Raw genomic sequence first — 57,671 nt, forward strand, 5'->3', positions numbered from 1 at the left:
CCCTGCTTCTGGTGCCGTGTTTCTACCTGGTTACGGATGACCTGCGGCATCTATTCGGTGGCACTCCCGTGCGGCATGAACCTTCCGGCAGAAAGACGCCACTACAATGTCCATGAACGGCAAGGAGCACGATACCGGCTGTCGGCGCTGCGGCACCTGCTGCGAAAAGGGCGGCCCCGGTCTGCATCATGAAGACCGCCCCCTTGTGGAAAGCGGCAGCATCCCCGCAACGAGCCTGTACACGATCCGGCGCGGGGAACTGGTTCGGGACGACATCCGGGGTAGCATTGCACCGCTGGCCGAAGAGATCGTCAAGATCAAAGGGCAGGCCGGCAAGTGGACCTGCCTGTTCTATGACCGTCAGGATCACGGGTGTCGGATTTACGATGATCGGCCGCTGGAGTGCCGGGTGCTGAATTGCCGGGACACGGGCCCCATCGAAAAGATTTACGACAAGGCGCGGTTGACGCGTCGGGATCTGCTGGCGACGGTTGCGGGGCTGTGGGAACTGATTGAAGATCATGAACAGCGCTGCAGCTATGCGAAACTGGGCGCATGGGTGTATGGAGGCACGTTGCAAAACGACGCTTATAAGCAGGAAGAAGCGATATTGGAGACGCTACGCTATGATACCCATATCCGGCAACTGGCTGTGGAAAAAGGCGGCCTGGATGCAGAATTACTGGCGTTTGTCTTCGGCCGCCCGCTGGCCGAAACCATCCGGATGTTCGGCATCGATCTGGTCAGGAAAAACGGGACCTATGGCCTGGTCCGGGCCAAGGATCGGTGCGGCAATTAAAATAGAAGCCGGACGATGGGCTTCAGATTTTAGCCTTATTTCTTACGGAATCATTTTTTAATCAACCGTTCAACCCAATCGCATAGGAGGGAAAGATGAACACCCGTCGAGCATTCGTTCTGATGGTTGCCCTGGCAGGATTGCTGGCTGTTGCCAGCGTGACGATGGCCCAGGATGTCGATGTGGCTGAAGCCGTGATCTGCAAGGAGGTCGTGGATCGGATGCCTTTGGGATCCGGTGACGTGATTCCTGCCGGAACCGAGCGGGTTTTTTGCTTCACCCGTGTTACCGGAGCCCAGGCAGAGACCGAAGTGACCCATAACTGGTACTACCAGGGGGCACTCAAGGCGTCGGTCGTACTGCCGGTGCGCAACGCTGACTGGCGGACCTGGAGTTCAAAAACCCTGCTGCCGGAATGGAAAGGGGAATGGATGGTCGAGATTCTTTCCAAGGAGGGTACGCCGCTGGAGAGTATAATATTTTACGTCCAATAATGATTCAATCCACCTGCCCTGCATACGGACCGAATCATCAAATCATCCGCCCGGTGATTAATCCAGTTCGTTGATACGGGGCTGCTGCTGATATAAGCCGGGGCGCCGGTTGGGAAAGAAATAGCGCATCCGGTGGTTGCGGACGTGGTGGAGTTGATCCGCTTTTAGGTCCGCCAGGAGCAGACCCGATGATCCTGAAAGACGCTTTGCGATGATTTCACCGGAGGGAGAAAAGACCACCGCATTGCCCGGGAAAGTCAAACCGTTTCCGTTTTCGCCCGTTTGATTGCAGGCCACGACGAAAAGTCCGTTGTCGAACGCCCTTGCCGGAAGATGACGCATCCACGACTGGTGTTTGTCTTGTGCCACGCCGCGTGGGGAGGCGTGGGGAATGAAAATGACGTCGGCTTCGGCTTCCGCCATTCGGGTGGCGATCTCAGGGAAATGGGCATCGTAGCACAACTGGATGCCGAACCGCAGGCCCGACCAGTTGAACACAGGCAGGCTTTCGCCGGGGATGAAGTGCTCCATTTCCGGCGGCGCCAGTTGAAGTTTGCGGTAGATGCCGGTCTGACCGCTGGGCGCGATAACCATGTGACAGGCGTACACCCTTTTGTCGCGGGCCTTTTCCGCAAACCCGACCAACAGGCAAATCTCTTCATCGACCGCAAGTCGGCGCAGTGCCTCCACTTCCGGCCCCTCGACGCTGATGGCATGCTCAGCGATCTGCTCGCGGTTGCTGTATCCGGTAAGATTCATTTCCGGGAAGCAGACTATCGCAGCGCCCGATTGCCTGGCCCGAAACGCCCAGTGTCGGGTGCGTTCCAGATTCCTGGCCACCTGCCCCACAGGGCAGCGGCAGACCACGGCAGCGATACGGAAATCGATTTTCATGCCCGAATCAGCCGGATGTCTATTTTTCGGGTTCGCGGGCCGTCGAATTCACAAAAGAAGATTCCCTGCCAGGTGCCCAGCACCAGGCGGCCCTTTTCAACGACAATGGTTTCCGACGATCCGATAATGGACGTTTTCAGGTGAGCGGGAGAATTGCCTTCCATATGGCGGTAGGCCTCCTTCCACGGAACGATCTTGTTGAGCACCATGAGTATATCGTGTTTCACCGCCGGGTCGGCGCTTTCGTTGATGGTGACGGCTGCCGTGGTATGGGGAACGAAGACTACGCAGAGGCCGTCGGTGATGCCGCTTTCGGTCACCTGTTTCTGGACCAGGGCGGTGATGTCGATCATTTCGGTTTGGGAATTCGTCTTGATGGGCAGGCGTACCATAAAGAACCTCCAAATAAAAAAAGGTACCCGTTCATGGGGTTGAAATGCCCAATGTGCCGCAACTGCCTGAACAGTTAGCTTTTACAGGGTGCCGCAGATGTGAGGCGCCGGGCACGCAGACGGTTTGGTCAACCTTCAAGACATAATGGTTGACAGTTTAGACCGAGCAACACGGTGAATCTATGAGAGCAACCCGCGAAAATCCATCATGACCTCCGACGAGCATTTTTAGGGGCCCATTCTCGGCCATGATGATTTTCGCTGGACTCCGCAGCAATCCCGGATAAAAAAACCTGCCATCCTTGCAAACGTGGGTTATGTTGGATGTCGTCTGATAAACCCCAACACAGAGCCAAAATCAAGGAGGCAGGTCATGACAAAGCATAACACATTTATCGGTATGGACGTCCATAAAAATTCCATTGATATCGCAATTGCTGACGAAGGCCGTAAAGGACAAGTGCGTCATTATGGCAAAATCGATGGCACTCTTTCCACCTTGGACAAGGTCGTTCGCAAACTGGTCAGCACGGGCAACCGACTACACTTTGTGTACGAAGCCGGTCCTTGTGGCTATCAGATCTATCGCCATCTTTCCGATCAGGGATTCGATTGTGATGTGGTCGCACCATCCAGGATTCCCAAGCCCAGTGGAAACCAAATCAAAAATGATCGTCGCGATGCTCTGATGCTGGCCCGTCTGCATCGTTCCGGCAACCTTACCGCTGTCTACGTTCCCCGTGCCGAAGACGAAGCCATCAGGGATTTGACCCGAGCCAGGGAAGATGTAAAAAATGACGAGAAAAGAAGTAAACATCGTCTGCTATCTTTCCTCCTTCGCAGTGGGATCCGCTATACGGGTGGATCGCCGTGGAGCATAGCCCATATGCGCTGGCTGTCTGACATCAAGATGCCTCATCAGTCCCAACAGGTCGTCCTGCAAGAGTATATCGGCACCGTGAATCAATGCAAAGAACGCGCACAACGATTGACCGAACAAATCCAACAGCTACTGCCCGAATGGCAGCTGTACCCAATTGTTCAGGCACTTCAGAGCATGCGCGGTGTCTCAACAATTGTGGCGGCCACGACCGTTGCCGAGATCGGCGACCTGAAACGGTTCCAAACACCAAGCGAACTGATGAGCTATCTGGGTCTGGTGCCGTCGGAGCACTCCAGTGGTCCAAAAACAAAGCGCGGTCCGATTACCAAAGCTGGAAATGGACATGTCCGCCGTGTCCTGACCGAGGCAGCCTGGGCATATCGGCTGCCGGCCCGGGTCAGCCGGGCATTGCTCAAACGACAAGAAGGCCTGCCAGAATCCGTCTATGATATTTCGTGGAAGGCGCAACTCCGGCTTTGCTCTCGCTACCGTCGACTATGGAACAAAGGAAAAGCGAAACAAGTTGTCGTAACGGCCATTGCACGGGAACTATGCGGATTCATGTGGGCAATCGCAAATGAAATTGAAGTACCGGCAAACAACTAACCCAAACAGATAATCAAAGAACAACTGGCAACAATCTAACGGAGATCATTTAACAAACAAATCCAACAACGTTCCAGGGCAGTTACAGGGGCGCAACCACGGTCAGGAGAACCCTCGAGGGCACTATTGGATAGGTCGTTTGGCCGAACTCCCGAATCAAGACCGAGGCAGCTCCACGACGAAGCTATGTCATGCGGTATCCAATCCGCGAATATCAGAGTGATCAACCGTCGCAACTCTGGTTCCGCTCCTTTGAGTGCCCTGGAACATAGCACTGACAAGGACCGCTGAAAAACAGTTGGCAGGGAGTTATTTTTTCTCTTGACAACTGTCAACCATATCAGTGCCCGGGAACAAAGCAGATGCGTTCACCCTGTGAAAGCTTACAAAAAAAAAGACCCCGCCTGAATGTTTCAAGCGGGGTCTTTTTACAAAACGGATTGTTGTTGCGATTAGACGCAACCGGTGGGTTTCGGAAGACCCGCCATCTTACAAGCTCCCTTTCCGGGGCCTGAGGGGAACAGCTCGTAAATGTGTTTCAGTTTGAAGCCGGTGACTTTGGAAAGCACGCGAACCATGGGAGCGATACCATTCTTTTCGTAGTATTCGCGAAGCACCTGGACAACTTTCTTGTGCTCATCGTTCAGTTCGTCGATACCTTCTTCTTTCTTTACGTACTGCACCCACTCTTCAGACCAGTTGGTGTAGTCGTCAATGAAACCGTCTTCGTCTACCGTAAAAGTTTTTCCACCAAATTCGACTGTCGGCATGTTACACAATCCTCCTTTACAAATTTGTTAGTAATTCCGGCAAGCTGCCGTTTAAGTTCTCCTGTAGAATTTACGTGTATTAGCGAATTCAATCATCCATGTCAATATGAAATCCAAAAACCCCGCGGGAAAAACAATTTGATGTCATTGATATTTTCCCGAATCAATCAATATTCCCGGGGGGTCTTGTTGATCTGATCCAGGGTGAAGACCGGTCCGTCCTTGCAGACCAGTTCCTTGCCGATGCCGCAGCGGCCGCACATCCCGAACCCGCATTTCATCCGGTTTTCCAGGCTCATGATGATGTGGTCGTGGGCGTAGCCAAGCTTTTCCAGTACCGGCTGGGTGAATTTGATCATGATCGGCGGGCCGCAGACGATGGCATAGGTGTCGTCTCCGCCCGAGGGCGCTTTCTGCTCGGTGATCGGCGGCACGAACCCCACGTTGTATTTCCAGTCCGGATCGTCGGTGGCATCCACGGTGATGTGCATGTTGATGTCATCGCGCTTTTCCCACTCCACCAGTTCGTCCTTGTACAAAAGCATGCCCGGAGATCTGGCCCCGTAGACCACGTCGATGTTGCCGAACCTGGGCCGGTTGGCCGGGTCCAGCATGTAGACGATGGACGAACGCAAGGTGGTGAAGGCGAACCCGCCGCCCACGATGAGGATGTTCTTGCCCTCCAGAAGTTCCCAGGGATACCAGTTGCCCAGAGGCCCCCGCAGGCCCATGATGTCTCCGACCTTCATGTTGTGCAGGTGGGTGGTGACCACCCCGGCGCGGTTGACGGTGAACTTGACGAACCCCTTTTCCACCGGGGACGAGGCGATGCCGATGGGGATCTCGCCCTTGCCGGGAATGGAGAGTTCGCCGAACTGGCCGGCCTTGTATGCGTATTTTTCCTCGTCACCGTCGTTGAGAAAGACGAACTTGAAGGTCTTCAGGCTCTTGTCTTCGGCCTCGACCGTGATGTCGTCGATGCGGACCGGATAGGGTAAATATGGATTTTGCATTGTTTATCTCCCTAGCTCTGCGCAACGCAGGCGTCTGCCGGCGCAAAACTGTTCATCTTTTCGCACACCCGGCGGATGTCGATGTTGACCGGGCACTGGCGCACACACCGGCCGCAGCCCACGCACATGATACCGGCCTGGTACTTGTCCACGAAGTACTTGAGCTTGTGCATGAACCGCTGGCGCACGCGCTGGGTTTTGGTGTCCCTCGGATTGTGGCCGGTGGTATGCACGGTGAATATGGGGAACATGCAGCTGTCCCAGTTCTTCGTGCGCACCCCGGACGTACCGTGCACCTCGTCCTGGATGTCGAAGCACCAGCAGGTGGGGCAGGTGAAGGTACAGGTCCCGCAGTTCAGGCAGGCAAAGGCCAGATCGTCCCAGAACGGCGCTCCGTGCAGGGCCAGCAGATCCGTATCGGCCAGCTTGTCGGTCGGCACCGAGGAGACGATTTTGGCCTCGGCGGCCTGCTTGGCCGCCATGAAGGCATCCGCCGCCTCGGGCGTGGCCTGGTTCCAGCCGGCCGCCTCGGCAAAGGCCTGGCCTTTTTCGGTGAATATTTTGGCCAGGTAGCCGTCGTCGTGGGCTGCCACGAGAATGTCCAGACCCTCCGCGTTATAAGGTCCGCAGCCGGTGCTGGTGCAAAAGCAGGTGGACAGCGGCGCGTCGCAGGCCATGCCGATGAAGGTGGTCGCCTCGAAGGCCCGCAGCCAGTAAGGGTCCTTGACGTCCGGGGTGTCGAAGTTCAGTTTCACCAGTTGAACGGCCTTGGCGTCGCAGGGCCGGATGCCCACCACGGCCCTGGGCGAATAATCCTTGGCCGCCTCCTTCATGATGTGGTGGTCGTCCCGGCTTTCGTCCAGGGAGTATTCGAGCATCACCTCGGACTGGGGAAACAACAGTTCTTTGGGCGACAGGCGGGTGTTGACCATGTCCAGATCCGGGGCCTGCCCTTTTTCCAAAGCCTTGAACTGGTGGCAGTCTTTTTCCTTGACCGGCCCGAACAGCCGGTAGCTGTCGGCCGCCGCCGTCAATCCCTCGGCCCAGTTCTTTTTGTCGATTGCAACGAGCGTCATAGCGTTCATCCTTTATTTGATAAAAGCCCCGGGGTCATTGGGCTGATAAACATCCAGGGCCGGACGCTGTTCCAGAGAGAGACCGGCTTCCCAGCCGAACTGCTCCTGGCAGTCTTTTTCCAGTTTGCGGGTCAAAATCCGCATGTCGATGCCTACCGGACAGGCCCGCTGGCAGGCCCCGCAGTCGGTGCAGCGGCCGGCGCAGTGATAGGCCCGCAGAAAATGGAAGGTGCGCACGTCGATGGGGTCCTGGCCCTTGCCCACCCACTGGGGCTTGGACTCGTCCACGAAACAGGTGGGACAGTAGCACAACGGACAGGCATTGCGGCAGGCGTAGCAGCGAATGCACGGGGACAACAGGTCCTCGAAAAACTGCCACTTGTCCGCGGCGTCCATCTCCTCGATCTTGCGGATGTCCGCGTAGCGGTCGATGTCCTTTTGCTCTTCGACCGGATCGGCCACCATTTCGTCATGGATCACCGGATTGCGGTGGATGCACAACGCACAGTTTTGCTGCAGCACCTCGGCCTTGTCGAACAGGCTCTCTGCGGCCGCGGTTTTGACCTTGACCGTGGTGTCGGTCTCGGAGACCTCCAGGATCTCACCCTCCACCAGGGAAGCGATCCTGCGCCTGTCGATCATGCCCGTGCAGGGCACGCCGACGATGTGCAGCTGATCGCGCCCGATCTTGTTCTCGACGATGTGGTTGACGATGTTGCGCGAATCGCAGCCCTTGGCGAAGACCGCGATCTTCTCCTTGCGGTTGGTCAGGTAGTTCGCCAGGTTGATGCCGCAGTTGCTGTCCCAGATCAGGGAGGAAACGTCTTCCTCCCGGGTCACGAAGCACGGCTCGTTCATCATCGGCATCGTCCCTTTGCGAAATCCGATGACCATCTCCACACTGCACTCGCTGAGAAGGCGACCGGCAATCTCCCTCATTTTTTCGCTGTATCCTAACATGTTACGCTACCTTCGCCTGTGGTTTGACAAATCGGGTGTTCGGGCCCAGGGCGCGGACCGCGTCCGTCACCTGAGTCACAACGTCGATGAATTTGGTGGCTTCGGCTGAAGACACCCACGACATGTGCACGCGGTCGCGTTCGATTCCCATCAGTTCCATAAGATTGGTGAACAAAGCAAATTTTCTCCGAGCGTAGTAATTACCTTCCAGGTAATGGCAGTCGCCCGGATGTCACCCGGACACCCACACTCCGTCGGCACCGTTGCGCAGGGCTGCCAGGGCGAACTTGGGGCTCATGCGGCCGGTGCAGGGGATGCGGATCACCCGGATATTGGGTGGATATTGCATCCGGCTTACGCCGGCCAGATCCGCCGCGCCGTAACTGCACCAGTTGCACAGAAAGGCTACAATTTTCGGTTCCCACTCAGACATGTTCTTCTCCTTTTATTAAATGGCGTCAAGCATGGCAAAGATCTGATTGTTGTCGAATCCGTTCAGATGAATGGCGCCGGATCGGCACGAAGCCACGCACAGGCCGCAGCCTTTGCACAGGGCCGCGTTGATCGTCGCCCGGCCGGCAAACATGCGTGCGTCTTCCGGGATGAAACTGGGTGCCGAATACGGGCAAATGGATACGCACACCCCGCAACTGGAGCACATCTGGGGATCCACCGAGGCCACTTCTCCGCTGGTAAAAATGTTTTCCTGGGCCAGGAGGGTGACGGCCCTGGCGGCAGCGGCCTTGCCCTGGGAAATGGCTTCGTCGATGGATTTGGGATAGTGGGCCAGTCCGCAGAGGAACACGCCGTCGGTGGCGAATTCCGAGGGACCCAGCTTGGCGTGCTTCTCGACGAAAAAACCGTCGTCGTTCAGCGGAATCTTGAAGAACTGGGACAACTGCTCGTCGGCGTAAGGCACGATGGCAGCGGCCAGGGTGACCAGGTCCGTGGTGATTTCCATGGGCAGGCCCAGAACGTGGTCGGTGACGCGCACCGCCAGCCGCTCTCCATCCTGCACCACCTGGGGTTTGTTTTCCAGATCGTAGCGGATAAAAATGACCCCGGCTTCGCGGGCTTTCTTATACAGAATCTCCCGCTCGCCGTAGGTGCGGATATCCCGGTAGAGAATATAGACGCTGCTATCCGGGTTGCGTTCCTTGATGGCCAGGGCGCTTTCGATGGAATGGGTGCAGCAGACCCGGCTGCAGTAGGGACGTTCCGGTTCGCGCGATCCCACGCACTGGATGAACACGGCCGTGTCCACACTGTCCAGCATGGGATCTTCGGCCAACATTTTACGGTCCAGTTCCAGGCTGGTCACAACCCGGGGGTCTTGCCCGTAAAGGTATTCGTTGGGGGTAAGCTCGCTGGCGCCGGTTGCGACCACGGCGACGCCGTGTTCGATGGGGGCTTCAGTACCGTCGGTTTTCAGTACGGTCTTGAAATTGCCAACGAAACCCTCCACTTCGGCCAACTCGGTATTCAGGTGCACCGTCAGGCTCTTTTCGGCGTTCACCTGGCCCACCAGTTCGGCCAGGTGCTTCTGGATGTCTTCCCCCTTCCAGGTGCGGTAGAGGTTATTGGCCTGGCCGCCCAGCCGATCGCTGCGTTCCACCAGATGGGTTTCGTATCCCTGGCGGGCCAGACTCAGGGCGGCTGTCATACCGGCGATGCCACCGCCGATGACCAGCGTGGCCTGACCGACGGTGAGTTCGTTTTCGGCCAGCGGCTGTTTCAGGACCACCTTCTGGACGGACATGCGCACCAGATCCTTGGCCTTCTGGGTGGCGATGTCGGGATTGTTCTTGTGAACCCAGGAGTCCTGGTTGCGGATGTTGACCATTTCGAACAGGTATTTGTTCAGACCGGCGTTGATCAGGGTTTCCTGAAAAAGGGGTTCGTGAGTTTTGGGGGTGCAGGCGGCCACCACGACACGGTTGAGATTTTTCTCCTTGATGATCTCGGTCATGATGTCCTGGGTGTCCTGGGAACAGGTGTACATGTTGTCGGTTACGTATTCCACGTAGGGCAGCGTGCCCGCATAATCGCGCACGGCCGGTACGTCCACCACCCCGGCGATGTTGATACCGCAGTTGCACACGAAGACCCCCACCCGGGGACGATCGCCGGCCACATTGATTTCCGGCACCACTTCGGCGGTGCGGGTCTGGGTGTTTCTTGCCGAACAGAGCAGCTCGCCGGCGGCGGCTGCCGAGGCGCTGGCATCGACCACCGCCTGGGGGATGTCCTTGGGGCCCTGGAAGGCACCGCAGACGTAAACGCCGGAGCGGCTGGTGGTAACGGGGGCAAAAGTCGTGGTCTCGCAGAAATTGCTCGGCGTGAGGCCCACGCCTAAAGACTGCGCCATGGTGACCACTTCGGGGGACGTTTCCAGCCCCACGGAAAGGACGATCATGTCGAACGTCTCCGTCTCCATCTCGCCGCTTTCGGTAACATAACGGATGGACAGGTCATCGCTGTCCGGCAGGGGAGCGACGGTGTGGACTTTGGACCGCAAAAAGCGGATGCCCTGGGCCTTGGCACCTTCGTAGTAGCGTTCGAAGTCCTTGCCGTAGGTTCGCATGTCCATGAAAAAGACCGCGCAGTCCAGCGCATCGCCGGCGTGCTCCTTGGCGATGACGGCCTCTTTTATGGCGTACATGCAGCAGACCGACGAGCAGTAGGCATTGTCGCAGCGGTTCTGGTCCCGCGATCCCACGCATTGGAACCAGGCGATTTTTTGAGGCTCCTTGTGGTCCGATGGACGGGCCACATGGCCTTCGGTGGGTCCGGAGGCGGACAGCAGGCGCTCGAACTGCATGGAGGTGATCACGTTGGGATGTTTGCCGTAGCCGTAAAAGTCCAGCTTGGATGGATCGTAGGGGGTGAAACCGGGTGCCAGAATGACCGAACCCACGTTGAGATCCAGCAGTTCGCGCTGCTCCTGGTGGGTTTCCAGGGTGACGGCCCCGGCCCCGCAGGCCTCCACGCACTGGTAGCATTCGCAGCAGTAGCCGCAGTTCAGGCAGCGCTGGGCTTCGGCCTTGCCGGCTTCCTCGTCCAGGCCCAGCTCCACTTCGTCGAAGTTGCCCCGGCGGGCTTCGGGTTCAAGCTCGCGGACCCTGGCGCGGGCCTTGGCTGGCTCGCCTTCGGGCACCGGACGGTAGACCGGGTCTTCCCGCTCGATGGGCTCCCGGCCCGCGGCCATGTCGGCCCCGTCCAGGTAGCGCACGATGGATTCGGCCGCCTCCTTGCCCGCGGCAATGGCCCCGATGGCCACCCAGGGACCGGTCTGCAGATCGCCGCCGGCAAAGACGCCTTCGCGGCCGGTGGCGTAAGTGATGGGATCCACTTCGGTGGTGCTCCAGCGGGTGAACTCCAGCCCATCGACCTCGTCGATGCAAGACAGGTCCGGACGCTGACCGATGGCCGGAATCAGCTGGTCGATCTCAAGATCGTATTCGCTGCCCGGCACCGGCACGGGACGCCGGCGGCCGGAAGAGTCCGGTTCGCCCAGCTCCATGCGGATGCAGCGCATGCCGGAAACCTTGCCGTCCGTGACCAGGATCTCCTGGGGCGCGGCCAGGTAGGTCAAAGAGACGCCTTCGGTCTCGGCGGCCTGGATCTCCTCTTCCCAGGCCGGCATTTCGGCACGGGTCCGGCGGTAGACGATCTGGACCGTCTCGGCACCCAGGCGCACCGCCGAGCGGGCCACGTCGATGGCCACGTTGCCGCCGCCGACGATGGCCACGTGCTTGCCCACCGGAGCCTTGCCGGTGAGGTTGACCTCCCGCAGAAAGTCCACGCCCTGGCGCACGCCATCGGCCTGTTCGCCGGGCACGCCCAGGGTGATGCCCTTGTGGGCGCCCAGGGCCAGATAGACCGCCTTGAACCCCTGGTCGAACAGGCTGTCCACGGTCAGGTCCCCGCCCAGCGGGGTATCGGTTTTGATCTCCACGCCCAGGTTGGTGATGATCTCGATGTCCCGGTCCAGCACCTCGGACGGCAGGCGGTGATCCGGGATGCCCACCCGCAGCATGCCGCCGGCCTTGGGCAGGGCTTCGTAGATCGTACTCATGATGCCCCGGCGGGCCAGCTGATAGGCCGCGGAAAGTCCGGCCGGGCCGCTGCCGATGATGGCCACGCGCTCGTCGCGCTTTTCCGCCATGGGGATCTCGATATTGCGGGCATCGAACTGGTCGGCGGCCAGGCGCTTCAGGTCGCGGATGGCCACGGGCTGGTCCACCTCGCAGCGGCGGCAGGCGTCCTCGCAGCCATGGGGACAGATGCGGCCCAGCACGCCGGGCAGGGGCAGGTCTTCCATGATGATGGAAAGGGCCTCTTCGTATTTGCCCTGACCCACCATCTGCACGTAGCCCTGGACGTTGATCCCCGCCGGACAGGCCAGACGGCAGGGCGCCTTGTCGACTTTCTGGATGGCGAAGGCGCCGGGAATGGCCTGGGCATAGCGTTTGTAAGTGGCTTTGCGTATACTCATGCCCTGATTGTATTCGTCGGGGAGGCTGACGGGGCAGGCTTCGGCGCAATCGCCGCAGGAGGTGCACTTGGCCGCATCGATATAGCGGGGACCCTTATCGATGGTGACGCTGAAATTGCCTTCGGTTCCCTTGATCTCTTTAACTTGTGCACATGTGATCAGGTTGATGTTCAGATGCCGGCCGAACTCGACCAGTTTCGGAGAGATAATTCACATGGCGCAGTCGTTGGTGGGAAACGTCTTGTCCAGCTCACTCATCACCCCGCCGATGGCCGGGGATTTTTCGACTACATGAACCAGGTATCCGGAATCGGCCAAATCCAACGCAGCCTGCATTCCGGATATTCCGCCGCCGACAACCAGAACCGAACCAATTGCGTTCTTCGTCATAATATCTTCTCCTGATCGCTCGTAAAACCCATGGTGATGATTCACCGTGCTTCGTACGATTTAAGTAATAATAAGAGGTTAGGGATGTTGGGATACAAACTTACCTATATGGCCAAACCTGCCTTGTCAATAGAATTCACAGCGCCTTTCCCCTGCGTTTCCTTCAGGTTATGCGAATATGCCCAAAATATTGTCGGGAATCAAGGGAAAAACAATTTTTTCTCGCCATCGGTCGAAAAGAAGCTGCCGGCCCGGCTTTCTGTCGAAAGGAAACCGAATCCGGGCAGCGGGGGGCCCCGCTTTCCCGTCAAGGGGTAAATTCACCTTGATTCATCTTCGAAGACCATGCTAAATTCCGTGATTATTTGAACATTTCAACACCTCGACATTGGCCCGATTCTTTTTCGTCCATGCCACGCTCAGGAGGCGCATCCCATGGCCAATGACCATCTCTCGCTCGTCAACATCGCCCTGATCGGCGGTGGCTTATACTGCAAAGAGGTCCTGGAGATGACCACGGTGAATTTTCTCCAGGATCAGGTCAACTCGAGAATCGTTGCCGTGGCCGATCCGGACGGCAAAGCGCCGGGAATGGTGCTGGCCGGACGCAGGGGGTTGAGCACCGTTGCGGACTACCGGGAATTATACCAACCGGACTACCAGGTGCACCTGTTTATCCTGCTCAACCCCGATCCGGACCTGCTGCGCCAGATCCTGGATACCAAGCCTGACCATCTGCGGGTTCTTGCCCACCAGCCTTTCGAACTGTTCTGGAAGGCGTTTAAGTCCAGGGAACGGCTGCTACAGCAGCGGACCAGGGAGATCAAAACCATCCTTAACGGCATCCAGGACCTGATTCTGGTCATCACGCCGGATCAGGAGATCGTGGATGCCAATGAGGCCTTTTTGCGACAGATGGGCTACGAAAAAAACGAAGTGGTGGGCAAAAAATGCTTCGAAGTGTACCACCAGACCAACCAGTCCTGCTATGGCGCCCAGAGCGGATGTCCGCTGCGCACGGTGATCCGCAATCGCAAGGCGGCCCAGACGATACGTACCCGCACCGGCCCTGACGGAAAGACCCATTATATGGAGGTCAGCATCCACCCGCTGTGGGAAAAGAGCGGCAAGATTTCCCGGTTTCTGGAAATCAGCCATGATTTTACCGAGCGCAAGCTGCAGGAGGAGGAAAACCGGAGGCGGCTCGAGCAAATGGTGGACGAGCGCACCCATGAATTGCAGGAAACCCACGCCAAGCTTCTTCATAAGGACAAGATGGCCTCTCTGGGCAAGCTCTCCGCTTCGGTGGTCCACGAGATTAACAACCCCATCGCCGGCATTTTAAACCTCATCCTGCTCATGAAGCGGATTTTAAGCGAGGAGTCGGGCGACAGCGGTGGTCCGGGGCGCGAATCCTTCAACCGTTATCTGACCCTGATGGAAGCCGAAACCCGCCGGATCAGCCGCATCGTCGCCAACCTGCTGACCTTTTCCCGGCAGTCCAAAATGGAAGCGGCCGTGCTGGACATCAACGGACTGATCGAAAAAACCCTGACAATCAACGAAAACATGCTGAAAATCCACCATGTCCAGGTGAGAGCGGATTTGCACCCCGCCCTGCCGCCGGTGGTCGGTTCCGCAGACCAGTTGCAGCAGGTATTCATGAACATGGTGTCCAATGCTGCCGAGGCCATGGAAGGACAGGGCGGCGGCGTATTGACCGTAAAAACCTGGTTTGGCGGCGGCGACTCGGTTCACATTGACTTTGCCGATACCGGGGTGGGCATCTCGCCGGAGCATTCGGACAAGCTCTTCGAGCCCTTTTATACGACCAAAAAGAAAGGCAAGGGCGTCGGGCTGGGGCTCAGCGTGGTTTACGGCATCATCAAGGCCCACAACGGCAATGTCACGGTGGATTCCGAACCGGGCAACGGCGCTACATTTATGATCCAACTGCCCTTGTCCCCGGAATCGAAACGCGACGAAGCGCCTGATATCGGCTGGAGCGCAAGCTAACTCGTGTTCATCCGGAAATGGCCAATTTGCCCGATATCTTTGTTGCGCGAAAAATTTTATCCTCGAAATATCAACCATATGTCTTTGGTAAAAATTTTCGTGCGCCTCGATCTCGACCAAGTTTTCCTATTTCCGAATAAACACCGGATCGTTTTTATCCAGGGAGGCAACGCGGAGGAACAATGAGCAAAACCCGGATCATGGTGGTGGATGACGAACTGATCATTCGGGAATCGTTGGCCGGGTGGCTGGAGCGCGACGGCCATCATGTGGAAACCGCCGAAAGCGGGGAAGCGGCCCTGAAAAAACTCACCAACGAACAGTTCGACATCCTTCTGGTTGACATCAAGATGGAGGGCATGAGCGGGCTGGACTTGCTCCGGGTCGTCAACGAGCAGGACCTAGATACGGCCGTGGTGATGATCACGGCCTACGGTTCCATCTCCACGGCCATCGAAGCCATGAAAAGCGGTGCGGTGGAGTACCTGCTCAAACCCTTCGATCCGGAAGAGATCGGCGTTCTGATCGAAAAGATCATCTCCCAACAGGCCCAGGCCAAGGAGAACCTTTACCTGCGCGAAGAGGTCAAGGCCCGTACCCGGTTCGAAAGCATGATCGGCCAGTCCGCGGCCATGCAGCAGGTGTTCGATCTGATCCGGGACGTGGCGCCGACGGATTCGACGGTCCTGATTACCGGCGAGACCGGAACCGGCAAGGGGTTGGCCGCCAAGGCGATCCACACCAGCAGCCGACGCAGCCAGGGGCCCTTTGTCGCTGTCAATTGCGGCGCCATTCCCGAACACCTCATGGAAAGCGAACTTTTCGGCCACCAGAAAGGCGCTTTCACCGATGCCCGCGAAACCAAAAAGGGGCGTCTGGAACTGGCCAACGGGGGGACCCTATTTCTCGACGAGATCGGCGAGATCAGCATGCGGATGCAAATCGATCTGCTGCGGGTGCTGGAGGACCGCGTTTTCTACCGGGTGGGTGGGACTCAACCCCTGGAAGCGGATTTCCGGGTCATCGCCGCCACCAACCGCGACCTCAAGGAAGCCATCGCCGAAGGCAGCTTTCGTGAGGATCTTTTCTACCGACTGAACGTCATCGCTTTTGCCATGCCGCCCCTGAGCCACCGCAAGGAGGATATCCCGCTGCTCTGCGACCACTTTCTGCGCCGTTTTGCCCAGGAGACCAACAAGCCGATCCGGCAGGTCAGCCGTGAAGCCATGGACGAGATGATGCTTTACGACTGGCCTGGAAATATTCGTGAACTGGAAAACGCCATCGAAAGGGCCGTGGTGGTGGGCAAGGGGCCCCGGGTGATGGCCGAGGATTTGCCCATTGTCTGCGGCCTGAAAGGTGCCGAGCCTGCGGACCATAGCCTCAAGGCCATCGAAAAGAACCATATCCGGCAGGTGCTTGAAGAGAACGACTGGAATATCTCGATTTGCGCCAAAATCCTGGGAATCGACCGATCCACCTTGTACAGCAAAATCAAACGTTACCAGCTGCAGAGCCCGTCTTGAGCACCGATTTCCGAAAAACCGTTCTGATCGCACCCATCGGCGAATTCGAGGCCGATATCCTCCAAGCCGTCGACGCCATGATCAAAAAGGCCTTCGATCTTTCCTGCCGCATCGAACCGCTGCTTGACACGATCGATTTTGCCTGGAACGCCGAACGCGAACAGTTTCATTCCACGGCCATCCTGGCCAGACTGGCCGAAAATACGCCCGCCGAAGTGCTCAAGATTCTGGCCCTGACCAAAGAAGACCTGTTTATTCCCATTCTCACCCATGTGTATGGAGAAGCGCAGCTGGGGGGTACCAGTTGCATCGTCTCCACCTTCCGGCTGTCCGGCGGCATCTCGCCAACCGTCCAGCGGGGGCACTATCTGGAGCGCATCGCCAAGGAGAGCGCCCATGAGCTGGGGCACACTTTCGATCTGCGCCACTGCAAGGACAGCCAGTGTCTGATGCATTACTGCCGCGGCATCGGCGACGTGGACGGCAAGAGCGACCAGTTCTGCCGCTACTGCCAGGTGATGCTGGAAGATCACTTGAAGGCAATCAGGTCCTGACGGTGCCGTCTGATTTGCATTATGTTAAATCTCCGGCTGTGCCCGTGCGACTCGAAGCGGTTCGGACCGGTTCGGCGGGACATTCAATCGGCAAATGGCCCATAGAACGTCGAACATCCAACGTCCAATGTTGAATGAAGGAAATCGCTCCGCTCCGGCGTCCAACAAAAAGGTTTCACGAGCTTTTGTTGCCTTCTGTTAAGCAGGATTTTAAGATATTAAAAAAGAAAGCATACCTTATTCGAAGTTGGACGTTCGATGTTCGACGTTCATGGGACTGGACTTCAGCCCCTTCAAAGAGCTTCATCAAACCACCGGCTCAGCAGGTGGCCGTTGATTCCAATTGAATGATTTCCTATGTTCTGAGGAACTGCCGGGCCATTTTCTCCCAGCAGGATTGTGGCAGTTGGCCTAAAATGTCGTCCGCCAGATGGCCGCCATCCGTTGCCATGGGTCCCAGTTCGGTTTCCAGGGCCTGATACAACCGGTCCATTTCCGCCTCGATAAAAGTCGTGGCCTCCATGCCCATCTGCAGGCTGCGCAGGTCTTCGCGGAGGTCGGTCGGCTGTACCATGAGCAGCCATCCTTTTCCGTATGGGTCCGCCGGCACCGCCCCGGGGTGGGTTCTCACCTCGGGGTTGAAGGCGGTGACCACCCCGCTGACCGGCGAAAGCAGGTCGGCATTGAGCGAACCGCGACGCATGCATACGCCCACGTGATCCCGCTGCACCGGTTTGCCCATCAGCGGCATGTCGATGGACTCCATGGTGCCCAGCAGACGGGCGGCAAAGGCGTCAAGCCCGATGCGCACCTGGCCGCCGGAGGCCAGTCCCACCCAGGTGTGTCCCTGATGGAAGTAAACACCCTGAGGGATCTTGACCCCATGGACATCCTTCATCCCCACCGGCTGGATGACGGCGTGGACCGCATATTGATCCTGGAAATACTGGTCGAATTCGCAGTTGCTGCACAGGTAATCGTTGGTGCAGGGCCGAAAACCGATGCGCCGTTTAAGATGGTGCAGGCAGGGGCGCCGGTGAACGGGCCGCTCCCTGAGCTTGTCGGCCCAGTAGACGATTTGTCCGCGCCGGCCGGAAACGGCCTGGCCGGCTGCCAGCCGTCTCTGGTTTTTTTCGGCCAATTGCCGCAGTATCCTGTCGAAACGGCAGCCATTGCAGTCATAGGCCCTTCGGCACATTTTGGCTTTCACCACGCCGGCCTGCATCCAGATGCACGGATCGGCCGGCGTCTGTTGCTGTCGCTGGTTCATAGCTTTATTCCGTTTTCAGAAACGCCCGGGCCAGTTTCTTCCATTCCAGACCAGGCAGGTTGCCGTAAAGATCCGATCCGAAAGTTCCGCCGTCGGCCGCCAGGGGGCCGGCTACTTCGGTGACCATCTCTTCCAGAACACCCACTTCCTCGCTGATCCAGTTCGTGCTGTCCGCGTCGCTCATCAATTGCTTGGCCGCCGACTTGATGTCCGGCGTGCGAACCAGAAACAGCCACCCATCGCCATAGGGCTCGCGGTTGGTCAGTCCCGGATTTTCCAGCACGCGGGTATTGACTTCCACAATCACGCCGTCGACCGGCGAACGCACATCCGCCAGGTTGTCGCGCCGCTTCAATCCCCAGGCGATTTCGTTATGGTTCATCTCCTTGCCCATGAGAGGAAGTTCGAAGCCGTCGGCCTGACCGAACACCTTCTGGGAGAAGTCGTCCAGGCCAATGCGCATATAGCCGCCGCTTTCGATGCGGGCCCAGGTGTGGCCGTTGTGGAAATGGTAATGGCGGGGAACGTCAAAGCCTTTGACCGTTTCGACCCAGGTGGGATCGCTTTTGGTTTTTGCGCTGAGGACATCCTCGAAATATTGATCGAAATCGCATTTTTCGCACCGGAAATCATAGGCGCAGGCGCGATGGGCGATGCGTTGGGTCAGGCTATGCCGGCAGACCCGCTCCAGAGCCGGACGTCTGCGCATGGCATCCTGCCAGCTGACCTGTTTGCCCTTATCCACCTTGGCCTGCATGGCGTGATCGTATTTGCAGGTAGTGCAGTCATAGAAATTGTTGCAGCTTTTGAATTTGACCGCGCCGGACTGCATCCAGAGGCAGGGGTTCTCGGCCTGGGCCTTTTTATCCGGTTTGATGACCCACACCTGCCCGCCCAGCACCGAGCCGATTCCGGCCGGCTGCTTTACTTCGTGGTGCCGTCCTCGGCGATAAGACGATCCGTACCCGATGTGGCTTCTGGAATGGTTGTCTTTCTTCTCGATCATTGCCCTTCTCCTTTGCTGGTGTTGTAAATACTTGATTTCCAATAATGGCGTTATCTTGATTCCGGTCTGTCGGGTGTGGTACACCCCAAATGGGAGCGACTTGTTAACGGGTACAGCAAGCTGCGTGCCATCCAATTAATATCTTGATTTTATAGTAAATACAGATTTTCATAGGCTGTAGGACGCAACGGCTGCCCGGAAATTGTGGTGTTTTCCAACAGTTCTGAATGCGAGATCGAGCCTCGAAGACCGAAATAGATGTGATTAGCTAATATTATCTGTTGGTTATTAATCTGTAGGATTTTCCTACAGCGATAGTTGGATTTTCCTACACGATAAGGAAAGGAGACCCCCATGGATTTCAAGAATCTGGAAGCGCTGATCCGGTTTGCCATCGAAAAGGAAAAGGAGGCGGCGGAATTTTACGAATCGAACAGCGAGTCGGAAATGATGTCCGGTAAAAAGCAGATGCTCAAGGAGTTTGCCGCCGAAGAGCGCAAGCACCAGCAGATGCTGAAGGAGTATCTCGCCACCGGCGTGGCCCGGAAACTGGATGAATACCGATTCGAATGGATCACCGACATCAAGCGCAGCGACTATGTGGACGAGGTGGAATACCAGCCGGGCATGGCCTACAACGAGCTGCTCATGCTGGCCATGAAACGGGAGGAAGCGGCACTCAAGCTTTACAACCAGCTGCTGGAAAAAGCGGAGGACGAAGACGCCAAAAAGCTGTTCAAAATGCTTTGCCAGGAGGAGGCCAAACACAAACTGGCCCTTGAAACCATGTATGACGACTACATGGCCGAAATGGGCGACTGATTTCCGGTGCCCGCCGCGTCGAAAAACAGGATCGTGGTTGTCTGCGGTCCCACCGGTTCCGGCAAAACCGGTCTGGCCATCGGTCTGGCGCAGCAGTTCGGCGGTGAGATCGTGGGGGCCGATTCCATGCAGATCTATCGCACCATGGATATCGGCACGGCCAAGCCGACGCCGGCCGAGCAGGCCCAGGCAGCCCACCACATGATCGACATCTTGGACCCCGACGAGGACTTCGACGCCGCCATGTATGCCGACGCGGCCGACCGCGCCATCGACGGCATCGTCGGCCGCGATCGGCTGCCGCTGGTGGTGGGCGGCACCGGTTTTTACATCAAGGCCCTGGTGTACGGTCTGTTCGAAGAAGGCCCGTCGGACCCGGAAATTCGCCGGCGGCTGAAAAGAAGCGTTCAGTCCGAAGGCAGCGCAGCCCTGCACCGGCGACTTGCGGTGTTGGACGACCGGGCCGCGGCCAGGATCCACCCCAACGATGCTTATCGCATCGTGCGCGCATTGGAGGTGTTCGAAATCACCGGCCAGCCCCTCAGCGACTTCCAACGGCAGCACCGGTTTCAGGATCAACGGTTCGATGCCCTTTTTCTCGGCGTTACCTGGCCCCGGCCGATCCTTTACGACCGCATCGACCGGCGGGTGGATCGCATGATGGACCAGGGATTGGAGGCAGAGGTGAGGGGGCTGCTGGCCCGGGGCTATGGTCCTCAGCTCAAGTCCATGCAGAGCCTGGGGTACCGGCACCTGACCGCTTTTATCGACGGCCGAACGAGTCTCGATGAAACGGTCAGGACGCTGAAACGGGACCACCGCCGCTATGCCAAACGACAGTTGACCTGGTTCCGGGCGAACCCGGCGGTCCACTGGATGACGCCTGAAACACCGCAGGCCGCTGTTGACCGGATCGGAAAATTCCTGGCATAAAAACGTTGCCATGACCGATGCCGGTTAAGACGTGTCTTCTTCGCGATGTTTCGAAAAGTGAGCGGCCGAGGCCGCTGAAACGACCGGAAGGGCGTTCTGGCCGGCAACGCTAAAGAGACCCGGGCAAACGACCGATACAAATGGAGTAACGGTGGCATGCGTCGGGCCCATATTTTGATCGATCCATCCGGTCAGCGAAAAGGATGCTTAGACCGCTATGACGATAGCCGAATTGTCAAAAGACGTTTTTTCGATCCAGGAGGTATGATGTCATCCCCAATCCGTGTTCTGGTGGTCGATGATGAACCGTCCATTCGCAACAGCCTGTTAGAGTTTCTGGAAGACTGTCAGTTTGCCGTTTCGGCAGCGGACAGTGCCGAAAGCGCACTGGAACTGATTGAACACACGCCTATCGACGTGGCCATCGTGGACATCCGGCTTCCCAAACTCGATGGCGATTCCTTTATCCTCCAGGCCCACCAGCGCTCCCCCCGCATGCGGTTCATGATCCATACGGGATCCGTGGAATATAAACTGCCCGATGAACTGAAAGGTTTCGGCGTGACTCACGATTGCGTTTTTCTCAAGCCGCAGATGGATCTTTCGGTTTTTGAAACGGCGATTCGTAAAATGATGGACGCCGGAGAATAACGAACATTCGCAACTACCCGTCCGCGGCCGGCGATCTGGGAATCGTCACCTTGAATTTTGTTCCCTTTCCCACCGTACTGGAGACCGTGATGGTGCCTTCATGCTGGCCCACCACGCGATTGGCGATGAACAGCCCCAGGCCGGTCCCTTTTCTCCCCTTGGTCGAGTAAAACAGATCGAAAATCGACTTGCAGGTCTCCTCGTCCATGCCGATGCCGTTGTCGGCGATGCAAAATAGAATTTCTCCGTTGTCGTCGTTCACGGAAAAGTCGATGCGATGCCCGGTGGTCGCACGGTTTTTCAGGCAGGCATCGACGGCATTGTCCAGGATGTTGATCAAAGCGGCCTGCAGGTAGTCGGCGTCCACCGCCATCGTACCTAAATTCTCTTCGAAACGGCACTGCAAGTCGATGCCGCCGGTTTCGATCCTCGGCTGGATGACCCGTACCAGTTCCTCGGAAAAATCCAGGACCTCGACCGGCGTCCGTTTCAGTTGCCGTTCCTTGGCGTAATAGAGGATGTCCAGCACCATCTTGCGGATTCGTTCGGCCGTCTCCCGGGCGGCATCGCACCCTTGGGCGGCACGCTCGAGATCCTGCTTTTCAAGACCGGAAGCAACCAGGTAGAGACCGCCGTCCAGGCTGGTGAGCAGCCCCTTCATGCCGTGGGAAATGGACCCGATCATCAACCCCAGGGAGGCCAGGTGGTCCTGGAGTTCGGTTTTTTCGCGCACCAGCCGCTCCAGGTTGCGGGTGTAATCCCGGAGCCTGGCACGCATGTCGATCTTTTCCAGGGCCCGGCGAATGGCGATCTCCAGCGCATCCACATTGATGGGTTTGGTGATGAAATCGGTGGCCCGGTACTTCAAACTGCGAATGGCCAGGTTCATGTCCCCGTGGCCGGTGATCATGATCACTTCGGTTTCCGGATTCTCGTGCTTGATTTTGCGCAGCAGTTCGATGCCGTCGCCTCCCGGCATTTTGATGTCGGTGACCACGATCTGGGGATTGTCCGCCTGAAAGATTTCGAAGGCCCGTGCGGCGTTCTCGGCTTCCAGCGTCAGGTAGCCCATGTCCTGCAGGGCGATGGCCAGAACGTCGCGGATATCCGGCTCGTCGTCAACAATCAGAACGGAGTTCTTGCCGCCGTCATTCATTTTTCAACCGCTCCGAAGCCGATGCCGATTCTTTCTGGCCATTGACCCCCGCCTTTTCGTCGATTATGGGAAATCGCAGTGCGAAACAGGTGCCGTTAGGTTCGTTGGGCGTCGCCTCGATGGTTCCGCCGCACTCCTTGACGATGCCGTAGCTGATGGATAGCCCCAGTCCTGTTCCCTTGCCCACTTCTTTGGTCGTAAAAAAAGGTTCGAAGATTTTCTCCACAATATTCTCGGGGATGCCCGTGCCCGTATCGCAGATCCTGCAGACTACCTTACCAGCATCGCTGCGGGTCCACAAGCGGATGGTTTTCTCTTTCTCGTCGTCGCCGGCAGGCCGGTCTCCCCACCGGGATTCGATGGCGTCGCGGGCATTGAGCAGCAGATTGATGAACACCTGCTCCAAGCGGCTGGGGTCGGCATGGATGCGCGGAATCGATTCGTCGATTTCCCACACCACCTGGATGCCGCGCACCTTGAGCTGCTGGCTGAATATTTCGAAGGCGCTTTTCAACACATCGTTGACTTGCACCGGGACCAGTTCCATGTCCGACTTTCTGGCAAACTGGCGCATGTGGTTGATGATCTTGGCAGCTCGGTCCACATTGCCGTCCACCTTGGAAAGCATGGTGTTGAGTGTGGATGGATCGATGGCTTCCTGGGCCGTGATCTTCTTCATGAAGAAGCTGCTAACTGTCTTGATGACCGACAGCGGCTGGTTGAGTTCGTGGGCCACGCCGGTGGCCATCTCACCCAAAGTGGCCATCTTGCTGGCCTGAATCAACTGCTGTTCGGCTTCCAGACGTTTGGTGATGTCGCTGGTGGTGACCAGCAGCACTTTGCGCCCGGAGTACTCGGAGGGCGAGATGCGAATGTTGACGAACAGGCCCTTGCCTTCGCGATCCAGATGGCGGGCCTGGTTGATCACCGAGCAGGTGACCAGTTTAAAGGCATAATGATCCCGCTCGTCAGGATGAAAGAGAGTCATGAAAGAGCGACCGGTGATCTCCTCCACAGGAAAACCGTAAACGGCGGTCACGCTCTGGTTGCAGTCGATGATTTCCAGGCTGTCCACATCCAGCACGAATACCGGGTTGGGGATATTGCTGAAGATGGCGTGGTACTTCTTTTCCGATCGCTGCAAATCCTCTTCCAGTTGCCGACGCTGGGAGATGTCCAGTGAGATTTCCATGGCGGCGACGATTTCGCCGCTGGCATCTTTAATGGGAGAAGTTCGCACCAGCCAGTGGGTTGGAGAGCCGTCCTTGTCCACCCCACGCTCTTCGGTCTGGTGGGATATTCCGTCGGCAAAGGTCTTTTCGACCGGGCAGACCTTACATTTTTTATCCCTGCCTTTATAGGCGTGATAGCAGTGATCGTTCGGCCCGGGGGCAAATCGCCGGGCGAACTCGTTGTTGTACCGCAGCAGGCGATAGTTGCTGTCCTGGACCGTGATCAGACAGGGAACCTGTTCGAACAGGTTCTGATATTCGTCGCGCTGCTTGTTCAACTCTTTCTGGCTGGATGCGATCTCTTCGGACATCTGATTAATGGCCGACGCCATCTGCCCCAATTCGTCCATCTTTTCGATCTGCACGCGGGTACTGTAGTCCCCCCGGGCAATGCGACGGGTGCCGTCGATCAGGCGTTTGATGGGGTAGTTGACGAAGCGCAATACGAAAATAAAGATGATTGCCGACGTGATGAGAAAAACGAATCCCGCTAGGCCGATGATGCCCCGCTCCGCCATCAGGATTTCGCGGTCGGTGTCTTCCAGGCTGATGACCACATCCAGGGCCCCGAGAATTTTCTTGCCTTCGGGGTGAACATGGCAATCGCCGGTGGCACAGCCGGGTTCGTTGCGGATGGGGCTGATGATGCCCAGCAGACGATAACCGGAATCGGAGAAGAAGATGCGGGTGCGTTCCTCCAGCGGAACCTCGGTCATGGGAGGATCGGTTCGATGACAGATATGGCAGGCTTCGGCCTTGATGTTGGTGGTGAGCTCCACCTCCTCGGGCCGGTTGGAGTATTTGATCTCCCCTTCCTTGTTGTAAATGCGGATGTTCTTGATCTCCGGCTGCCGGCCGATGTTGTTGATGATCTGGTTGATCTCGTCGCGGGAGTTGAGCATCATGGCATAGTGCGTGCCCAGCCGGATGGTGGTGGTGAGCCGGTCGGTGCCGGCCACCATGTTGTTCATCAACTTCTCTTTCTGGTTGCGAATATTAAAGGACGACCAGGTGGCAATGGTGACCAGCAGCACGATGCCCACGGCGAGGATCAGCTTGGAAGCCATGCTGTTGCGCAGGTTTTGGATGAGGTTGAACATGGATCGATATCTCGATAAACGGCGCAACCGAAGCGGTCACATTCGTTTGTGAACTGTGTGTAATAGATCAGGTGGCGTTCAGAAGACAGAATTCAGAAGTCGGAATCCAGTCATAGACTCGCCTTTTGCTCGATCATTATTAAAACTGCGGTTCTCTGTCAAATTCGAGTGCCCCTGCACCCCGCTTCCACGCTTCGTGTGGGAGCATCCATTGCATGGTCCGCCATCCGTCCTTTGACTTCCGACCTCTGTTCAACTAATGGATTTTCTCCTTGAAACGTTTCTCTATTGCCAGATTCAAATCCATTCCCAGTTCCTTGGGATCCAGCCCCATGGCCAGTCCGAGCAGTTGCGGCAGATAGAGCACGGTAATGGAAAGGTCCTCGCCGGCCATGCGGGAAGCCTTGGTCTGCCAGCCGTCCAGGTTGATCTGGCACATGGGGCAGACGGTCACGATGAGGTCCGCTCCTTTAGCTGCTTTCAAAATGGAGCGGACCCTTTCCAGTCCGGTCTCGGGCTGGGTGCTGACCAGAGAGGCGCCACAGCAGCGGGACCCCATTTCCCAGTCGAGGACCACGGCGCCCGTGGCCTCGATGAAGGGAATCATGGTTTTCGGCCGCTCGGGATCGTCGAATTCCACGTAGGGACGCAGGCACTGGCAGCCGTAGTAAGGCGCCACGGTCAGGTTGTCCAGGGAGCGGGAGATCAGGGGAGCGATGCGCTGTACTCCAATATCCACGGCGATGACGTCCAGCAGATGGCGCACCCGGGCTGTTCCCGCGGCCTGGAGTCCGACTGCCTCTAAAGCGTCGTTGATGGCAGCCCGGCCTTCGGCATCGCCGCGCAGGGTCTCCCGGGCTTTTTTCAGGTTCAAATAGCAGGCGCTGCACGGCACCAGGACCTGGCCGTCGGGATCGGCCCGCTCGGCCAAGGCCAGATTGCGGGCGCCCAGGGACAGGGAGAGCATATGGCTGAGCGGTGCCGCCGCGCTGGCCCCGCAGCACGTCCAATCTTCGATTTCCTCCAGGTCGACGCCGGTGGCGGCCAGCACTGCCCGTGTGGAGAGGTCATACTCGCGTGCCGAGGCGGTCAGGCTGCATCCCGGATAGTATAGGTATTTCATGCAAAATCTCCCATTGTCGCATATCAGTCATGTGGCTGGAATCGATCAGCGATCATCGCCTGCTTCTTCCAGTTGCTTGACTTTTCTGAAAAGGTCCTCCAACGGCGTTGCCTCGGATTTCCCGGCGCCCAGTTCAACCTTGCCCTTGCCCATCAGTTTCATGCCCAAGGGGGCGAAGCGAAAGGGAGCCACGGGACTTTTCATGGCCGTGAAATAGCGGGTCATGAAGGCCATCTCGTGCAGGCGGCCGCGGCCTTGAACGGTTCGCATGAAGGTCTCGTAGAAAAGCCGGCTGGCGCGATGGCGTTTTTCCTGCCGGGCGAAGGCGATGCCCTTCAAGGCTTCCATGGCCTCGGTGAGAGGAAGGCCCCGGGGGCAGCGCAGGGTGCAGGTGTAGCAGTCCGAGCAGAGGATAAAGGTCCGGCTGGCCATGACATCGGCCAGGCGCCCCATGATTACCAGGCGCCACATTTTCCTGGGGGTTAGGTCCATCTCCCCTGCGTTGGGGCACGAGGCGGTGCAGGTGCCGCATTGGATGCAGGGGAGCAGTTTGGCGCGGATATCGTCCAACGGATTCGATGCATGCGGATTGGATTCGTTCATGTTTCCTCCGCAGGGTCGCGGACCGCCGCGTCCCTGCCCTTGGGTTGATTTACGGGGTCGTTGCCATTGCCCCGTCGATCGCTCCGAACAGGCTGCGATGTTCGAATCCCTCCACGATGGAGGCCTTATTGGGGCAGACGGTGGCGCAGTCTCCGCATCCCTGGCACATGATCGGGTTGACCTCGACCCGTCGCCCGGTGTCATCCAGAAAGCGGGCGTCGTAGGGACAGGTTTCGATGCATCGCAGGCAGAGGGTGCAGAGGCTGTGGCGCACCACGGCCGTGGTGCGGGCGGTCGGCAGCCGCTTGGCGGTCAGTATGGCCAGGGCGCGGCCGGCTGCGGCCTCGGCCGTGGCTACGCTTTCGGCCACAGAGCGCGGTGAAAGCGTGATGCCGCATCCGAAAACCCCCGCCTTCAGGGCTTCCACCGGGCGCCACTTGGAGTCCGCCTCCTGGAAAAATCCGTCCTGATCCCGCTGGGCGCCATAGGCCAGGGCCAGGCTCTCCGGCAGATGGGGCGCGATGCCGGTGGCCAGCACCAGCATGTCGGCCCCGATTTCCACCGGCACGTTCAGGATGGGATCGAACAGGCGCACGCTGACGGGGGAATCTTCCCCGGTGCCGGTGCTCACTTCCGGTTTGCGGTCCGGCCGGTACTGGAAAAAGAGGACGCCCTGCTTGCGGGCTTCGGTGTACCAGGCTTCGCTGAGTCCGCAGGTCATCATGTCCCGGTAAAGGATATACACCTGCAGGTCGGGATTGCGCTTTTTAAGCCAGAGGGCCTGCTTCAGGGCCGTGGGGCAGCAGACCCGGCTGCAGTAATTCCTCGGCTCCTCCCGGGAGCCCACGCACTGGATCATCACCACGGAAGTGATGCCGTCGGTGTCCAGTCTATTCTCGTGGATGCGGATCTCCAGCTCCTTTTGGGTGACCACGGCTTCGCTGGTGCCATAGCCGTAGGCATCGGTGGGAGCCTCCTGCCCGCCGGTGGCAAGGATCACCGCGCCGTGTTCCACGGTCTCGGCGGGCTTCTCTTCGGTTTCGATGGTGGAGATAAAGTGCCCGGCCTGGCCGAAGGCGCCCACAACCCGGCTTGCGGTCATCACTTCGATGCCGGGGTGTGCCTCGACCCGTGCGACAATCTCTTCCCGGTAAGGGGCAATCGGCGTACCGTCGATGGTTTCGTGCAGCCAGGCCAGGTTGCCGCCCAATTGCTCGGCGGCCTCCACCAGGGTGACCTTCACCCCGTGGTCGGCCACGGCCAGCGCCGCGTTCATGCCTGCCGGACCGCCGCCCACGACCAGCGCCCGGTTGATCACGGCAATGCCGGGGCCGCGTTCCGCCGAGGCATGCTTCAACCGGTTGATTCCGGCCATGACCACGGCGACGGTGGCCGGATCGTCCCAGTTCAGCCGGTCGTCTTTGGCCACCGGTTCGATCAAGGCCGGATCCAGCTTCCAGGCATTGGCCAGATCCGTCGTTTTGTGGCCGTAGACAAAGCTGGGACAGGCGACCACCAGCACCCGGTTGAACTCGTCCGAGGCCATTTCCACCAGTTCCTGCCAACCCTCGGCCGTGCAGAGGCGCTGCATGGCAACGGCCCGGCAAACGGCCGGGTCCCGTTGCAGGTATGCGGTCAGGGCCTCCAGGCCCTTTTCTCCCCGACCCCGGTTGTCGCATTGGCAGAGTACGGCCAGAATGCGGGGCCGCTGCCGGGAAACGTCACGGGTTTCGGCGTCATCCGTCGATTTTTCGGCCGGGGAAAATTCAGCTGACGATATTTCAGCCAGGCCGCCGCCGGCCCGGTGAATAAAGCGCGAGGCGTTGACGGCGGCCGAAGATGCCCGGATCACGGATTCGGCGATATCCGTAGGGCCGGTCAGGGTTCCTCCGGCAACAATACCCTCCCGGCGGGTGCGGGTTTCGGAAAAGGCGACCGGGGTGACGAAACCGAAATCATCGGCATCGATGTCCAGCGCCTCGACCAGCTTTGCGGTTCCGGGGTGGGGACGCTGGCCCACGGAAAGCACCACCAGGTCGAAACGGTCTTCGCGGGTTTCGCCCGATGTCTCGGTCCAGCGGATAAAGACATCGTTGCTGTCCGGGGCGGCGGCGATGGAGTGCACCCGGCCGCGCACCAGATCAACGCCTTCGGGGGAAACGGTTGTTTGCCCGTAGCGCTCGAAGGATTTACCGAAGGTGCGCATGTCCATATAGATGATGGTGGCCGAAAAGTCGCTGCCGATCCGCTGCCGGGCCACCGCGGCCTCCTTGAGGGCGAACATGCAGCAGATGGTGCTGCAGAAATCGGCGCCGGACTGCAGGTCCCGGGAGCCCACGCACTGAATCCAGGCGGCGCGGCGTACCGGCCGTTTGTCCGAGGGGCGCAGCAGCTGCCCGCCGTCGGGTCCGGTGCCGCTGAACATGCGTTCGAACTCCAGGCTGGTGACTACGTTGGGCACCAGGCCGTATCCCATGGGGTTTTTCCCCGTGGCAGGATCGAAACAGGTGGTGCCGGTGGCCAGGACGATGGCCCCCACCGTCTCCTTGCGGTAGCGGGTTTTTTCGAAGGCTTCGTATACGGCCGCGATTTTGGGCATCAGGTCGTCGGGTTCGAAGGGTTTGACCAGGTAGTCCATGGCGCCGATTTTCATGGCTCCCACGGCGGTTTCCACGGTGGCGTAGGCGGTCATCATCAGCACGCTGAGATCGGGCCGAAGGACCTTGGCCTTTTCCAGCACCTCCACGCCGTCCATACCCGGCATCTTGATGTCCAGCAGCATGAGGTGAAAAGTTTCTTTTTCGAGCGCTTCCAGGGCCTCGGGACCCGAAGCGGCCATGGCTACGGTGTAGCCCTCTTCTTCTCCCAGCCAGGCATCGAGGGAATTTCTGATGATGGATTCGTCGTCCACCACCAGAATGCGGAAGGCGCTCCGGCCCATGACGGCAAGATTGATGGCTCCGGTGGGACAGGCCGGCTCGCAGGCCCCGCAGCGGGTGCAGGCCGCCGGGTCGATGGTGTAGGTGTTGGGAATGTTGTGGGGCAACGGAAGATAGACCGCCTTTCGCCGGGTCAGACCGGCGTTGAAGGCATCGGGAACCTCCACGGGACAGGCCTGGCTGCACAGGCCGCAGCCGATGCAGCGCCCGGGATCGACGGGGTTGGGGGCCTGGTTGAGCGACACCTCGAATTTGCCGGCCTCGCCTTCCACCGCGGCCAGGGTGGTGCCCAGACAGATGTCGATCTTTTCATGAAAGAGCCCTTTTCGCAGGCAGGTCTGGATGCCGGCGTCCCGGTCCATCATGGGAAGCATCCGGCACATGCCGCAGCGGTCCGTGGGGAACTGGTAATCCAGCTGGCTCAGGATGCCGCCCATGTGGGGCGCCTGATCGGCCAGCATTACCCGATATCCCATCTGGGCCAGATCGATGGATGCGCGGATGCCGCTGATGCCGGCACCCACCACCAGGGCCCTGCCGATTTTCTGATTCATGGTTTTCCCCTGTTCGCTTTCCATTTCAAAGTTGGTCGACGCGTGAAAAACGATCTTCGGACGGCTTCGTAAAACGTTCGAGATCAAGGCTTGCGAAGCCCGAGGAACGAGGCGTACCCGAACGTACTCCGCAGTGACGAGGTGTGAAGCGTAACGCCGATATCGGACGTTTTACGAAGCCGTCAAATTCTATAAGCCGACCACCTCCTGATACTCGTTCTCCTCAAACCCGCTCATGGGCGGCGCCTGCAACAGATCCATGCCGGCATTGTAGCCAAAGGCGGACTGGGCGTGTTTGGCCACGTACGTGAACAAATCGGAAACCGGGATGTCGTTAGGACAGGCGTTGCTGCACTGGCCGCAGCCCACGCAGGCGCAGCTCATGTGAGCCATGCGGGTCAGATGGAAAAAGAGCGTGTCCGTGGGCATCTTGACCCCGCCTTTGCGGCGCGCCCACTGCATGTACTGAAACGGGTCGTGCCGGAAGGTGTCGGTGGTAAAGACACAGGTGGTGCAGTAGCACACCGGACAGGCCACCCGGCAGTTGTAGCAGTTGACGCAGTCGGCCAGATAGCCGGCCAGTTCCTGGATGCTGCCGGTGCGCTCGGCAACCTTGGCGAACATTTCTTCCCGGTACTGTTTTCGCTGTTTCATCCGTTCGTCCACGTCCGTTTTGCGCTGCGCCGGAGCGCCTTGTGACGGAGGAAGATCAAGGTTGGTGAGCAGGGTTTCACCTTCCTGAGTACGTCCCCGGACCGTCAGGCCGTCGGCCGGGGCGGTTCCCAGCCACTCGATGGCGATATCGGCGCCGTCGGCCAGAAAGTGGATGCAGGCTTGGCAGGCGGAGGCGATCTCGGGTGCGCCATCGCCCGATGTCACCGCTTCGCAAAAGGCCTGTGTGGCCTCATCGGCAGTTTCGAAACCATCCATGAAGGTTCTGAAATCCGAATTGAGCAGGGCGCCGGGGCAGTCCATGGCGATGAGGATCACATCGTCCCGTCGTCCCTGGTTGAGTTTCACCAGTTCATTGAACGCACGGATCTCGCAGGGTCGCAAAAAGGCGGCCAGGCGGCCGCCGGCCGGCATGCGCGTGAGTTTGGCCAGCTGCTGGGCCGCGTTTAACGGAAAGGCCGGGGCGAAGGGATCGGCTTCGGCCAGCCGCTCCGGGTCCGACACCAGCAGAGGCATGATCCGGTTTTTGACGGCCAGGCGGGCGGGTACCAGCACGGCATCGATGCCGGCTTTTTCCATGATCGTGGACAGCAGCGTGCGAACGCCTGAGAGACGGTCTTGGTCTTCAATGTGAATGGCCTCTGTCATAGTCTCCTCCTGGAGTGGTCATTTTGCCCGCTATCTTGGTTCTGCAATACTATTGATGGGTCCTTTAGAAGTCGCATTCCCGACGGGCTCGTAAAAAGGCCGATATCGGGCTTTTTACGAGTCCGTCCATATTAGATCACCATCTTTAGATCGGGTAGCGTCGGCCCCAGTTCGCGGACCTGGGTCACCAGTTCCCCCATGATTTCGGCAAACTGGATGCCGTCGCTGGCTCCGATCCAGGTGAGCCGCAGCCGCTGGTTGTCGATGCCGAAGCGGGGCAGGATCTCCTTGAGCAGCTTTACCCGTCGGCGGGCTTTATAGTTGCCGTTGATGTAGTGGCAGTCGCCGGGGTGGCATCCGCTGATCAGGACCCCGTCCGCGCCTTCCAGAAAGGCTTTGATGACGTACTGGGGGTCCACCATGCCCGTGCACATCACCCGGATGAGCCGGACGTTCTTGGGATAGGTCAGCCGGGAAGTGCCGGCCAGATCGGCGGCCGTGTAGGTGCACCAGTTGCAGACAAAAGCGATGATGGCGGGTTCGAAGTTACTCATAAAAATCTCCAATTAGTATTCAGTCCAGTGTTCGTTCACAAAGGGTAGATTTGGGCTCAGGCCAAGGCCGCAGCGAGGTTGAAACCGCAGGCGTAGTAGAACTACGTTGAGGATTTCAACCGAGTGAGAACGCCGGCCTGGGCCGAAAGATGCCCTTTGTGGGCGGACACTTTAGCCGACGGCTGAGAGCGCAGCCATAATCCCATCCAATTCAGCAAATACCTGTTTACCCTGAAAATGCCGGACCTGCGCCGCGTTGGACGGGCAGGCCATCGCGCAGCTTCCGCAGCCCTTGCACAGAGCGCCGTTGACCACGCTGATCTGGCGCCTTTCGTCGAACTCGATGGCGCTGTAGGCACACAGACCGATGCAGGTCTTGCAGCCCGAGCAGATCTCCGGATCGATCCAACTGATGGCCGAGGGAACCTCCACAACCCCTCGGGTGGCCAGGGAAAGGGCCTTGGCAGCGGCCCCCGAGGCTTGGGCCACGGTGTCGGGGATATCCTTGGGGCCCTGGCAGGCGCCGGCCAGAAATACACCGTCCGTGGCCGTGTTCAACGGCCCCAGCTTGGGATGCTCCTCCAGGAAAAATCCGTCCGCTCCGGGATTGACCCCGAAGATGCGCCCGACCTCCACGGCATCGGCCCGGGCCTCCATGGCACTGCACAGCACCACCATGTCCACCGGCACCCGCAGCCGTTCGCCCAGCAGGGTGTCCTCGGCCAGGCAGATCAGCCGGCCAGATTCCGCCTCGGATTCGGCCTGGTCTGTGATTTCGGCCACCTTGCCGCGGATGAAGACCGTACCTTCCTCCTGGCAGCGTCGGTAGAATTCCTCATAGCCTTTTCCGAAGCAGCGCTGGTCGATGTAAAAATCGTAAACCGGGGTGTGGTGGCCGACTTTCTCCTTGATCAGGTGGCTGTACTTCAAGGCGTACATGCAGCAGACCCGCGAGCAGTAGGGATGGTAGTTGACGTCCCGGCTGCCCACGCAGTGAACCAGGGCCACGCTTTCCGGCGGCCGGGTAAAGGCGCCGTTTTCGTTCCGGATGAGAATCTGTCCGCCGGTGGGCCCGGTGGCATTGCTCAGGCGTTCGAACTCCAGGCTGGTGAACACGTTGGGGAAGCGGTCGTAGCCGAACGGCTGCATGGGGCTGGGATCCAGCAGATCGTATCCCGTGGCAACGATGATGCTGCCCACGTCCAGGGTCTCTTTGACGGCGGTCATGGTGTGATCGATGGCCTTGGCTTCGCACACCGACACGCAGGCCATGCACTCGCTGCACACCCCGCAGTTCAGGCAGCGGGAGGCCTCCTTGCGGGCGTCATCCTCGTCCATGCAGGCTTCCACCTCGTCGAAGCTCGTTGACCGGGCCTCGATTTCCAGGTGGCCGGGCTGCACCCGCGGCAGTGGGGGCGTGTCTTCGGGGATGGCGGCCCAGTCGTTTCCCGGGGCCGGGCGGTCCGCCAGGGCTGAATCCCCGTTCGCAAGATCTTCGCCTTGAAGATATCGGTGCATGGCCTCGGCGGCCCGGTGGCCGGCGGCCACCGCCTCGATCACCGTGGCCGGCCCGCTGACCGCATCGCCGGCGGCAAACACATGGGGCAGGCTGGTTTGCAGGGTGTGCGGATGGACAGCAAAGGTGTTGCGGGCGGTGAGGTCAAGATCGGGCGCCTGCGAAGTCCAGGCCACGTCGGTCTTCTGACCGATGGCCGGAATGACCGCATCGCAGTCGATCACGAATTCGGAACCCTGCACCGGCACCGGGCGCCTCCGCCCGGAGTCGTCCGGAGGGCCGAGTTCGGTCCGAATGCATTCGAAGCCGACCACGCGGTCGTTTTCGGCGCGGATGCCCACCGGTGCGGCCAGGGTGGCGAACTGGACGCCCTCCTCTCTGGCGCCTTCAATCTCTTCGCCATAGGCCGGCATCTCCTGCTCCGAGCGGCGATAGATCACGGTGACGGTTTCGGCCCCCAAGCGCTTGGCCGTGCGTGCGGTATCGATGGCCACATTGCCGCCGCCCACGACCACGACCTTTTGACCGGGGCATTGGCGGTCGCCGAGGTTCACTTCCCGCAGAAAAGCGATGGCGTCCAGCACCCCGTTGGCGGTTTCTTCGCCGGGGATGCCCAGGTTCATGGCCGCGTGGGCGCCGATGGCCAGAAATACCGCCTGGTATCCCTGATCGGAAAGATCCGCCAGGCTGAAATCCTCGCCCAAACGCATGCCGGTTTTCGATTCGATGCCGTGTTGAAGCAGATAATCGATCTCCCGATCCAGGATGTCCGGGGGCAGGCGATAGTCGGGAATGCCCACCCGCAGCATGCCGCCGAGAAGGGGCAGGGCCTCGAAGAGCGTAACTTGCCAGCCTTTCAGCCGCAGGTCCCAGGCCACGGTCAGGCCGGCAGGGCCGGAGCCCACCACGGCCACCTTGCCGGGGCGGTCCTCGATGGCGGCAACGGGCAGGTCCTCCGGTTTGACCTGATCGGCGGCAAAGCGCTTCAGGTCGCGGATGGCCACCGGGGCGTCCACCTCCGCCCGCCGGCACTGCCCTTCACAGGGATGGGGGCAGACCCGGCCCAGCACGCCGGGCAAAGGCAGCCGCTGGAGGATCAGTTTTACGGCCTCCAGGTATTTTCCCTGCCCGATGAGCTGCACGTATCCCTGCACGTTGATGCCGGCAGGACAGGTGGTGGTGCACGGCGCACGGTCTTTTTTATCGATGGTAAAGGTGATGGGAACGGCCTGGGGAAAGGCCCGGAAAATAGCCTTGCGGTCGATCAACCCCTCGTCCCATTCGCTGGGCAGGGACACCGGACACACCTTGGCGCACTCGCCGCAGCCGGTGCAGACGCCTTCTTTGATGTATCTGGGTTTGCGTTTGACGGTGACCTGGTAGTTGCCGATGTAGCCGGACACATCGGTGACTTCGCTGTAGGTGAGCAGCTTGATGTTGGGATTCTGGGCCACCTCCACCATCTTGGGCGTGCCGATGCAGGCCGCGCAGTCCAGGGTGGGAAAGGTTTTGTCGAACTGGAGCATGTGGCCGCCCACGGTGGTCTGGCGTTCGACCAGGTAGACCGTGTGGCCGGCGTTGCCGATGTCCAGGGCCGCCTGCATGCCGGCAATGCCGCCGCCCACCACCATGACGTCGGGGTGGACGTCCACGGTGCGCGTTTCCAGCATCTGGTGAAAATTGACCCGGTTGATGGCACCGGCGGCCAGGGTTTTGGCCTTGCGGGTAGCCTCATCTTCATCTTTGGTCACCCAGGAAACCTGTTCGCGTACCGAGGCCATCTGAAAAAGGTAGGGGTTCAGGCCCGCCCGCTGGCAGGCGCCCTGGAAGGTCTTTTCGTGCAGACGGGGCGAGCAGGAGGCCACCACGACGCGGTTGAGGCCATAGGTGCGGATGTCCTCCTCGATCATCTCCTGGCCGGGGTCGGAGCACATGAATTTGTAATCACGGGAGACGACGACGTTTTTCAGGCCGCGGGCGAAGTCGGCCACCTCGGTGACCCGGACCTTGTGGGCGATGTTGATCCCGCAATGGCAGATGTAGAATCCGATTTTGATGGTCATACGATAGCTCCCTGAAGAAAAACCGTAACACTTTCACATGCCTACTTTAGGCCATACAAAGCCGGTTGATGATCCCCAGCAGTTCCTCGGCTTCCGGCGGTTTCTGCAGATAGGCCTCGGCTTCGGGAATCGGCCGGCCAGTGGGCGACCGCTTGGCTCCCGGACAGCGGTAGAAGGTGCTCGAGTCCAGGGTCGAGAGCATGATTACCGGAATATGGCACAGGTGGTCGCTGGTTCGTAAAATCTGGTAGAAGCGGATGCCCGACTCGCCAGGTAGCATGGCGTTCATGATGATCAGGTCGGGGCAGCGGTCTTTCGCTTTTTTGAGTCCGTCTTCTTTCGAGTTCGCACAGATTGGACAAAACCCGTTGGCGCTGAGCAGGTTGGACAAAAAGATGCTCATGTCCGGTTCGTCTTCCACCACGAGAATGGTTTTGGCGGGAGTTTGCGATGCCACCGGCGAATGCCTCCATGCACCGTTTCGATCGATTGAAGTCGATCCCAAGCTGGTCGGCAAGACCTTGTATGAACGGATAAAACGTGTCTTCCGTTAGGATCGTCTCAAGCATCGAGCGTGCCATCGCTCAGAAAACGATTTAACGGTTTGGAAAAATGAAGGATATTCATATTTTGCCAAGGATTGCAATTCGCATTGCAACAAAAAACGGTTGCAACAATTGCAACAAACGATACAATTAATTTATCAAATAATTGAAATAAAATAAATTTAATATGATAAATTGTTGCATTCTTTTCCCGCAAAAAGTTGCATCAAGGGATGTCGGGATGATCGGGAATCGGAAAGGTGCCTGCATCGATGCGCAGGCAAAGACCCTTGGGCGTATCGACCAGGTAGGGGGCCATGGCCATCAGGGTCCGATCGGTGAATTTGATGCATCCTGTGCCATGGTGCTGGAAAAGCTGGTCGCCATGGGTGAACAGCAGGTCCGGTTCCAGTGGCACAATTTCACCGGTGTTGAGTTCAAGCTGCATGGGGGCGCCGGAAAGGATGCGAAAGACGAAAAGTGGGGTGCCGACATAGCGGAAATAGACTTTCTCCAGAAACCCGTTGCGTTCCTGGGTAACATAATAGCCCCCGCCGTCGCGTCGGATGGAACGGTTGAAGTGGTCGATGATGCGTTTATGTTCGAAGCGGCCATGGCGATTGTGCCAGCGGCCCCGTTCGTCCATCCAGAAGACGGCGTTTTCTTTGGGGATAACGATTTCGGGAAGGCTGGGATCAACTTGGGAATGATTGTTTTCTTTCACGTTGGATGACACCTTGGTTTAATCTGGCTACACCCCCCACCGCTACCGATGCAATTGGCTACATTCTGTAACATCCCGGTATTGTATAAAAATTTATCGGTCTTTGCGGCTATGGTCGATTTCCTGTAAATATTTTAATCGTTTTGAACGGAGATGGCAACGGCGCCGTTGCCTACCGGCGGCAGCATCGTCCCATGGAAACATGATGCGTCACGCGGTGGCGATTTCATGGGAGTGGATGTGTCCGCAACCTTTCGTGATTTCACCAACCCATTAATAATAAAACATATCCGTACAAACGAAAAGTGAAAAGCGCAATGGCATGCTCGGTTTTTAAGACATTGCCGTGATGGAAAAAAGGTCCCGGAATAGGAACGAAAACGGTTTTTTCAGCACAGTTATCAGGCTGGCAGGCACCTTGCTCTTAATATGGACAATTACCATCCAAGAGAAAGGAGGCAATGCCATGAACGCCAACAGAAACAAAAAGACCGTTTCACCGAAAAAGCGGGTGGTCGGCTTCAATATCCTGGAAGACCAATGTATCTGGATGAAGGCCGGCGTAATCAACTACCGGATTTGCGACAACGCTTTCGACTGCAACACATGTGCGTTCAATAAAGCCATTCGCCGGGCCATGCAGATCGATCCCGCCGTGGACAGCCGCAAGTTGGCCCCCAAGTGGGTTGAGCATCTCGTAGAACGCTACGATGGTGCCAGCCGTCCCTGCCGCCATGCGCTGACCGGCCGTATCCAGGCGCCCAAAATCTGTCCCAACAATTATGAGTGCTACCACTGCGCCTTCGACCAGATGCTGGACGAAATGGATCTGGCGGCTGACATCGGAACCCCGGCCTGCAAAGAGGTGGCTGGATTTAAAATGGCCGATGCCTACTACTACCACATGGGCCATAGTTGGGCTCGTTTCGAGCATGGTGGGCGCGTAAGGATCGGACTGGACGATTTTGCAGCCTGCTTGTTCGGCAGCCTGAGCCGCATGGAACTTCCGCCCTTAGGGGCCGGGATCCAGCAGGACCAGGTCGGTTGGACTTTCGGGCGGGATGACCACCAGGCAGCGGTGCTCTCTCCGGTTTCGGGCACCGTTCTGGCGGTCAACCACCCGGCGCGCAAGCATCCCGAACTGGTCAACGAAGATCCCTATGGGAGCGGGTGGCTGTTCATCGTCGATCCGGACATTCCCAAGCGCAATCTCAAGCGTCTGTACTTCGGCCAGGAGAGCTACCAATGGATGGAGCAGGAAAACAGTAAGCTGCTCACCATGATGGGGCCTGAGTACCGGGGCCTGGCCGCCAGCGGCGGTTCCGCGGTCAGGGACATCTTCGGTGCCATAGGCAATCTGCGTTGGGAGACGCTGGCTGACCGGTTCCTGCACACCGCCCGGAGAACGACTTCGGGGTGATGGATGATGGATGAGGGGTGAGGGATGGGGGAAGCAAAATTGCACACCCGTTATCCCGGAAGAATTGATGACTTCATTGAGGGGCACGGCGCGCCGTGCCCTTACGGAGACCTGGCCAGACGTCCGATCTTCCGGTGCAGCGCCAGGCGGCAGTAGCGGCAGAAATTCAAATCGATGCGGTCCAGCGCATCCACGTCGCCGCAAAAATGCATCAGGCAGCGGTCGTCGTCGCAGTGCAGCACATCGAGCAGGTGCCCCAGTTCGTGCAGGCCGATTTTGGCGATCCGTTCGAAGACGCGTTCGGTGGAAGGCGAGGACCCCTTCGGGTTGGTTTGCAGCCGGAAAAGGGAGATCAGGGCTGCGCGGCCGTTTTGCCGGGCCTCCCCGAACACGTGGGTGAACAGCGGGATGAACAGATCCACATCGAAAAGGGCCAGAATTTTGAAATAGTCGTCCAGGGCCATGGATTCGACGGCCTGAATGAGGGCGGCGGCATTGTACTGCAGCCGTCTCTCGTCCAATGCGGCGGGGGGGATCTTCACACAAGGCAGCACTTCGGCTTCGAGATCCAGGTAGCCGGAAACATGGGCGGCGATCACCTTGGCGGCGGTCAACGGGGCGCTGCCGAACGGGATCACGGCGACCACCGGTGCGGGCCGCTGGATAGGTGGGACCTGCGTCATGGCCGGTCCGGTTCCAACTGGTATCGACGGATCTTTTTGTGCAGGGTGACGCGGTTGATTCCCAGGGCGTTGGCGGCCCGGGTGACATTCCAGCCATGCTGGCCGAGAATTTTGCGAATGTGATATTTTTCCATCTCGCGAAGGGAGGGATCGCCCGGCGGAGCCGTTGTCGGCGGTTGGAGAAAGGCAAAATCCGATTCTTCCAGAATTCGCGAACGGGAGAGCACCATGGCCCGTTCGATGGCGTTTTCCAGTTCCCGGACATTGCCCGGCCAATCGTAGCTTTCCAGAATCCGGTAGGCGCCGGGGGAGATGCGGTCCACCCGTTTGGTGGTTTCGTGGCAGAATTTTTTCAGAAAATGGGCTGCCAGCAGTTTGATGTCCTCCCTGCGTTCGCGCAGCGGCGGAATATCCATTTGAATGACATGGATCCGATAGAAAAAATCCTCCCTGAATTCTCCGCTACGAATCCTTTCTTCCAGGTCGCGGCTGGTTGCCGTAATGAGCCGGAAATCCACCGCCACCGGCTGCCGGCTGCCCACGCGGACGATTGACTTCTCTTCCAGGACCCGCAACAGATCCACCTGCATCTTGGTGCTGATTTCTCCGACTTCGTCGAGAAACAGGGTGCCACCGCCGACCACTTCCAAAAACCCTTTGCGTTCCCGGTTGGCACCGGTATAGGCCCCTTTCTGGTGGCCGAACAGTTCGGACTCGAGCAGCGTATCGGGAATGGCCCCGCAATTGATAGCGATAAAAGGGCGATTGGCACGCGGACTTTTGGCGTGGATGGCTTTGGCGATCAGCTCTTTGCCGGTGCCAGTCTCGCCGGACAGCAGCACCGAAGCGTCGCTGTCGGCCACTTCGGTGATCATATCGAAGATGGTCATCATGGCGTCGGACTGGCCAATGATGTTGTCAAAGCGTGTAATCTTCTCCAGGCGGCCTTTGAGGTAGTCGAATTCGGACTGCTTTTTCTGCTGCTGAATTACCTTCTCCATCACCAGGGAGAGCTGGTCTGGTTTGAATGGCTTGAGCAGGTAGTCGGTCGCCCCGATTTTCATGGCATCGACGGCGGACTCGATGGATCCATAAGCCGTAATGATCACCACAGTGGTTTCCGGATACTTCTCCTTCACCTTCGCCAACAGCTCGATGCCGTCCATGCCCGGCATCTTGATGTCCACGAACAGCAGGTCCTTGGGGGTCCGTGCCAGCTCTTTCAACGCCTCCTCTCCCGAAGCGGCCGTCGAAACCCGGTGCCCGCTTTTTTGAAACCAGTGATAGAAGGACTCGCGAATGATCCTCTCGTCGTCCACGACCATGATGCGCATAATGGCCTCCGGGTCGGAGTAACTGCAGTGAATTCTCTGGTTCCCACGTTCCTGCGTTGGAACCCCTGTCAGGCAATCTGCGCTCCCACGCAGAGCATGGGCGCGAGATGTGAATTGCTGATAGTTTCGCAAAAGGTCGAGTTTGGTCCATTGATGTCATGCCCGCACAGGCGGGGTAGGGGCGAAAAATTTTTCGCCCTTACGATCATTGAGGATCCCCGCGCGGGAATGACGAGTCTGTGACTTTTTGCGAGGCTGCCAATTATTGGCGTTTTATAAATCTCCGTATCGTGCTTCGCTGCCAAACGAGGCAGAAAACGTTTTTTACCCGCTCTCAACACTACCCCCAACAGCCTCTTTTTCAGCCGGCGTCAGCGGCAAACAGATGGAAAAAGCGGTTCCCCGATCCACCTGGCTGTGCACTTCGATCTCTCCCTGGTGGCTTTTCACGACACCGTAAACGATGGACAATCCCATGCCGGTCCCTTCGCCCACTTCCTTGGTGGTGAAAAAGGGGTCGTAAATGTGGTCCAGGTGCTTTTGGGCGATTCCGTGTCCGGTGTCCTCGATGCGCACATCTGCCATTTTCCCATTGGCCGTCCGAGCCGTGGCGATATGCAGCGTTCCGCCGGGGCCCATGGCCTCGATGGCGTTGAAAACCAGGTTGAGAAAACACTGCTGCAACTGGTTTACGTCTCCATGAACGAAAAGTGGTTCGCGGAACAGATCCATCTTGAAATAGAGGTCCTGAAGTTCGATCCTGTGGCGGATGAGATCGACCACACTCACTACGACCTCGTTGAGATCGATGTCCCGGTAGGCATTGGTTCCCTGGCGCGAAAAGGAAAGCAGACCGGTGACGATCTTGCCGCAACGCTCCAGCTCCTCTCCCATGATTTTCGTAAAGCCCCGCAGTTTGACAATCTCTTCGGTGGTGAGGGCGTCGGCCGTCAGCATATCCTTCATGAGATGGCTGAATGTCAAAAGTCCCTGAATGGGGTTGTTGATTTCGTGAACGCAGCTTGCCACCAGTTTCCCCAGAGAGATCATGCGGTCTTCCTGGATGAGTTTGTTCAGATCGGACTTGAGTTCCCGCTCCCGTTTTTCCCAACGCGAGGAGATCTCCTGGCCGATATCCATCCAGATTTCAATCACCCGGATTGTTTTACCGTCGGCATCGCGCACCGGATAGGTCACGATATCGTGCAGTTCCGGACCTGTCTCGGTCGTTTGCAGGGCATGAAAACCCTTGGTCGACTTGCCGGTGCGCAGGGTTTCCAGCATGGGGCAGACAATGCCGTCGCGCAGACTGTCGCAGGGGGTGTTCAGCCCATGAATGACCCGGTAGCAATGTTCGCCGATCACTTCTTCGCGTTTTTTTCTCGTGGTTCTCAGGTAGGCGTCGTTGACCGCTTCGATGGTGAAGTCGGTGTTGATGACTACGATGCACTGAGAGTTTTGCTGAATGAGGAAATCACGCGCCGCTTTTTCGAAGACGATTTTCTGCTCTGCGGACCTGAGCTTCTGGTCGACGGTGAACAGATTTCTCAACAGGCGGCCGATGTTGTGCTCGACGATCCCGATGCGGGCAGGGCGCAGCCGGACCAGATCGACGAGGACTTCCCGACTGTTGGTCAGTTCGATGATCCCGTCCAGGTCGGCCAGAGAAAACAGATCCTTGAAGTCGGTGGTGGTAAAGATCCCCATTTTTTGCGCCAGACGGAACCCTCTGGCCTCGGGGTTGATATCGCAGACCCCGACGATGTCGATCTGCAGGTAGGGCAAATTGCCCAGACTGATCAGCTTGAGAAAGAACTCGCAGGCCCGGCCTCCACCGACAATGGCCAGTTTCAGTGTGGTCGTTGCGTTGGGAAGTTGAATCACCGTTGCATCCTTTCATCGGTGACGCTGCGAAAACAGGTCCGGCGACCATCTGAAGGTGCGTGATAGGGGTACGCCAAGTTCGGGTAAAGGGCGGTCATTCATCGGACCTGTGCTTCTTTCGGCGGTGCCGCTGCGGTTCGAAAACTCTCGGTGGCGATGGGCGTCAGCACTACGGCAACCGATACTGCCGCTGCAAAGAGAAAAGTGGGAAGAGCCTGGATCGATGCGCCAGGAAAAAGGGCCGGCACCTTTTAGGCATATGCCAAATTTATTCCGAGCGCCGGTGAATGTCAAGCATCCCATTGGGTGGCGGCAGGGAAACCGCCTCCTTTTCCCTTTTGTTTTTTCTGGCACCGGCAGGTCTTCGCATGGGCACGGCGCGCCGTGCCCCTACATGGGTTCATGGTTTTTTGCCGATACCCATACCGATGGCGATTTTCCAACCCAACCCCCACCCGTTGTTGTCACCTCGGTCAAATGAACATATATATTGAGATTTAAACCTTTTTGTGCTAGTACCGATGGCATCATGAAACAATATGTCATTGACGAAATTCGTCTTCAGGATTACGGAAAGATAAAGGCCTATCTGGACGATACCCTCGGCAAATCAGGTATCGAAGGTCTATACTGGCTCTCTGTGGACGAATCGATCCTTTCCGAGATCCAGAAGGCCCATACCGACTGCGCACCTTTTTTCATGGCCCTGGAGCTGGGAGAAGACCGCCTGTGCGGTGAATTGCTGGTCCGGACCCGCAAACGGGTGCGCTGCGACTGCATCCATTATGCCGACGATCGGCAGCGCGACTGGCTGATCCGGACCGTGGATGCCATTTTCGAAAAACTGGAGATCGTCACCTGAACGGGTAGGATGCTGTTGGCCATGGGCAAGACATTTTTACACGTACTGCATACGCTGGTTATCATCCTGTGGACCGTCGTTGTGACCATCTTTTTTGGCACATCGGTTATCCTTTGCTCTTTTTTCAGCCGCAACGGCAACTTCCTGCATCTGATTGCACGCATGTGGGCCAATTCCATCCTGTGGGTCGTTCGGGCCAAAGTCACCGTGACCGGTGCCCGGAAGCTGGATCCGAACAGATCCTACATCTACATGCCCAACCACCAGAGCAACGCTGACATACCGGTGCTGCTTGGGCGGCTGCCGGTTCAGTTCCGCTGGCTGGCCAAAGCCGAACTTTTCAAGATTCCGCTTTTTGGCCGGGCCATGCGCAAGGTGGGGTACATCAGCATCGACCGTTCCGACCGCAAATCGGCCTTTGAGAGTCTGGCGCAGGCCGCCCTGACCATTCGCAACGGAACCAGTGTTCTGATCTTCCCAGAAGGCACCCGCAGCCCGGACGGCCGCATCCTGCCGTTCAAAAAGGGCGGCTTCGTCCTCTCCGTGGATGCCGGCGTTCCTATTGTTCCCGTCATTATCCGGGGAACCCGGAATATCGTCCCCAAGAAACATTTCATCATCCGCCCCGCGCAGGTGACCATGGAGATCCTCGATCCGGTGGAAACGGCCGACTACACCCGCAAAACCAAGGATCAACTGCTGGAAAAGATCCGGTCCATCCTCGTCGAGAATCTAGAAAAAGAGGGGCAGGACGGGTAAGGTCATGCTGAAACTCATTCCCCTGGGCGGCCTGGGCGAAATCGGCCTGAACATGATGGTGGTGGAGTACGGCGATACGATCTTCATCGTCGACGCCGGCCTCATGTTTCCCGAGGCCTACATGCTGGGGGTGGATTACGTCATCCCGGACATGGACTACCTGCGCCAGAACCGCGGGCGGGTGTCGGGGGTCGTTCTCACCCACGCCCATGAAGACCATATCGGAGCGCTGCCCTATCTGCTCAGGGAGATCAATGTCCCGGTCTTTGGAACGCCCTTTACCCTGGGAATCGTGCGCCACAAACTGGAAGAGCACGAACTGTTGTCTACGGCTGCCCTGCATGAGGTGCTGCCGCGGGAGCACCTGAAAATCGGTCCTTTCGAAATCGAATTCATCCGCGTCAACCACAGTATCGTGGACGGCGTGGGGCTGGCCATTCGCACACCGGTGGGCATGCTGGTCCACACCGGCGATTTCAAAATGAGCCATACCACCATGGAAGGCATGCTCACCGACGTGAACCGTTTCGCCCAGTGCGGTGAAGAGGGCGTACTGGTCCTGCTTTCCGACTCCACCAACGTGGAAAAGGAGGGGCACACCGCCTCATCCCATGAAATCGGCGCCGAACTGGCCCGGATCATCCAGGCGGCCCGCGGGCGCATCATCGTGGCCCTGTTCGCGTCCAATATCGCCCGGATCCAGCAGATCATCAACATTACGGCCCGACTGGGCCGCAAGATCGTTTTTAACGGCCGCAGCATCGAAGTGAGCGTTTCCATCGCCCGTCAACTGGGCTACCTCAGCATTCCAGAGGGCATGGAGATCGATATCGACGATTTGAGCCGATATCCGGACGACGAGATCATCATGGTGACCACCGGCAGCCAGGGAGAGCCCATGTCGGCCCTGGCGAGAATGTCCGCCGGCACCCACAAGCAGATCAAGATCCATGACCAGGATACGGTCATCCTCTCCTCCAAATTCATTCCGGGCAATGAAAAAGCCATCGGCAACATCATCAACAACCTCTACCGTCACGGCGCCAACGTGGTGTACGAGAAGATTTCCAACATCCACGTCTCCGGCCACGCCTTCCGGGAAGAACTGAAGATGATGCTTAACCTGACCAAACCGAAGTTTTTCATGCCGGTGCACGGAGAGTACCGCCACCTGGTCCTGCACTGCCGGCTGGCCGGGGAGGTAGGCATTCCCGAGGAGCATCAAATCCTGGCCCAGGACGGACAGATTATCGAACTGGACGACAACGGCTTCCAGATCCGGGACAGCATCTGCGCCGGTCGGGTGCTCATCGACGGCAAGGGCGTCGGCGACGTGGGGCGCAGCGTGCTCAAGGAAAGACGGCTGCTTTCCGAAGAGGGGCTGGTGGTGGTCAACATGGCCTTTGACGAAGAGACCGGCATCGTGGTTTACGGCCCCGATATCGTCTCCCGGGGATTCGTCTTCGAAACCGAAACCGGCTACCTGCTCCAGGATGCCCAATGCGTGGTCCTGGAGATCGTGGAGGATATCACCCCGGACGTCCCCAATCGGGTGGAACGGATGCGCCAGCGTATCCAGTCGGCCTTGCGTCAGTATTTTTTCTTCACCATCGGTCGAAGGCCGGTGATTTTGCCTTTTTTGGTTGAAATATGAAAAAAGAAATCATCGGCATTCTTTTTTTCTTCATGGTCGTGTTCAGCCTGATCAGCCTGCTTTCCTTCGACCCGGCCGATCCATGCCTTTTCTTCAACGCCGGCGGCACATCCAGGGTCCACAACCTTTTCGGCGTCGTCGGGGCCAATTTTGCCGGCATTCTCGTTGGGCTCTTCGGCATCGGCGCATTCTGGGTCCCTTTTCTCTGCCTCCTGGGCTGCATTCTCTTCTTCGGCAAGAACCCCGGACAGGCGCTTTTACCCCTGGCCGCCGGAGGACTCCTGCTGATCGTCACCACGGGCAGCCTGCTGGCTCTCAAACAGGACCACTATGTTCTTTTCGGCAGCCGCTTCTCCTCGGGCGGCATTGTCGGCATCCCCTTAAAATCCCTTGCCGTGCGCTACTCCAATCCGGCCGGCGGCTCCATTATTCTGCTGTTGCTCTGGCTCATCGGCTTTATCATGGCCACGGGATTTTCCGTGGTGGCTTTCTACAGGCGATTGAAAGCCGCCAATGAGGCCCTTTTCGAACGCATCGCCACGGTTTACCTCAAATGGAAGGAACGCCGCCAGAAGAGCGCCCGCCGGCGTCGAAGCCTCAAGGCGGAAAAGAAAAAGAAAAAAGAGAAAATCCAAATCAAGACCCCGGACCCCAAACCGGTTCCGGTCAAACCGGTCCCCAAACAGGCCGTATTCGATTTTATGAAGGATGAAGGTGAGTTTTCCCTGCCGTCGGTCAACTTTCTCGACGAACCGGAAGCGCGGCCCCCTTCCACTAGCAAGGAAAACCTGCGCATGCAATCCCGGCTGCTGGAAAAGAAGCTGGAGGACTTTGGCGTCAACGGCAAGGTGGTGGCCGTAACACCGGGGCCGGTGATCACCACCTTCGAATACGAGCCGGCGCCCGGCGTCAAGATCAACCGCATCGTCAGCCTTACCGACGACCTGGCACTGGCCTTAAGGGCAATCAGCATTCGCATCGTGGCCCCCATCCCGGGCAAGGCCGTCATCGGCGTGGAGATTCCCAACACCGACCGGGAAACGGTCCGTTTCAAAGAGATGGTGATGTCGCCCGCCTTCGAACAGGCCAAAACCATGCTCACCCTGTGTTTGGGCAAGGACATTGTGGGCAACCCGGTTTCCGCCGGCCTGGAGAAGATGCCGCACCTGTTGATCGCCGGCGCCACCGGGGCCGGCAAGAGTGTGGCCCTCAATACCATGATTTGCAGCCTGCTCTATAAGTTGACGCCGGATCGGGTCAAACTGATCATGGTGGATCCCAAGCGCATCGAGCTGTCCATGTACGACGGCATTCCTCACCTGATCACGCCGGTGGTCACCGACGTCAAGAAGGCCACCAACGCCCTGTTCTGGGCCGTACGCGAGATGGAGCACCGCTACGAACTGCTGTCGGAGATGAAGACCCGCAACATCGACCAGTACAACCGCAAGGTTCAAAAAGAGAAGCCCAAAGCGGAAGACGGCACGCCGATGGCGCCGCTGCCCTTCATCGTAATCATTATCGACGAGCTGGCCGATCTGATGATGGTGGCCTCCCGCGACGTGGAGGTGGCCCTGACCCGCCTGGCCCAGATGGCCCGGGCCGCGGGCATTCACCTGATCCTGGCCACCCAGCGTCCCTCCGTGGATGTGCTCACCGGCATCATCAAAGCCAACTTTCCCACCCGGCTGACGTTCCAGGTCTCCTCCAAGACGGATTCTCGCACCATCATCGACACCAACGGCGCCGAAAGTCTGCTGGGCATGGGCGACATGCTGTTTTTGCCTCCCGGAACCGGTCGGCTGCAGCGCATTCACGGGGCCTATATCTCCGAGGTCGAACTGGCCCGCGTCACCGAATTTCTCAAAAAACAGCAGCGTCCCGATTACGACAAGAGCGTGGTCGAGGCCCCGGCCAAGGAAGCCGAGGAGTCCGGCGAAAAGGAATACGACGAGCGCTACGACGATGCCGTGGCCCTGGTGACCCAGGCCGGCCAGGCCTCCATTTCCATGGTCCAGCGGCACCTGCGTATCGGCTACAACCGCGCGGCCAGGATTATCGAAATGATGGAGGCCGAGGGCGTTGTCGGGCCGCAGGATGGGGTGAAGCCCAGGGAGGTACTAGTCAGAAACTACGACGGATAGCTGGCGACTCCGTAAAATGCCCGATATTTGTGTTACGCTTCGTCCCTCGTCACTACGGAGTATCTTTTGATACGCCTCGTTCCTCGGGACCCGTAAGCCTTGATCTCGAACATTTTACGAAGCCGCCTGAAAGCAATTCGTTGCTCAAGATCACCGGGAATTATTTGGACCAGGCCGGCGTTCTCGCTCGGTCGAAATCCTCAACGTATCGCTGCTACGCCTGCGGTTTCGTCCTCGCTGCGGCCTTGATCTGAGCCGCAATTCACCATTTAGGAAAAAACACGGGGAACTATGAAGCTGACTTGAAAATCGAGGATTTGTATGAGCGGCTCTTAGCCACGACCAGTGAACAGTGAACGGTGAACAGTCGTAGGGGCGAAAAATTTTTCGCCCCTTATTCTTACGAAACCGTCACGCCTGGTTCAGGGAAAAACAATAAGGTGCAACCTGCGTGGGAGCGGCTTCCAGCCACGATTATCCGTTCACGGATCACCGTTCACAGATCACAATTCCAACCAAACGAACCCAATGAACTCAACAAACCCAACCAACCAACAACTTATTTCCCGCATCAAAGGCTTTCTGGACCCGGAGGAAGGGCAGGGGCTCTACGACTTGGCCCTGGAGGCCTCGCGACTGGGGCCCTGCATGGAAATCGGCAGCTACTGCGGCAAGTCGGCCGTTTATCTGGGCAGCGCCTGCCGGGAAAACGGCGCCGTTCTCTTTTCCATTGACCACCACCGGGGCTCCGAGGAGCAGCAGCCCGGCGAGGAGTACTTCGACCCCTCGCTGCTCGATTTTACCACCTTTACTCCCAACACGCTGCCCCTGTTTCGCCGGACCCTCGACCTTGCCGGGATGGAGGAAACGGTGGTGCCCATCGTCAGCCGTTCCCACACCGTCTCCCGCGGGTGGGCCACACCGTTGTCATTGGTTTTCATCGACGGTGGCCATGCCTTCGAGACCGCCCGAACGGACTACGAATGCTGGTCCCCGCACATTCTGCCCGGCGGGTTTTTGCTGATTCACGATATCTTCGAAAATCCCGAGGAGGGCGGCCAGGCGCCCTGGGAGGTATACAAACTGGCCCTGGCCTCCGGGGAGTTCGAGGAACTGCCCCGCATCAGGACGTTGGGGGTGTTGAGAAAAAAAGCTCGTAGCTCAAAGCGGAAGACGGACGAGGGACGAGGGGGGAAAAGACGGGGCGGCGGCCGGTGATCGGTGAACTGTGGCCAGTTTGATCGGCAAATGGCTTTTCAGAACGTCGAACATCGAACGTCCAATGTTGAATGCGGAGTTCGAAGTTGGACGTTCGATGTTCATTGGTGACCCTTAAACAGGAAGAGCAGGCTTCAGGCAATGGTCGTGCATACGTAGAAGCGGCTTCCAGCCGCGATAAGGCATCCCGAATGCTGTGGTCGGCAACTAAACTTGATGAACTCGTAAAAAGTCCCAGACTCGCCATGCCGGACTTGATCCGGCATCCAGAAAGTATTGAAATGACTGGATTCCGGAATGTCGCCAACTTGCGGTTTCGGACTTTTTACGAATCCGTCAAACTTGAACCTATCCCCTGTGGTCATTCCAGACGGGGGGGGCGGTGAACAGAAATTGGTGAACGGTGATCGGATGTCGGAATTGGACGTTCTGGAGTTGTCCTCCGACTTCAGATCAGCCAATCGAAACCAGGTCTACATCGTTAAAGAACAGCTCTACGGAACAATTCTCTGAATTTCTATACAATTCGATGACGGATTCGGCGATTTTTCCGGCGTAGGGACTGATGGGGAAAATATTACGGGTGCGCAGGGTTTGGATCAGGTCGCCGATTCCCCTGGAAATGGAGCTAACGATATGTTCGCTTTCATAGGTCTCTTCGCAGAGAAACGAAAAGTGATCCTGGCGCAACTCGTCGGAGGGTATTTTTTTTAAATCCTTGTCAAGTACGGCGTATTCCCTGATGCGAAGTATTTTTTTGCCAACATTTCGATAAATCGAGTATTTCTGGCGCATTCCTTTCCTTTCTATTGCGTCTGCTCCTGTTCCGAAGTTTCTTCCTCTGAAGGAGCGTTTTTCTCTAATTTGCGCTTTCTTTTTTCTTCCTTTTTCTTCATCCGGGCCAACTCTTTTTGACGTTTTTGAAAACTATAGTTCGATCTTGCCAAGTTGTTTCCTCCTTGTTGATCGTCAGTGGATTTATGAACAGGGGCACTAAAGTGAAGCGGAAGCCAAAATAAACGGGCATCCCTGCAAAAGAAGGGATGCCCGTTTGAACTGATAAAACAAAAGGTTAGATCACAGTTACATTGGCGGCTGCAGGACCTTTGGGACCCTGTTGGACATCAAAAGAAACCCGATCGCCCTCTTTGAGCGATTTGAAGCCCGTAGCATTGATGGCAGAATGATGCACGAAAACATCGTCGCCTTCTTCTTGCTCAATGAATCCAAACCCTTTTGAATCATTGAACCATTTAACAATTCCATTGGCCATAATGGTATTCTCCCTTCCTTAAAATTTTCAATGTCGCAAACTGGAGGGAGCCATTATGGAAACTGGAGGATGCCTTCAGAAAGGAACTGTCCTGAAAACGAAACAGTGATAGACAGGACTTAATTGAATGTGGCAAGAATAGTCCTTTTTCAAATTAAAGCAAGCGAATTCGTTGATTTTTTTTTGAAATACTTTTGTCTTTGGATTGATCGTCAAGCAAATACAAGCTGTTGTGGACTTAGCTCGGGCAACCTGAAATGACTCGGACCGGTCCTGCGAGCCGTGATTAGTGAACAGTGAACTGTGATCTGAGGTCGGAAGTCTGAAATCTGTCCTCCGATCTGCCCCGGGGAATGAGTTCAACGTTCCCGGTTCGGGGTTTGCCGTTCGCGGTTCACGGTTCACCGCCCTCCACCTATCATGCCAGGCGGTTTTGTGAAGAGCCCGAGATCAAGGTTCGCAAGTCCCGAGGAGCGAGGTGATCAAAATATACTCCGCAGTGACGAGGGGCGAAGCGTAACGCAGATATCGGGCTTTTTACGAAGCCGTCAATGGCCAAAAGATAGGCAATGCAACCATCAGCACAATCAGCACGATCACAGTCAGCGGTAGGCCAACCTTGACATAATCGATGAAGCGATAGCCCCCTGGGCCCATTACCAGCACGTTGGCCGGGTGAGAAATGGGCGAGGTGAAGCTGGAGGAGGCGGCCATGGCAATGCCCATCATCAGGGCATAGGGAGAAATCCCGAGTCCGCCGGCCGTTTCCAGGGCGATGGGCACCATCAGAACCACCAGAGCGGCCGTGGGAATAATGCTCGTTCCGATGAAGGTGATAACCAGCAGGCCGAAGAGCACGGCGTGGGGTCCCAATGGACCCAATGCGCTCACCACCGTCTCGGCCAGCATGCGGGCCGCCCCGGTCTTGTCCAGGGCTGTGCCCAGCGGCAGCATGCCGGCGATGAGAAAGACGGCTTTCCATTCGATGTAGCGGTAGGCTTCTTCCATGGTCAAACATCCGGATAGCACCATGAGCGCAGCCCCGATGACCACGGCGATGTAAATGGGCAGCCAGTTGAAAATCACCGGGATCAGCACCGCGGCCATGATCGCCAGGGCCAGCTTGGCTTTTTTCTCACGGGGAACTTCCTGGGCCGTTTCGGTGAGCACCAGAAAATCCGGCTCGCGGCCCAGCAGGTTGATCCTGTTCCACGAGCCATAGAGCAGCAGGGCGTCTCCAAACTGCAGGGCCATGTCGCGCAGGTCGTCGCGATAGGCCTTGCCCTTGCGCCAGATAGCCATCACGGTCAGACCGTATTTCTCGCGAAAGTTCATCTCCGCGAGCGTTTTCCCCGACAGCACGCTGTGCGGGGAAAGCATCACCTCCACCAGGCCGACCTGGCTGTCTTCCAGCATGGCAGTGTCCGCCCCGCGGTCTGAATCCTTCACGAACATGCCTTCCAGGCCCTGCATGAGCAAAATGGAAACCATGTCCTCAGCGCCCCAGACGATCAAGTGGTCGCCGGCTTTTAGTCGGTCGCCGGAGAAAGGGATCCGGGCGGTTCCGTCCCGATCTATGATATACAGAATCTGCACATCCACGGCATCCCCCAGGCGGCTTTCGCTCAAGGTTACCCCAACCAGCTTTGAAGATTCGGGAACGCGCAGTTGACGAAGGAATTGGCCCGGCAGAGACTCGCGATCCATTTCCGTCATCTGGATGGGTTTAGCCGGCAGCAGATCGGCCTCGTCGGCCAGAGCGGCGATTTTGTCCGAAGGTCCATGCACGACGAGAATGTCGCCGGCATCCAGCGGATGGGTCTTCAGCTCCGTGTCGATCTGCCGACCGTTGTGCTCGACGGCCAGTACATTGAGGCCGAAGCGGTTGCGGAAACCGAGGGCCGCAAGAGATTGTTTAACAAAGGCGCTGTTCGGCGCCAGACCCACCCGGGCCACCTGCATGCCATGGTCAAAAAGCGCCTTGGTACCGATGGCATCTGTTTCAATGAGCAGCTGTCCCCAGTGGTTCATCTCCTCGATCTGTTCGGGGTTGCCTTTGACGGTCAGCAAATCGTCGATCCGGATCGTTTCGGTGATGGTCGGTGCCAGCAGGGTCTGACCGCTGCGGGTTATTCCCACCACGGTAAGGCCGAAGGCCGATCCCAGGCGGCTATTGGCCAGGTTTTTGCCAACCAGGGCCGATCCTTCTGGAATCCGGATCTGAAACAGGCTTTCTTGCAGCCGATATTGGGAGCGATAGTCGCGGCGCGTATCGGCGGTCTCGAGGGCGGGGTTGCGTTGGGGCAGGAGCCGGGTGCCTACGAGGGTAACGAAGGCGATGCCGCTGGCCATGACTAAAAGCCCCACGGGTGAGAAGTCGAAAAGGCCGAAAGGCTCCAGGCCGTTTTCTCCCAGCGCCTCGCTGACCAGGATGTTGGGGGGTGTGCCGATCATGGTGGTCAGGCCGCCCAAAAGCGAGCCGAAGGCCAGCGGCATCAGCAGAACCGACGGCGAACGGTCCGTCTTGCGGGCGATGTCCATGACCACGGGTAGCATGAGCGCGGCCACGGCCACATTGTTCATGAAGGCGGAGAGCACGCCGGAGATGGTCATGATGATTACCACGAGCATGGATTGGGTGCTGCCGGCGACCTTAAGCAGTTGGCGTCCGAGAATATTGGCGATGCCGGTGCGCGTCAAACCACCACTGAGCATGAACACCGCCCAGATGGTCACTACGGCCGGGTTGCTGAACCCGGCCAGGGCCTCTTTGGGGGTGACGATGCCGGTTACCGCCAGTACGCCCATGACCAGAAGGGCCAGCACCTCCAGCGGCGTCCATTCGGTGATCAGAAGGACGATGACGGCTGCCAGAATGATGAGTACCGCGACGATTTCCGGAGTCATGGGCGTGTGCCTTTCGGTTGAGGTGGTTTCTTACACTATAATCAAGGGATGATTTATTTCAACCGGGGAGGGGGTTGAAGATAGAGGAGGGAAGAGGGAATGAATGTTCACCGCTGAGGCGCAAAGGACGCAGATGGATCAGGGGCTCTGCAGGCCATGTTCCCCACGGACGTGGGGATGAACCGGTGCTCATGCGTTACCTGTCCGAGTATCCCAGATGTTCCCCACAGTTGTGGTAATCAACCGTACTGTGATTCCTGGTTTCGCATTCTCTATCTATGTTCTCCTTTGATCAACTCGGTGTCATAGTGGGTCTGAATGCCGGTCCAGAACTCGACGGAGGTTCTAAAATGCCGAGCCAGGCGCAGGGCCGTATCGGCGCTGATTCCTCTTTGGCCGTTGCAGATTTTATTGATTCGCATGGCCGGTACGCTGATATCTTTGGCCAGCCGGTACTGGCTGATCCCCATGGGTTTCAGGAATTCTTCAAGCAGGATTTCTCCTGGGTCGAAGTCGCCCCCCGCGCGGGGGCGTGGATTGAAATACCGGTATCGGGCTTTATCCGCATTGGTTGCCGTATCATCACCCCACACGGGCGGCATGGATTAAAAAATCAGCAATTTTTTCGTGAACGATGTTGCGCTCTGATTCATAAGGAGCAACTGCGGTAAAAACCATGACAAATTCTGTTAAAAGGGTTCCAAAGTCTGTTTTTTTAGAATCGTTCTGTATACCGGTTCCGTATCTCCGGGGACAACAATGACTTCTCCGATTGGCGAGAAATTGTTACTGCCCCATAAAAGCTTCCCACAACCCCATCGATCCGTCTCCATTTCTAAAAACTTCTGAAATAAAACGAAAACAGTAAGAAACAGCCCGTTAATTCTGCACGGCTGAGAGAGAGGAAAAAGAGGAATTGGCCGCTTGTCGACCCGTAAATCAGTGGTGTGACAGATTTTTTTTCTCCAAAGGCACCATAGTTGCATTAGAGACCGCAAGAGGAAGTACACATTCGGAGAACGATAATGCGAGACGCGACGGTCCAATCCCCCAAAAGACCGACCGCTCGAAATCTGATCCTGGAGTTTGCCGCAACTTTCATTTGCAGTGCAGCGGTGATTTTTATCGCTGTCAGGGTCGATTTCCCGAAGCTGGTCATGACAGTTTTTCAGCAATACGGAGCCTTGGAAATGGAGGCTTTTATCACAGGTTCTCTCTTTCTTGTAACGGCGCTGACCGCTTTTTCCGTCCGACGCCTGATCGCGTTCAGGAAAGTCAATGCGGTTCTCATGAAACGCAACGCCGAGCTTGAAAAAGCAATGATCGAGATCAAAGAACTCAGGGGCCTGATTCCCATCTGTTCAGTCTGCAAGAAAATCAGGGATGACGAGGATTCCTGGCATCAGATCGAGGCTTACATCGAGTCGCACAGCCATGCCGAGTTTACCCACGGCATTTGCCCAGAATGCATGCGAATGCTTTATCCGGGTTTCGTTGTCCATAAAAACGCCAGATAAGCCACCCACTCTGCGGAAGGTCGGTGTTTCGCCTGTTGCTCTTCCAGGGGAATGCATTAGTTTTTGTTTTTCGTCGGATAAATCGAAACCGCATTCAACCGGATCTGCGGACAACCTCCTGGAAACGAGCGCCCCATGCCCGTAGTCGAGACGCCAACTTTGCATACACTGCTCGCATACACTGTCATCATCGGCTTTGCGGCCATGGTTCACGGCACGGTCGGCATCGGTTTTCCCATGGTCGCCACCCCTTTGCTGGCGCTGGTGACCGACGTGCGCACGGCGATCCTGCTGCTGGTGCTGCCCACGGTCGTCATCAACGTGGGCAACATTATCAAGGGCGGACGATGGGACCGCAGCATCGCCGTCTACTGGCCCCTGGCGGTCTACGGCATGGCGGGAAGCTTCGTCGGCACCAGACTTCTCGTGGCGTTTCCCGCCGAGTCATTTCGGCCCCTGCTGGCGGCCATGCTGGTGCTTTATCTCAATGCCGAGCGCATCGGGGTCGGTTTCGGCTGGGTCCGGCGTCATCCCCAAATCGCTTTCGCCTTCTTCGGACTGACCGCCGGCATCCTCGCCGGGACGGTGAATGTGATGCTGCCCGCCCTGGTCATGTACGCTCTGGAGGTTCGGATGCCCAAAACGGTGATGATCCAGGTGTTCAACTTCTGTTTTCTCTTCGGCAAATTGACCCAGGGAGCTGTCTTTGTTCAGGCCGGTCTGATGACCAGCGATGTGGTGGGGTTGTCGGCGTGCATGGCTGTACTGGGGGCTACGGTCATGTTTCTGGGGATGCGCATACGGGAGCGGATTCCCACCGCCACCTACCGCCGCTGGCTTAGGCGGCTGCTGGCGGTGCTTGCCGTCATGCTGGTGGTTCAGTCCCTTCGCCTTTGGTTCGGTTGAGATTGATTTTCCGTTTTAGCTTCCGCGTTCAATCATAGATATAATAGTCCTGACAGGACTGACAGATCGAGGAGAGACTGTATTCCAACTCTGCCCGTGAGGATCGAAATGCGGTGACCGGCCTCTGGCAGATGATGCAACGGTGCTGCGCTTTGGCAATCCATGCCCTTGTGCGGGCATGTCGCTTTTCCAACACGTCGATCAACTCTTCGATCCTGTTCGTCGGCATCTCTTTTTCATAGGTAGGATCCATATTCAGCAGCTCCAATTTTACCGGGTGGTCATGCGGCCTGCCCCGGTGATTATCTTGACCATTTACCGTGCAGGGCGAGACGGGCGATGCCCTGCAGGGTGTGATTTTTAACGGATATGAAGATGCCTGCGGTCAGATTTCGGTTCCTTCTTGAACTGAGCGTTCCCATTGGTTGCAGCCGCCTGGCCCGCCTGCCAAAAGGAAATATTTTTGAAAAAAACTATGAGTTTATCCAGGTCGGAGTCGCCCTGCAAAGTAGAATCGAGATCGGGCGCTGCTGCAGCAATCGGTAAAAAGAAAAAGGAATGGGAAATTAATCCCAAAAAAGTGGATGCGAGTCAAGTGTTTTAAACAGGACTGAACAAAAAGGGGACGATGGGATGGGCGACCCATTAATACCACTGACGGGAAAGAGGACGGTCTGCCTGGAAAAGAGGTGATTCAGACCATATACGGCGTGGGTTATAAGTTGACGGGCTCGTAAAAAGGCCGATATCGGCGAGGTGTGTTCATCCCTGTTCATAGGATGCGTAAGGGTGAAAAATTTTTTGCCCCTACCCCTCCTGCGCCAAAATATCGGAAAAATGGAATTGGTTGCTACTTTTAAAAAACTCTTATGAATTGAGTGCTGCCAGCGCCTTTTCCAGTTCAGGCAGGATATCGAACAGATCACCAGTGGCGTAGTAGTCGCAATTGGCCATGATGGCGGCGTTCTCGTCGCTGTTGACGGCGATGATCATCCCGGCGCTCTTCATGCCGGCGTAATGCTGGACCGAGCCGGAAATGCCGAAGGCCAGATACACCTTGGGGTTGACCTTGACGCCGGTCTGGCCGACCTGCATGGCGTAGGGAACCCAGCCGTTGTCCACGGCCACCCGCGAGGCGCCCACGGCGGCGTCGATGTGCCGGGCGCAGTCGAAGAGCAGTTTGAAGTTCTCGCCGTTTTTCATCCCCCTGCCGCCTGAGAAGATGACGTCCGATTCGGCCAGCTGGGGACCACTGCCGCCGTCGCTGCGTGTTTCGATCACCTGGTATGCGGCGCTCTGTTCCGGCTCGAAGGAGAATTCGACCACCTCGGCCTGCGTCGGGTTTTCCTGTGCCGGAACGACGTTGGCCCGCAGCCCGTAGATGAAGCGATCTCCGGTCAGGGCGATGGTGGCGATGGTTTTTCCCGAGTACTGGGTGGTCTGCACTCGCCGGTCTTCCAGGTCGACGGCGATGCAGTCCATGATCAAAGGCGCATCCAGCTGGGCGGCGATCCGCGGCAGCAGTTCCCGGCCCGTGGGGCTGGTCAGTCCGACCAGGTCGGTGATGTCGAACTGTTGCATGGCTGCCGTAAGTGCTTCGGCCTGAACGGCGGGATTCCAGCCCGCTGCGCCGGTGCGGATGTCGACGATGCGCGTGATGCCGCAGGCTTCCAGCGACGCTTTGGCTTCGGCGGCCGGCGCGTCGACCACCAGGGCGACGAGCTGCCTGTCCGTACCGGTTGCTGCCGCGGCCATGCCGAAAACAGCCTCTTTTACCTTGCCGTCCTTGAATTCCACGAGTAGTCCGATGGTTTGCATGGTTCAGATCACCTTGGCTTCGTTTTTCAAAATGTCCACGATCCGCTCCGCGATTTGCGCTGCACTGCCCGTCAGTTCTTTGGGGGTGCGCCGCTCTTCGGCCGGCGTCAGTGCCTCGATGGTCATGGTCACCGCAGGGGGCTCGATGTTCAGCTCGCCCAGGCCGATCCTGCGGACCTCTTTTTTGCGCGCCTTCATGATGTCCGGGAACGTGGGATATTTGGGCGTGTTCAGCCCCTTGCCTGCACCGAGCACGCAGGGAGGAATCATGCGGATGCGGTCGACGGTCCCCGGATCGCGTTCGCACGCC

49 protein-coding genes (2 of these 49 cut by a window edge) are annotated in these 57,671 nt (G+C 57.8%); 18 read left to right on the top strand and 31 right to left on the bottom strand.

Going from position 1 to position 57,671, the window contains the following annotated elements:
- The 3 genes from GN111_RS30035 to GN111_RS30045 form a co-directional block, all read left to right on the top strand.
- Positions 1–116: the 3' end of an efflux RND transporter permease subunit gene (locus GN111_RS30035; protein ID WP_155307284.1), read on the top strand. Its footprint begins 3,046 nt before the window's first position; the window shows 116 of its 3,162 coding nt (coding positions 3,047–3,162); the start codon falls outside the window, past its left edge; the stop codon is at positions 114–116.
- On the top strand, positions 107–799 hold the full coding sequence (locus GN111_RS30040; protein ID WP_155307285.1) for a YkgJ family cysteine cluster protein: 693 nt from the start codon (positions 107–109) through the stop codon (positions 797–799). The genes GN111_RS30035 and GN111_RS30040 overlap by 10 nt, the downstream gene beginning before the upstream one ends.
- A 95-nt stretch (positions 800–894) precedes the next feature.
- Complete coding sequence (locus GN111_RS30045) at positions 895–1,293, top strand: DUF2914 domain-containing protein (protein WP_197740458.1); 399 nt, start codon at positions 895–897, stop codon at positions 1,291–1,293.
- 57 nt (positions 1,294–1,350) lie between these two features.
- Here the strand turns inward: GN111_RS30045 and GN111_RS30050 are convergent, their stop codons facing one another.
- Entirely contained in the window at positions 1,351–2,187 is an 837-nt protein-coding gene (locus tag GN111_RS30050) for a nitrilase-related carbon-nitrogen hydrolase (protein WP_155307286.1), read from the bottom strand.
- A complete protein-coding gene (locus GN111_RS30055; protein ID WP_155307287.1) occupies positions 2,184–2,579 on the bottom strand; it encodes a secondary thiamine-phosphate synthase enzyme YjbQ in 396 nt (131 codons plus the stop codon). Before GN111_RS30055 ends, GN111_RS30050 begins: the two co-directional genes overlap by 4 nt.
- A 373-nt stretch (positions 2,580–2,952) precedes the next feature.
- On the opposite strand from GN111_RS30055, the gene GN111_RS30060 reads away from it, so the two are divergent.
- Complete coding sequence (locus tag GN111_RS30060) at positions 2,953–4,068, top strand: IS110 family RNA-guided transposase (RefSeq protein WP_155307288.1); 1,116 nt, start codon at positions 2,953–2,955, stop codon at positions 4,066–4,068.
- Between the two features lie 452 nt (positions 4,069–4,520).
- On the opposite strand, the gene GN111_RS30065 is transcribed toward GN111_RS30060, so the two are convergent.
- The 6 genes from GN111_RS30065 to GN111_RS30090 form a co-directional block, all read right to left on the bottom strand.
- Entirely contained in the window at positions 4,521–4,838 is a 318-nt protein-coding gene (locus GN111_RS30065) for a TusE/DsrC/DsvC family sulfur relay protein (RefSeq protein ID WP_155307289.1), read from the bottom strand.
- A 167-nt stretch (positions 4,839–5,005) separates the two neighbouring features.
- Positions 5,006–5,851, bottom strand: a complete 846-nt coding sequence (locus tag GN111_RS30070) for an FAD/NAD(P)-binding protein (protein ID WP_155306100.1) — start codon at positions 5,849–5,851, stop codon at positions 5,006–5,008.
- An 11-nt stretch (positions 5,852–5,862) separates the two neighbouring features.
- The gene (locus GN111_RS30075) at positions 5,863–6,927 is read right to left on the bottom strand and encodes a 4Fe-4S dicluster domain-containing protein (protein WP_155307290.1); all 1,065 of its coding nucleotides are present in this window, start codon (positions 6,925–6,927) and stop codon (positions 5,863–5,865) included.
- 12 nt (positions 6,928–6,939) lie between these two features.
- Positions 6,940–7,887: a 4Fe-4S dicluster domain-containing protein gene (locus GN111_RS30080; RefSeq protein WP_155306098.1), complete on the bottom strand. Its 948-nt coding sequence runs from the start codon at positions 7,885–7,887 to the stop codon at positions 6,940–6,942.
- 1 nt (position 7,888) lies between these two features.
- Positions 7,889–8,320, bottom strand: coding sequence for a hydrogenase iron-sulfur subunit (locus tag GN111_RS30085; protein WP_155307291.1), 432 nt, complete (start codon positions 8,318–8,320; stop codon positions 7,889–7,891).
- 15 nt (positions 8,321–8,335) lie between these two features.
- The gene (locus GN111_RS30090; protein ID WP_155307292.1) at positions 8,336–12,775 is read right to left on the bottom strand and encodes an FAD-dependent oxidoreductase; all 4,440 of its coding nucleotides are present in this window, start codon (positions 12,773–12,775) and stop codon (positions 8,336–8,338) included.
- A gap of 435 nt (positions 12,776–13,210) precedes the next feature.
- Between GN111_RS30090 and GN111_RS30095 the strand changes: the two genes are divergently transcribed.
- The 3 genes from GN111_RS30095 to GN111_RS30105 all read left to right on the top strand — a co-directional run bounded on the left by GN111_RS30095 (position 13,211) and on the right by GN111_RS30105 (position 16,871).
- Positions 13,211–14,791 carry a two-component system sensor histidine kinase NtrB gene (locus GN111_RS30095; protein WP_155307293.1) on the top strand — a complete coding sequence of 527 codons (1,581 nt, stop codon included), beginning with the start codon at positions 13,211–13,213 and terminating at the stop codon, positions 14,789–14,791.
- A gap of 182 nt (positions 14,792–14,973) precedes the next feature.
- On the top strand, positions 14,974–16,317 hold the full coding sequence (locus tag GN111_RS30100) for a sigma-54-dependent transcriptional regulator (RefSeq protein WP_155307294.1): 1,344 nt from the start codon (positions 14,974–14,976) through the stop codon (positions 16,315–16,317).
- Positions 16,314–16,871 (top strand): archaemetzincin family Zn-dependent metalloprotease, encoded by a 558-nt coding sequence (locus GN111_RS30105; RefSeq protein WP_170302524.1) that lies wholly within the window; start codon positions 16,314–16,316, stop codon positions 16,869–16,871. Before GN111_RS30100 ends, GN111_RS30105 begins: the two co-directional genes overlap by 4 nt.
- 355 nt (positions 16,872–17,226) lie before the next feature.
- Here GN111_RS30105 and GN111_RS30110 read toward each other — a convergent pair whose 3' ends face one another.
- Positions 17,227–18,141, bottom strand: coding sequence for a glycine cleavage system protein H (locus GN111_RS30110; RefSeq protein ID WP_155307296.1), 915 nt, complete (start codon positions 18,139–18,141; stop codon positions 17,227–17,229).
- A 4-nt stretch (positions 18,142–18,145) separates the two neighbouring features.
- Positions 18,146–19,147: a glycine cleavage system protein H gene (locus tag GN111_RS30115; RefSeq protein WP_155307297.1), complete on the bottom strand. Its 1,002-nt coding sequence runs from the start codon at positions 19,145–19,147 to the stop codon at positions 18,146–18,148.
- A 354-nt stretch (positions 19,148–19,501) separates the two neighbouring features.
- Between GN111_RS30115 and GN111_RS33480 the strand changes: the two genes are divergently transcribed.
- The 3 genes from GN111_RS33480 to GN111_RS30125 all read left to right on the top strand — a co-directional run bounded on the left by GN111_RS33480 (position 19,502) and on the right by GN111_RS30125 (position 21,553).
- Entirely contained in the window at positions 19,502–19,969 is a 468-nt protein-coding gene (locus GN111_RS33480) for a ferritin-like domain-containing protein (protein WP_170302525.1), read from the top strand.
- A gap of 6 nt (positions 19,970–19,975) precedes the next feature.
- Entirely contained in the window at positions 19,976–20,902 is a 927-nt protein-coding gene (gene miaA, locus GN111_RS30120; protein ID WP_170302526.1) for a tRNA (adenosine(37)-N6)-dimethylallyltransferase MiaA, read from the top strand.
- A gap of 264 nt (positions 20,903–21,166) precedes the next feature.
- On the top strand, positions 21,167–21,553 hold the full coding sequence (locus tag GN111_RS30125) for a response regulator (RefSeq protein ID WP_170302527.1): 387 nt from the start codon (positions 21,167–21,169) through the stop codon (positions 21,551–21,553).
- Between the two features lie 13 nt (positions 21,554–21,566).
- Here the strand turns inward: GN111_RS30125 and GN111_RS30130 are convergent, their stop codons facing one another.
- The 10 genes from GN111_RS30130 to GN111_RS30175 form a co-directional block, all read right to left on the bottom strand.
- Positions 21,567–22,709, bottom strand: coding sequence for a sensor histidine kinase (locus GN111_RS30130; RefSeq protein ID WP_155307299.1), 1,143 nt, complete (start codon positions 22,707–22,709; stop codon positions 21,567–21,569).
- Positions 22,702–25,041 carry a PAS domain S-box protein gene (locus GN111_RS30135; protein WP_155307300.1) on the bottom strand — a complete coding sequence of 780 codons (2,340 nt, stop codon included), beginning with the start codon at positions 25,039–25,041 and terminating at the stop codon, positions 22,702–22,704. Before GN111_RS30135 ends, GN111_RS30130 begins: the two co-directional genes overlap by 8 nt.
- Before the next feature lie 256 nt (positions 25,042–25,297).
- A complete protein-coding gene (locus tag GN111_RS30140) occupies positions 25,298–26,164 on the bottom strand; it encodes a CoB--CoM heterodisulfide reductase iron-sulfur subunit B family protein (RefSeq protein WP_155307301.1) in 867 nt (288 codons plus the stop codon).
- Positions 26,165–26,209: 45 nt separating this feature from the next.
- Complete coding sequence (locus GN111_RS30145) at positions 26,210–26,767, bottom strand: 4Fe-4S dicluster domain-containing protein (protein WP_155307302.1); 558 nt, start codon at positions 26,765–26,767, stop codon at positions 26,210–26,212.
- 49 nt (positions 26,768–26,816) lie between these two features.
- A complete protein-coding gene (locus GN111_RS30150) occupies positions 26,817–30,260 on the bottom strand; it encodes a response regulator (protein WP_170302528.1) in 3,444 nt (1,147 codons plus the stop codon).
- 189 nt (positions 30,261–30,449) lie between these two features.
- A complete protein-coding gene (locus GN111_RS30155; protein ID WP_155307304.1) occupies positions 30,450–31,580 on the bottom strand; it encodes a formate dehydrogenase in 1,131 nt (376 codons plus the stop codon).
- Positions 31,581–31,711: 131 nt separating this feature from the next.
- A complete protein-coding gene (locus GN111_RS30160; protein ID WP_155307305.1) occupies positions 31,712–32,134 on the bottom strand; it encodes a hydrogenase iron-sulfur subunit in 423 nt (140 codons plus the stop codon).
- Between the two features lie 171 nt (positions 32,135–32,305).
- Positions 32,306–35,713: an FAD-dependent oxidoreductase gene (locus GN111_RS30165; protein WP_155307306.1), complete on the bottom strand. Its 3,408-nt coding sequence runs from the start codon at positions 35,711–35,713 to the stop codon at positions 32,306–32,308.
- 46 nt (positions 35,714–35,759) lie between these two features.
- Positions 35,760–36,170, bottom strand: a complete 411-nt coding sequence (locus tag GN111_RS30170) for a response regulator (RefSeq protein ID WP_155307307.1) — start codon at positions 36,168–36,170, stop codon at positions 35,760–35,762.
- Positions 36,171–36,484: 314 nt separating this feature from the next.
- Positions 36,485–36,982 carry an MFS transporter permease gene (locus tag GN111_RS30175; RefSeq protein WP_155307308.1) on the bottom strand — a complete coding sequence of 166 codons (498 nt, stop codon included), beginning with the start codon at positions 36,980–36,982 and terminating at the stop codon, positions 36,485–36,487.
- A 466-nt stretch (positions 36,983–37,448) separates the two neighbouring features.
- On the opposite strand from GN111_RS30175, the gene GN111_RS30180 reads away from it, so the two are divergent.
- Complete coding sequence (locus GN111_RS30180) at positions 37,449–38,402, top strand: glycine cleavage system protein H (protein WP_155307309.1); 954 nt, start codon at positions 37,449–37,451, stop codon at positions 38,400–38,402.
- A gap of 101 nt (positions 38,403–38,503) precedes the next feature.
- Here the strand turns inward: GN111_RS30180 and GN111_RS30185 are convergent, their stop codons facing one another.
- The 3 genes from GN111_RS30185 to GN111_RS30195 form a co-directional block, all read right to left on the bottom strand.
- Positions 38,504–39,085: a zinc metallopeptidase gene (locus tag GN111_RS30185; RefSeq protein ID WP_155307310.1), complete on the bottom strand. Its 582-nt coding sequence runs from the start codon at positions 39,083–39,085 to the stop codon at positions 38,504–38,506.
- Positions 39,082–40,419, bottom strand: a complete 1,338-nt coding sequence (locus GN111_RS30190; protein ID WP_155307311.1) for a sigma-54-dependent transcriptional regulator — start codon at positions 40,417–40,419, stop codon at positions 39,082–39,084. The genes GN111_RS30185 and GN111_RS30190 overlap by 4 nt, the downstream gene beginning before the upstream one ends.
- Positions 40,420–40,743: 324 nt before the next feature.
- Complete coding sequence (locus GN111_RS30195) at positions 40,744–42,303, bottom strand: ATP-binding protein (RefSeq protein WP_155307312.1); 1,560 nt, start codon at positions 42,301–42,303, stop codon at positions 40,744–40,746.
- 529 nt (positions 42,304–42,832) lie between these two features.
- On the opposite strand from GN111_RS30195, the gene GN111_RS30200 reads away from it, so the two are divergent.
- From GN111_RS30200 to GN111_RS30220, 5 genes are all read left to right on the top strand, one after another.
- Positions 42,833–43,165 (top strand): hypothetical protein, encoded by a 333-nt coding sequence (locus tag GN111_RS30200; RefSeq protein ID WP_155307313.1) that lies wholly within the window; start codon positions 42,833–42,835, stop codon positions 43,163–43,165.
- Between the two features lie 21 nt (positions 43,166–43,186).
- Entirely contained in the window at positions 43,187–43,924 is a 738-nt protein-coding gene (locus GN111_RS30205; RefSeq protein ID WP_170302529.1) for a lysophospholipid acyltransferase family protein, read from the top strand.
- A gap of 4 nt (positions 43,925–43,928) precedes the next feature.
- The gene (locus tag GN111_RS30210; RefSeq protein ID WP_155307315.1) at positions 43,929–45,578 is read left to right on the top strand and encodes a ribonuclease J; all 1,650 of its coding nucleotides are present in this window, start codon (positions 43,929–43,931) and stop codon (positions 45,576–45,578) included.
- Positions 45,575–47,722 carry a DNA translocase FtsK gene (locus GN111_RS30215; protein WP_155307316.1) on the top strand — a complete coding sequence of 716 codons (2,148 nt, stop codon included), beginning with the start codon at positions 45,575–45,577 and terminating at the stop codon, positions 47,720–47,722. Before GN111_RS30210 ends, GN111_RS30215 begins: the two co-directional genes overlap by 4 nt.
- 528 nt (positions 47,723–48,250) lie before the next feature.
- Positions 48,251–48,940 carry a class I SAM-dependent methyltransferase gene (locus GN111_RS30220; RefSeq protein WP_155307317.1) on the top strand — a complete coding sequence of 230 codons (690 nt, stop codon included), beginning with the start codon at positions 48,251–48,253 and terminating at the stop codon, positions 48,938–48,940.
- 453 nt (positions 48,941–49,393) lie between these two features.
- Here the strand turns inward: GN111_RS30220 and GN111_RS30225 are convergent, their stop codons facing one another.
- The 5 genes from GN111_RS30225 to GN111_RS34055 form a co-directional block, all read right to left on the bottom strand.
- Positions 49,394–49,735 carry a hypothetical protein gene (locus GN111_RS30225; RefSeq protein ID WP_155307318.1) on the bottom strand — a complete coding sequence of 114 codons (342 nt, stop codon included), beginning with the start codon at positions 49,733–49,735 and terminating at the stop codon, positions 49,394–49,396.
- 11 nt (positions 49,736–49,746) lie between these two features.
- Complete coding sequence (locus GN111_RS33485) at positions 49,747–49,887, bottom strand: hypothetical protein (RefSeq protein WP_170302530.1); 141 nt, start codon at positions 49,885–49,887, stop codon at positions 49,747–49,749.
- Between the two features lie 125 nt (positions 49,888–50,012).
- Entirely contained in the window at positions 50,013–50,213 is a 201-nt protein-coding gene (locus tag GN111_RS30230) for a cold-shock protein (RefSeq protein WP_155307319.1), read from the bottom strand.
- A 537-nt stretch (positions 50,214–50,750) separates the two neighbouring features.
- A complete protein-coding gene (locus tag GN111_RS30235; protein ID WP_155307320.1) occupies positions 50,751–53,120 on the bottom strand; it encodes an SLC13 family permease in 2,370 nt (789 codons plus the stop codon).
- 272 nt (positions 53,121–53,392) lie between these two features.
- Positions 53,393–53,722: a HigA family addiction module antitoxin gene (locus tag GN111_RS34055; RefSeq protein WP_155307321.1), complete on the bottom strand. Its 330-nt coding sequence runs from the start codon at positions 53,720–53,722 to the stop codon at positions 53,393–53,395.
- Positions 53,723–54,145: 423 nt separating this feature from the next.
- On the opposite strand from GN111_RS34055, the gene GN111_RS30245 reads away from it, so the two are divergent.
- Positions 54,146–54,637: a hypothetical protein gene (locus GN111_RS30245; protein WP_155307322.1), complete on the top strand. Its 492-nt coding sequence runs from the start codon at positions 54,146–54,148 to the stop codon at positions 54,635–54,637.
- Between the two features lie 135 nt (positions 54,638–54,772).
- On the top strand, positions 54,773–55,543 hold the full coding sequence (locus GN111_RS30250) for a sulfite exporter TauE/SafE family protein (RefSeq protein WP_155307323.1): 771 nt from the start codon (positions 54,773–54,775) through the stop codon (positions 55,541–55,543).
- 28 nt (positions 55,544–55,571) lie between these two features.
- Here the strand turns inward: GN111_RS30250 and GN111_RS30255 are convergent, their stop codons facing one another.
- The 3 genes from GN111_RS30255 to GN111_RS30265 form a co-directional block, all read right to left on the bottom strand.
- The gene (locus tag GN111_RS30255; RefSeq protein ID WP_155307324.1) at positions 55,572–55,796 is read right to left on the bottom strand and encodes a hypothetical protein; all 225 of its coding nucleotides are present in this window, start codon (positions 55,794–55,796) and stop codon (positions 55,572–55,574) included.
- A 614-nt stretch (positions 55,797–56,410) separates the two neighbouring features.
- Complete coding sequence (locus GN111_RS30260; protein ID WP_155307325.1) at positions 56,411–57,361, bottom strand: electron transfer flavoprotein subunit alpha/FixB family protein; 951 nt, start codon at positions 57,359–57,361, stop codon at positions 56,411–56,413.
- Between the two features lie 3 nt (positions 57,362–57,364).
- On the bottom strand, positions 57,365–57,671 hold the 3' portion of the coding sequence (locus tag GN111_RS30265) for an electron transfer flavoprotein subunit beta/FixA family protein (protein ID WP_231715601.1). 500 nt of this gene lie beyond the right edge of the window; only the last 307 of its 807 coding nucleotides appear in the window; the start codon falls outside the window, past its right edge — the gene reads right to left on this strand; the stop codon is at positions 57,365–57,367.

The organism is Desulfosarcina widdelii (assembly GCF_009688965.1).
Classification (GTDB): Bacteria; Desulfobacterota; Desulfobacteria; order Desulfobacterales; family Desulfosarcinaceae; genus Desulfosarcina; species Desulfosarcina widdelii.

What these genes read in the sequence shown, in the direction of transcription:
- GN111_RS30040 (WP_155307285.1), top strand. Translation starts at nt 107, where the DNA reads ATGTCCATGAACGGCAAGGAGCACGATACCGGCTGTCGGCGCTGCGGC.
- GN111_RS30045 (WP_197740458.1), top strand. Translation starts at nt 895, where the DNA reads ATGAACACCCGTCGAGCATTCGTTCTGATGGTTGCCCTGGCAGGATTG.
- GN111_RS30050 (WP_155307286.1), bottom strand. Translation starts at nt 2,187, where the DNA reads ATGAAAATCGATTTCCGTATCGCTGCCGTGGTCTGCCGCTGCCCTGTG.
- GN111_RS30055 (WP_155307287.1), bottom strand. Translation starts at nt 2,579, where the DNA reads ATGGTACGCCTGCCCATCAAGACGAATTCCCAAACCGAAATGATCGAC.
- GN111_RS30060 (WP_155307288.1), top strand. Translation starts at nt 2,953, where the DNA reads ATGACAAAGCATAACACATTTATCGGTATGGACGTCCATAAAAATTCC.
- GN111_RS30065 (WP_155307289.1), bottom strand. Translation starts at nt 4,838, where the DNA reads ATGCCGACAGTCGAATTTGGTGGAAAAACTTTTACGGTAGACGAAGAC.
- GN111_RS30070 (WP_155306100.1), bottom strand. Translation starts at nt 5,851, where the DNA reads ATGCAAAATCCATATTTACCCTATCCGGTCCGCATCGACGACATCACG.
- GN111_RS30075 (WP_155307290.1), bottom strand. Translation starts at nt 6,927, where the DNA reads ATGACGCTCGTTGCAATCGACAAAAAGAACTGGGCCGAGGGATTGACG.
- GN111_RS30080 (WP_155306098.1), bottom strand. Translation starts at nt 7,887, where the DNA reads ATGTTAGGATACAGCGAAAAAATGAGGGAGATTGCCGGTCGCCTTCTC.
- GN111_RS30095 (WP_155307293.1), top strand. Translation starts at nt 13,211, where the DNA reads ATGGCCAATGACCATCTCTCGCTCGTCAACATCGCCCTGATCGGCGGT.
- GN111_RS30100 (WP_155307294.1), top strand. Translation starts at nt 14,974, where the DNA reads ATGAGCAAAACCCGGATCATGGTGGTGGATGACGAACTGATCATTCGG.
- GN111_RS30110 (WP_155307296.1), bottom strand. Translation starts at nt 18,141, where the DNA reads ATGAACCAGCGACAGCAACAGACGCCGGCCGATCCGTGCATCTGGATG.
- GN111_RS30115 (WP_155307297.1), bottom strand. Translation starts at nt 19,147, where the DNA reads ATGATCGAGAAGAAAGACAACCATTCCAGAAGCCACATCGGGTACGGA.
- GN111_RS33480 (WP_170302525.1), top strand. Translation starts at nt 19,502, where the DNA reads ATGGATTTCAAGAATCTGGAAGCGCTGATCCGGTTTGCCATCGAAAAG.
- GN111_RS30125 (WP_170302527.1), top strand. Translation starts at nt 21,167, where the DNA reads ATGATGTCATCCCCAATCCGTGTTCTGGTGGTCGATGATGAACCGTCC.
- GN111_RS30130 (WP_155307299.1), bottom strand. Translation starts at nt 22,709, where the DNA reads ATGAATGACGGCGGCAAGAACTCCGTTCTGATTGTTGACGACGAGCCG.
- GN111_RS30135 (WP_155307300.1), bottom strand. Translation starts at nt 25,041, where the DNA reads ATGTTCAACCTCATCCAAAACCTGCGCAACAGCATGGCTTCCAAGCTG.
- GN111_RS30140 (WP_155307301.1), bottom strand. Translation starts at nt 26,164, where the DNA reads ATGAAATACCTATACTATCCGGGATGCAGCCTGACCGCCTCGGCACGC.
- GN111_RS30145 (WP_155307302.1), bottom strand. Translation starts at nt 26,767, where the DNA reads ATGAACGAATCCAATCCGCATGCATCGAATCCGTTGGACGATATCCGC.
- GN111_RS30150 (WP_170302528.1), bottom strand. Translation starts at nt 30,260, where the DNA reads ATGAATCAGAAAATCGGCAGGGCCCTGGTGGTGGGTGCCGGCATCAGC.
- GN111_RS30155 (WP_155307304.1), bottom strand. Translation starts at nt 31,580, where the DNA reads ATGACAGAGGCCATTCACATTGAAGACCAAGACCGTCTCTCAGGCGTT.
- GN111_RS30160 (WP_155307305.1), bottom strand. Translation starts at nt 32,134, where the DNA reads ATGAGTAACTTCGAACCCGCCATCATCGCTTTTGTCTGCAACTGGTGC.
- GN111_RS30165 (WP_155307306.1), bottom strand. Translation starts at nt 35,713, where the DNA reads ATGACCATCAAAATCGGATTCTACATCTGCCATTGCGGGATCAACATC.
- GN111_RS30180 (WP_155307309.1), top strand. Translation starts at nt 37,449, where the DNA reads ATGAACGCCAACAGAAACAAAAAGACCGTTTCACCGAAAAAGCGGGTG.
- GN111_RS30185 (WP_155307310.1), bottom strand. Translation starts at nt 39,085, where the DNA reads ATGACGCAGGTCCCACCTATCCAGCGGCCCGCACCGGTGGTCGCCGTG.
- GN111_RS30190 (WP_155307311.1), bottom strand. Translation starts at nt 40,419, where the DNA reads ATGCGCATCATGGTCGTGGACGACGAGAGGATCATTCGCGAGTCCTTC.
- GN111_RS30200 (WP_155307313.1), top strand. Translation starts at nt 42,833, where the DNA reads ATGAAACAATATGTCATTGACGAAATTCGTCTTCAGGATTACGGAAAG.
- GN111_RS30205 (WP_170302529.1), top strand. Translation starts at nt 43,187, where the DNA reads ATGGGCAAGACATTTTTACACGTACTGCATACGCTGGTTATCATCCTG.
- GN111_RS30210 (WP_155307315.1), top strand. Translation starts at nt 43,929, where the DNA reads ATGCTGAAACTCATTCCCCTGGGCGGCCTGGGCGAAATCGGCCTGAAC.
- GN111_RS30215 (WP_155307316.1), top strand. Translation starts at nt 45,575, where the DNA reads ATGAAAAAAGAAATCATCGGCATTCTTTTTTTCTTCATGGTCGTGTTC.
- GN111_RS30220 (WP_155307317.1), top strand. Translation starts at nt 48,251, where the DNA reads ATGAACTCAACAAACCCAACCAACCAACAACTTATTTCCCGCATCAAA.
- GN111_RS30225 (WP_155307318.1), bottom strand. Translation starts at nt 49,735, where the DNA reads ATGCGCCAGAAATACTCGATTTATCGAAATGTTGGCAAAAAAATACTT.
- GN111_RS30230 (WP_155307319.1), bottom strand. Translation starts at nt 50,213, where the DNA reads ATGGCCAATGGAATTGTTAAATGGTTCAATGATTCAAAAGGGTTTGGA.
- GN111_RS30235 (WP_155307320.1), bottom strand. Translation starts at nt 53,120, where the DNA reads ATGACTCCGGAAATCGTCGCGGTACTCATCATTCTGGCAGCCGTCATC.
- GN111_RS34055 (WP_155307321.1), bottom strand. Translation starts at nt 53,722, where the DNA reads ATGCCGCCCGTGTGGGGTGATGATACGGCAACCAATGCGGATAAAGCC.
- GN111_RS30245 (WP_155307322.1), top strand. Translation starts at nt 54,146, where the DNA reads ATGCGAGACGCGACGGTCCAATCCCCCAAAAGACCGACCGCTCGAAAT.
- GN111_RS30250 (WP_155307323.1), top strand. Translation starts at nt 54,773, where the DNA reads ATGCCCGTAGTCGAGACGCCAACTTTGCATACACTGCTCGCATACACT.
- GN111_RS30255 (WP_155307324.1), bottom strand. Translation starts at nt 55,796, where the DNA reads ATGGATCCTACCTATGAAAAAGAGATGCCGACGAACAGGATCGAAGAG.
- GN111_RS30260 (WP_155307325.1), bottom strand. Translation starts at nt 57,361, where the DNA reads ATGCAAACCATCGGACTACTCGTGGAATTCAAGGACGGCAAGGTAAAA.